Source organism: Mesorhizobium sp. CA5, from assembly GCF_020165105.1.
GTDB lineage: Bacteria > Pseudomonadota > Alphaproteobacteria > Rhizobiales > Rhizobiaceae > Mesorhizobium.
Genome location: NZ_JAIUHJ010000003.1, coordinates 224,963 through 281,500 on the forward strand (window position 1 = coordinate 224,963; position 56,538 = coordinate 281,500).

Genomic DNA, 56,538 nt, shown 5'->3' on the forward strand with positions numbered 1-56,538 from the left:
TGAGGACCACTGCGCGCAGAACAACCTGACGGCGATCTCGACGATGAAGCCGGGGATCTTGCGGCGGCTGGCGCTGCGGCTCTCCTTCTACCTGATCTCGATATCGGCGCAGAAAGTGTTCAGGCCTGGTTTCCTCGCCACCATTAACACCATTCATTTCGCCCGCTGGGTGCTGCTGCCTGGCACCGACAGGCTGGTGTTCTTCTCCAATTACGGTGGCAGCTGGGAGAGTTATCTGGAGGATTTCATCGCCAAGGCTTCGGCCGGCCTGACCGGCGTGTGGAGCAACACCGAAGGCTATCCGCGCACGCGCTGGCTGTTCCTGGACGGCGCGCGCGACGGCGATCGTTTCAAACGCTGGGCGCGGCGCCAGCAGGTGCCGACGCTGTTCTGGTACAGCGCCTATCCGCATCTCAACACCACGCGCATCCGCATCAACTCCAGGATCAGGCGCGGTATCGCGTCGGCCACCGGCAACGAGGCGCGCGACTGGCTGAGCCTGTTCGGTTCGCTGCCGCGCCCGCAAGCACGGCCGGCGGACGCAACCGGCCTGGCTGGACCGGCGTCCGCGCCGCTCGAAGAACTGGAATCCGGAGAAATCCAGTCCATCTTCTTCGGTCCGTTCGGCGCGCTCGGCCATGCACACATGCTTGCGATCGGGGTGCCGGACGGTTTGCCGGCAGCGAAGCGCAAGGCGTGGCTCGACTTCGTGACCGAAAAAACCAGCTTCGGCGACGGCGTGCCTGCCGGCCGCGCCATGACCGTGGCGTTCGGCCCCAACGGACTGCGCCGGCTGGGGCTCGAGGGCGGCGTCGATGACGAGCCGCTGGACACGTTTCCTGTCGCTTTTCGCCAAGGCATGGGAACGCCCGAGCGCAGCCGCATCCTCAACGACACCGGTCCCGACGCCCCCGACAAATGGCAGTGGGGGTCACCCGCCAATCCCGCCGACGTCGTCATCGTCTGCTATGCCGGGACGCCGGCCGCTTTGAAGGCGGAGATAGCGGCCATGAAGCGACAGACGACAGGCGCGGGGATGTCCGTGGCCGCCGAACTGCCGCTGATGGTTCGGCGCGACGGCAAGCGGGCCGTCGAGCATTTCGGCTTCGTCGACGGCATCTCGCAACCGATCGTTCGGGGTACGTCGCGCGCCGCCAAGGGAGCCGCGCCGATGCATTTGCTGGCACCGGGCGAGTTCCTGTTCGGCTACCGCGACGAGCACGGCTTCTACCCGGCTTCGCCGTCGGTGGACGCGGCGCTGGACCGAACCGGCATCCTGTCGCAGGTGCGGCGCAACCGTCAGATACCGGGGCAGCCGCCTCCGCCGCGCGATTTCGGCCGCAACGGCACCTTCCTCGTCCTGCGCCAGTTCGAGCAACATGTCGAACTGTTCGACGATTATTGCAGGAAGGCCGCGACGCAGGCAGCATACGAGACTGGCGACGCCGCCATCACACCGCATTGGGTGGCGGCAAAGATGCTCGGTCGCTGGCAGGACGGAAGCTCTCTGGTGCGCAATCCGAACGGACGCCCGGGCCGCGGCGTCGACAATGATTTCGCGCTCGGCGCCGAGGATCCGCAGGGGCATGCCTGTCCGCTCGGCTCCCACATACGCCGGTCCAACCCGCGCGATTCGCTTGGCGAGGACCGCGAGACACAGATCAGGATCGGCAAGCGCCACCGTATCCTGCGCGTCGGCCGCACCTATGAGAAGAAGGGCAAGGGCGGGAAGATCGAGAAGGGCCTCCTATTCATGTGCCTCAATGCCGATATCGAGCGTCAGTACGAATTCATCCAGCAAACCTGGGTCTCGTCGAACTCGTTCCAGGGTCTTGTCGGCGAGACCGATCCGACGATCGGCGCGCGGGGCGGCGGCGGCCGGTTCTCGATCCCATCCTGGGAAAAGGTCACGGTGCTCAAGGATGTGCCGCAGTTCGTCACCACGAAAGGCGGCGGCTATTTCTTCATGCCGAGCCGGTCGGCGCTGCGCTATCTGATCTCGCGGCTCTGACCGGGTGCGCTGAAAGCAGTTCGTCGTTTCTCGAAAGCGACGAACCAGCGGAGCAATGGCGAAGCTTCCGAGCGGACTATGGCGAAGGCGCCGCGCGGGCTACGGCGAAGTCGCCGAGCCTGCTCAGTCGTCGTCCTGCGATTCGGCGATGTGGTTCAGCGCGGCGGCGTTGGTGATGCGCAGGCCGCCGCGCTTGATGGCGATCATGTGCCGGCTGCGCCAGTCGTTCAGCGTCTTGTTGACGGATTCGCGCGTAGCGCCGAGGAATTCGCCGAGCTCCGACTGCGAAATCGGAATCCAGCCGGCGGCGTCTGCCATCACGCCGCTCAGGAACACCAGCCGCTTTGCCAGCCTGGCCTCGATACCGAAAAAGGCCTGGTCGCCCAGCTCGCCGCTGACCCAGCGCAGCCGCGTGCACAGCAATTCGATCATCGCGCGGGCCAGAGACGGGTTTTTCTCAATGCGATCAAAGAGTTGTGTCCGGCTCAGCGAAACCAGCTCGCATGCCGTTAGGCAGATGGCGGTCGCCGTGCGCGGGCGCCCATCCAGGGCTCCGATCTCGCCTACGAGGCTGCGCGACAGCTCGATATTGGCCACCAGCTTTTGCCCACCGGGCGAATAGATCGAAATCTCGACGGTTCCGCTCATCACGCCGTAGATGCGGTCGGAAGCGTCCTCCTGGACGAACAAATGCTGGCCCGCGGCATAGCGCTCAAGTTTGCAGCCGCCGAACAACAGATCGAAGTGGCGCGGGTCGATGCGCGCCAGGCGCGGCAGGTTCCTGTCGTCCGCGCCGTTTGTAGCCATGATACGATTCCGCCTCTCGTTAGACGGAAATTGTAGGATAAGTGCGTGCTCGATCAAAGCGTCGTCTCCTTCTGTGGTGGCTGACCGAAATCGGCAGGTGGCGGACAGACGTTCCAGGTCACGCGTCACACGCCGAAATTGGATAAGCCGGCAAACTGTAAGGAGACCGGGCGCACTGGCGGTTGCGGGCCGATCTTGGAAACGCCATCCGCGCGCTTGGGTGGGAGGTGCCCATGCGCGCAGACGGCAAACCTGAAAATGGCTAGGTGATCGAAATTTCTCCTCGAGAACCGCATCCATATCGCAGTCCGGCAGCAGCTTCGGACGCCGTAGTCAGCTCGGGCCGTCGATGCCGCCGTTGCAAGATCTGAGCGCAAGCCCTGTCCGGCGTATGTGAAGGCGCTCACAGATATACGCATCTGGCGGACCGATGGTTATTTTAGAAGTGTATGGTCTTTGCTTTGCAACCGGCACGATTGCCTAGTCGGCAAAGAGATCAACCGAAGTATGGCTGGAACCTTGTCTTGACTGCAGGTGACGGTCGGCCTCATGGTTCATTTTGGGGAGGGGCAGGCCATGGCAGCCGCGAAGGGACTCCTTGTAAAGGTTCGCGGCGACGGCGCGGGGCTCTCGGTCCGAGGCGGGCCGCCCCGGATTGGCGGCATCGAAGCCGAGCCGATCCTCTCTCTGCCTGCCGACGCAAGTGCCGGCACGGCCGCGGCCGGGGATCGCGGCGCCACCTGGTTGCGGTTGGCCACGGACGCCGCCGATACAGACAACCCCTGGGACCATGCCCACGATCTTGTCGCCCGGAACCCGGCGCTGGCGGCCGCGGGAGCCGAGGTGCTCGCAATCGAGCCCGATATCGTGCAGCAGTGGGATTAAAAGGACAGCGGCGGCGATCGCGGCATGGCGGCAAGCGCAGCTCCGGTCTGTGCATTCGACGATCAGGACCCGCAGGGCGGACAGGCGGTGGTCGCGGGGCGCATCGCCTGGAATGCCGCGCCGGACTTCAGCCAGTTCGCGGCGGCGCGCGAGAAGGTAGGCGCCAAGCAGGCCAACATCACCATCGCCCATCTCGATACCGGTTTCGATCCGGGCCATCAGACCATTCCCGCCGCGCTTCTTACAGCGCAGCAGCGCAATTTCGTCGACGACGGGACGGGTCCGAACAACGCGACCGACCACGCTCCGGCCGGCACGCTGACCAGCAATCGCGGCCATGGAACCGGCACGCTCAGCCTGCTTGCCGGCAACAAGCTCGACGGCTCCTCGCCGCACTGGCCGGGCTTCAACGATTTCGTCGGCGGTGCGCCACTGGCGAAAATCCTGCCGGTGCGCATCGCCGACTGGGTGGTGCGGCTGACCACCGGCACCATGGTGCAAGGCATCGACTATGCACGCAAGCAGGGCGCGCAAGTGTTGTCGATGAGCATGGGCGGCCTCGCCTCGCAGGCGCTGGTCGACGCCGTCAACCTTGCCTACGACCACGGTGTGGTCATGGTCACGGCGGCCGGCAACAATTTCACCATCACGCCGCGCAGCATCGTCTATCCCGCGCGCTACAATCGGGTGCTTGCGGCCTGCGGCGTGATGGGCGACGGGCGCGCCTATGCCGGACTCTCCTTCGGCACCATGCAGGGCAATTACGGGCCGCCTTCGAAAATGGATACGGCGCTCGGCGCCTACACGCCGAATGTGCCCTGGGCCGAGATCGATTGTCGCAAGGTGGTCGACATGGACGGCAGCGGCACCTCCGCCGCGACCCCGCAGGTCGCGGCCGCGGCCGCTCTCTGGCTCGCCGAGCACTGGGACGTGGTGAAGAATTACCCTCAGCCCTGGATGCGTGTCGAAGCCGTACGCAAGGCCTTCTTCGCGAAAGCCTTGAAGTCGACCGCCAAGATGAATGCGGCGGAGACGAAGGAGAAGATCGGGCAGGGCGTCTTGCGGGCCTTCGATGCGCTGGGCTTCCCTCCGCCGGCGGCAAACAGCCTGACCAAGCTCGCTCGAGCCACCTATACGTGGAGCTGGCTGGACCTTTTGACCGGAGGGAATTCGTTGGCGGCGCCACCACCGGCGACGCTTCGGCAGCGAACGATGTTCGCGCTGGAACTGATGCAGATGGCGCAAACCACGGCGGCAGTCGACCAGGCGATCGCCGACCCGGATGGCGATCCGGACAAGGTTTCGGCCGCGGCGCGCAACCGCTACCTGGAGGCGGCGCTCGACCAGGGCAATCCGTCGAAGCCGTTGAAGGCCTTTCTGGAAGGATGGCTGGGCCGGCCAGGCGCCAGCGTAGCGGTTCCGGCGCCAGTCATGGGCCCGGCACCGGCCATTAGGCGCAAGCCGCGGCCGCTGCCGCCGCCGCAACGGCGCCTGCGCATCTACGCGCTCGACCCGTCGGTGGCGAAACGGCTGGATTCGGTTTCGGTCTACCAGGCGACGCTTTCGGTGCCGTGGGACGACGAGCCTGCGACCGACAGGCCGTTGCTGCCCGGTCCGATCGGCGAATATCTCGAGGTGGTCGATGTCGACCCCGCGTCCGACCGCGTCTACGATCCGGTCGACCTCAACGACAAGGTGCTGCTGGCGCAGGACGGCCTGCCGCCTTCGGAGGGCAATCCGAAATTCCACCAGCAGATGGTCTACGCGGTGGCCATGACCACGATCGGCCATTTCGAGCGCGCTCTCGGCCGTCGGGCGTTGTGGGCGCCGCATTACGCAGCGGCTCCCGGCCGCACCGGCGATATGACGGTGAAGGCGCATTACGTGCCGCGCCTGCGCATTTATCCGCATGCGTTGCGCGCCGAGAATGCCTATTACAGCCCGGAAAAGAAGGCGCTGCTGTTCGGCTATTTCCCGGCGACCAGCAATCAGGGCGATGTCACCACGCCCGGAACGACGGTGTTCTCGTGCTTGTCCAGCGACATCGTCGCGCATGAGATGTCGCATGCGCTGCTCGACGGGCTGCATCGTCGCTTCCAGGAAGCGTCCAACCCGGATGTGCCGGCCTTCCACGAGGCCTTTGCCGATATCGTCGCGCTGTTCCAGCATTTCACGCTGAAGGAACTGGTCGGCTTCGAGATCGGCAAGGCGAGGGGGGAATTGTCGGCCGCGTCGCTGCTTTCCGGTATCGCCAAGCAGTTCGGCGAAGGCAGCGGCCGGGCTGGGCCGTTGCGCGAATATGGCGGCGCCGGCATGGCCGACCTCGACTACGACAAGACCTTTGAGGCGCATGATCGTGGCTCGATCCTGGTTTTCGCTGTCTACCAGGCCTTTCTTGCCATCGCCGACCGACGGACCGACGACCTGATCCAGCTTGCCACCGGCGGCTCCGGCATCCTGCCGGCGGGCACCTTGGATCCGAGCCTGGTCGAGCGCCTCACCGACGAGGTCGCCAAGACCGCCACGCAGATGCTGACCATGTGCATCCGCGCGCTCGACTATTGCCCTTCCGTCGACATCACCTTCGGCGAATATCTGCGCGCCCTTATCACTGCCGACCGCGACGCCTATCCCGACGATCCGCTCCACTATCGCCTCGCCTTCCTGGAATCCTTCCGTAAATGGAAGCTGTTGCCGCGCGACGTTCGCACCATCTCGGAGGAGACGCTGGCCTGGAGCGCGCCGGAGGATCCGTCGCCGGTTTGGCTGAAGGGCCTGCTCGGCAAGATCGACCTCGGCTGGAACCAGAAATTGAAGCGGGCCGAGATCTTCGCGCTCAACGACAAGAACCGCTATGCGCTGTGGAAGGCGATGCACAAGGCCTTCGCCTCCGATCCGGACCTCTACAAGCAGTTCGGCCTGCTGCCCGACCTGCCGCGCTACAATGAGGACGGCACGGTCAAGCATGCGCCCAAGAAAGGCGAGACGACCTTCGACATCTACAGCGTGCGCCCGACGCGCCGCGTCGAGCCGGACGGCTCGTTCCGCGTGGAAGTCGTGGCGGTCATCCAGCAGCGCATTCCGGTCGCGCTGGACGGCACGGCGATGCCGCAAGGCATGGCCAAGGGCGACAGCTTCTTCTGGTTCCGCGGCGGCGCCACGATCATCATTGATCCGCGCGATGGCTTCGAGGAAATCCGCTACTCGATCATCAAGAACACCGGCAGCGCGGACCGGCAGAAGCGTCAGGCCGGGACGATGGCCGCCAATTATCTCTCGCCGCTGCGAGCGCTCTATTTCGGCGGCGAAGTATCGGAGCCTTTTGCGTTGCTGCATGCCAGCGACGGAGACGACGACCATGTCTAGAAAACCGGCGGCAAGAACAAGGCCGGCAAAATCGGCTCCCGCGGCGACGCCGGCATCGGGCATCACCGTCAGGCATTACTGCCAGGGCATCGGCGACTGCCACTTGCTGACGTTCAAGAAGCCGGACGGCAAGCCGTTCCGCATTCTCATCGATTGCGGCATTCATGTCTCGATCAAGAGTGGCTCGGCGCTGGTCTCCGACATCGTCGCCGACCTCAAGAAGGAGACCGGCGGCAAGATCGACATCCTCGTCGTCACCCACGAACACTGGGACCATGTCTCCGGCTTCCTGACCGCGAAGGACCTCTTCAAGGATTTTGTCATTGGCGACGTCTGGATGGCCTGGACCGAAAATCCAGCCGACGCGGAGGCCGCGGAGCTCGACAAGTTCAAGGGCCAGGCGATCGCCGCGCTGCAAGGCGTGGGTCAGAAGCTCGACGCAATTCAGGGGCTTAGCGCCTACATGGCCGGCATCCGCGACGACCTGCAGTCCGTGCTCGGCTTCCAGTTCGGCGCCGCCGGCGAGCGGGTGCGCTCGGCCCGCGACTCAGCGGCAAAGCTGTCGCAAAAACCGTCGCCGACCTATTTCGAGCCCGGGGGACCGCCGGTGACGATCGACGCATTGCCCAACCTGCGCGTTTATGTGCTCGGCCCGCCGCGCGACAAGGCGGCGCTTCGCCTCGAGGAAAAGGCGAGCGAGATGTTTCCGCTGGCCAGCGGCGGTCCGTACGCGCGGGCGCTGGCGAGCGGCCTCAAGATCAACGAGGCGGCCGATGCCGGTTACGTCGACGAGCTCAGTCCGTTCGAGCGCAATGTCGGCACGCCGCTCTCCGCGGCGCTCGCCGGCGACAAGGGGAGCGACCCGGCCATCGATATCGCCGCCTATGTGCGCAAGCATTATTCCGGGCCGGTTTCGGCCGCGGCATCCATGGAAGACCGCGACCAGTCCTGGCGGCGCATCGACGCCGACTGGATGGGGATCGCCGCCGATCTGGCCTTGCAGCTCGACCGCGGCGTAAACAACACCAGCCTGGTGCTTGCCTTCGAGTTCATCGATAGCGGCCGGGTGTTGCTGTTCCCCGGCGACGCCCAGATCGGCAACTGGCTAAGCTGGAAGGACCTGAAATGGCCCGTGGGGCAGGGCACCGTCACATCGGCCGATCTTCTGGCGCGCACCGTCTATCTCAAGGTCGCGCATCACGGCAGCCAGAACGCCACGCCGCAGAAACAGGGTTTCGATCTGCTGACGAGCTCGGATCTGTCGGCCTTCATCCCGACCAACAAGGTTGATGCGCTGAAAGTGCACTGGGGCGAGATGCCCTATGACGGCATCCTGACCGCGCTCGAGACAAAGACCAAGGGCCGCGTCATCCGCGCCGATGATCCTTGGCTGGCGGACAAGAACGGAAAGCCGGCCTTTGCCGCGCCGTCCGGTTCGATCCAGGCGGTGCGCAGCGCGCCACGCGATCCTGCGCGCGGACCGGGCGGGCTGTGGGTGGAAGTGGATCTGGTTTAGGACCACCGAAACGCCGCCGCGCGGCAGGCGCCGATCAGTCCGGCTTCAAGGCCGATTGCGAAAAATCGAAAACCGCTCTATGGAGCGAGCGGCTGAATGAGGGCGGCCACTCAACACATTGCACAAGGTCGCCCCATGCCCGATCAATTCTCGCGCGTCATCGCCTTCCTTGCCGTGGTCACGGCCCTGCTGTTTGCCGGGCTGCATTTCCATCAAGGACACATCATCGCCACGCTCTATTTCATGACCGGCGCCGTATTGGTGACAGCGGTGACGCATATGAATGTGCGCAGAGGGCTGATCTAGAATCCGGTTGTCGGGCCATCCAAGCAGGTCGAATAGACGGTGCGTGGATTGAAACTGAGACCTTCTGTGTTCACCCACGCTGGACGGCGGCGGGCTGAAGCTTCGAGCGGAGGCGCCATGCCATTGCGTGGCCCAATCGAACGCCTGGACGTTCGACTGCCGTATGCTGCATGTGAGCCAGCGGAGTGATGACGAGGACCGAAAAGGCAAACGAGGCGAGTGCCAGTGTGAAAGGAGAAACTCCTGCATTGACGGCCTTTGCGAGTAGCTCAGGCATGTTCCAAAGAGCGATCAGCACCAATGGGTGCAACAAGTAGAAGCTGAAAGAGATGCGGCCGAAATACCTGGCCACAGCCATCAGACGACCTTTCCGCAACGGAACGCCATAGGCGATCAACGCCGAGATAAAACCCGCGAAAGCCGTCTCGAAAATCACGGACCAGTTGGACCACCATCCAAGCAAGGGGCGCGAGAGTGCGAACCCGGCGACCGCGAGGGCGAGCGACAGGGCCGGACGAGGAAGGCGAGCGACTATCTTCCTTCCATAGGCACAAGCGATCATTCCGGACACGAAGGAGTAGAAGTTCCCTAACGAAACGCCCTTTCCGGGCGTTCCAGACCACTGCCCGCTGAATGACAGGCCGAGCAAGATGAGGGCGGGCAGAACCAGAGCGACAGCGCCCCATCGCCGCCAGGACCAATAGAGCAAAAAAATCAGTGGGGCCGCGATCATTTCGGTTTGGAGCGACCACATCACGCCGTTGATGTCGGTACGCAGCAACAGCGCATTGGCCATCACATTCCTGGTCGTGTAGACCTCAGCCGGCCCAAGCGACATGCCGGTCAGCAGAAACAGTCCGACGAAGATCGCGATGGTTGAAAAGATGGCAGGGTAGATGCGCAGAACGCGTCCTATGAAAAATGGGCCGGCGCTGGCCTTGAGGTCATCCGTCTGCCGACTGAGCATCATCATGAGAACGAAGCCGCTCAGGACAAAGAAAAATACGACGGCGCCGTGGCCGTTCCCGGCGATGCGGAAAGCCGCATCAAGGTAGCTTTGGCTTCGATACGAGCCCTGCACCAAAGAGACCGCTTGCCGCGTCGAAGCATAATATGTCGCCTGACCGCAATGAAAGAGCGCGACCATCAGCGCGGCGACGCCGCGAGCTGCTTCGAGGCCAGGTACGAATTCACGGCGCGAGATAGCGATATCCCCCATGTCGCTGACGTTTCCCCGCAATCTCCTCTTGATGCGCTCGGACGGCACCGGGCGGCATCCCCCGAAACCGACTGTGCCCAATTCGAGCCACATAAGCTCCATTCCCTACGCGCATTTGCGCGGAGGTCGTCATAAGAACTGTGGAAAACCAAGGGAAATGGTGGGCGATGCAGGGATTGAACCTGCGACCCCACCCGTGTGAAGGGTGTGCTCTCCCGCTGAGCTAATCGCCCGCCTTAGGCCCGTAGGCCGAAGCGAGCCGCGATATAAGGTAGGCCGGTGAGCGAAGTCAAGGCGATGTGCCGACGATCTTGGACTGAATTTCGAGGCGCGGAGGCCGACTAGCCACGGCTCAGGGCGCCGCTGCGATCAACCGCTCGGCCAGTTGCGGCGTCAGCGTGTCGAAATGCGAGATCACCAGAGTTGGCTCGAATTCGCGCACATGGCGGTCGGTGTAGCCGAAATCGACCGCGACCACCGGAATGCCGGCTGCCTTGGCGGTGTCGATGTCGGTCTGCGAATCGCCGATCATCAAGGCGTTCTCCGCATCGCCGCCCGCCAGCCGGATCGTCTCGGTGAGATGGCGCGGATCGGGTTTGCGGAAGGCGAAAGTGTCCTGGCCGCAGATCGCGGCAAAGTAGTTCGACAAGCCCAGCGCGCCGATCAGCGTCGCGGAATTGGCTTCGTATTTGTTGGTGCAGACCGCCATCAGATAGCCGGCGGCCCGGAAACGGTCGAGTGCGGCGACGACGCCGGGGTAGGGGCGCGACTTGCCGGGAATATTCAACGTGTAATGGTCGAGGAACAGCTTCAGCAGCCGGTCGTGCTCTTCCGCCATCAGCGCCTTGTTCTGCGCGGCATGCGCGCGTTCGATCATCACGCGGCCGCCATGGCCGACGAAGCGTCTGAAGCCGGCTTCGTCGACAGCTGCGAGGTCGCTCGCCGCGAGGCTGTGGTTGAGGCTGTCGAGCAGGTCGGGCGCGGTGTCGATCAGCGTTCCATCCAGGTCGAAGACGATGATCGGGCGGGTCATGAGTGGGTCCTGCGGCAATTGCGTTGCCGCAGCCGATACAGGCTGGCCCAAGTTCAAGCAAGAAGCCTCGATCGGTCCACAGAGCCTTTGAGGGCGAGCCTTTGACGGGACAGGCAAAAATGCTAGGAGGCGCGCGAAACCGGCGAAATCGGGGCTCCCCATGGATGCAAGGCAGTTGAAGGTCGAGGCCGCGCGGGCAGCGCTCGCCCATGTCGGCAGCGGCATGCGGCTCGGCATCGGCACCGGCACCACGGCTGAAGAATTCGTGCGGCTGCTGGCCGAGAAGGTTGCGACCGGCCTCAAGGTCATTGGCGTGCCGACTTCCGAGCGTACCGCAGCACTCTGCCGCGAGCTCGGTGTGCCGCTGTCTACACTGGAAGAAACGCCCGAGCTCGACCTCACCGTCGACGGCGCCGACGAGGTCGACCCGGAGCTGACCCTGATCAAGGGCGGCGGCGGCGCGCTGCTGCGCGAAAAGATCGTCGCGGCAGCGTCCGAACGCATGATCGTCATCGCCGACAAATCCAAGATGGTCGAGACACTCGGCCGGTTTCCGCTGCCGATCGAGGTCAACAAATTCGGCCTGCGCGCCACCGAGATCGCAGTACGCGCCGCCGCGGCAGGGCTAGGCCTTTCCGGCCCGGTTACATTGAGGATGACGGGAAGCCAGCCATTTGTTACAGACGGCGGCCACTTTATCCTCGATGCATCTTTTGGCCGCATTCCGGATACAAGAGCGCTGTCGAATGCTCTCTTCGCCATTCCAGGCGTTGTCGAGCACGGTCTATTCATCGGGCTGGCGTCAACGGCCATCATCGCCGGCGGCGACGGTATCGAAACCGTCCATGCAGCCTGAAACCAGGGAGTTCTACCGACTATGATTTTGCCTAAACGAGTTCGCCGCTTTTCGACGCTTCTGGCGGCCTCGGCCGTCCTTGCGCTGTCGTCACCGGTGTTTGCTCAGGACATCAGCGAATCGCATCTGAAGGCCGCGCGCGCGGCTGTCGCGGCGATCCATGCCACGGATTCGTTCGACAACATCCTGCCGCAGGCGGCCGGCGCGCTGGAATCGCAGCTCATCCAGAAAAACCCCGACATGCAGGAACTGATCGGCAAGACCGTGACCGAGAAGGCGCTTGGCATGGCCTCGCGGCGCGCCGACCTGGAAAAGGAGGCGGCCATGGCCTATGCCAAGGTGTTCTCCGAGAAGGACCTCAACGATATCGCCGCCTTCTACAGCTCCGAGGCCGGCAAGAAGCTGCTGGATAGCGGCCCCGCGGTGACGCGCGACCTCGTCAAGGCTGCCGACATCTGGCAAAATGGCGTTGCCCGCGATCTCGCCCAGCAGGTCGGTGAGACGCTTGCGGCTGCCGCCAAGGCCAAGGCGCCGGCAGCGCCGGCGCCGGCCGCCACCGCGCCCGCCGATGGTTCCGCTCCGGCGGACAATTCGGCTCCGGCTGACGATTCGCAGAACTGATCGTTGTCAATCCGCCGACAGCGGCTGGACCACAAAGCCCGGGTTCGCCCGGGCTTTTCTTTTGCCGCTTGGCAGCCTACCTCTGACCCCCGTCTTTCTCATCCGCAGGAGCCCACGCGATGGCCGCTTATGACTATGATCTGTTCGTCATCGGCGGCGGCTCCGGCGGGGTAAGGGCGGCCCGGGTGGCGGCGGCTCTCGGCAAGCGCGTGGCCATCGCTGAGGAATACCGCTTCGGCGGCACCTGCGTCATTCGCGGCTGCGTGCCGAAAAAGCTCTACGTCTATGCTTCGCAATTTCCCGAGCATTTCGCCGACGCCGCCGGCTATGGCTGGACGGTGCCCGAGGCGAGCTTCGACTGGCCGACGCTGGTCGCCAACAAGGACAAGGAGATCGCGCGGCTCGAAGCGATCTACAAGAAGAATGTCGGAGGCTCCGGCGGCGAGACCTTTCATTCACGCGCAGTGCTCGTCGACGCGCACAGCATCTATCTGGTTGCCGAGGACCGCACGGTCAGCGCCGACCAGATCCTGATCGCCACCGGCGGGCGTCCGGCGCCGCATCCGGCGCTGCCAGGCCATGAATATTGCATCTTCTCCAACGAGGCCTTCGATCTCAAGGAACTGCCGAAGGCGATCATGATCGAGGGCGGCGGCTACATCGCCGTCGAATTCGCCAACATCTTCCACGGCCTGGGCGTCGACACCACGCTGGTCTATCGCGGCCAGGAGATTCTGAGCCGCTTCGACATGGATCTGCGCCGCTCGCTGCACGAGACAATGGAGAAGAAAGGCATCAGGATTCTTTGCCACGCGGTTTCGGAATCGGTGCGCAAGACACCGGAGGGCAAGCTGGACGTGCTGCTGTCTTCCGGCCAAACGCTGACGGTCGACCAGGTGATGCTGGCGATCGGACGTCTCCCCAATACCGAGAATATGGGCCTGGAAGGCGTCGGCGTCGAACTCGGCAAGACGGGCGCGATCGTCGTGGACAAATATTCGCGCACCAATGTCGATAACATCTGGGCGATCGGCGATGTCACGCATCGCGTGCAACTCACGCCAGTGGCGATCCACGAGGCGATGTGCTTCGTCGAGACGGCCTTCAAGGACAACCCGACAGCGCCGGACCACGACACCATTCCGACGGCTGTATTCTCGCAGCCGGAAATCGGCACTGTCGGCCTGTCGGAAGACGACGCAATCGAGCGCTATGCGGATGTCGAGATCTACCGCGCATCCTTCCGTCCGATGCGCCACACGCTGTCCGGCCGCGACGAGAAGATGCTGATCAAGCTGGTGGTCGACGGCGCATCCAGGAAGGTGATCGGCGCCCATATTCTGGGCCCCGATGCCGGCGAGATGGCGCAGCTTCTCGGCATTCCGCTGAAGGCTGGCCTGACCAAGGAGGACTTCGACCGCACCATGGCCGTGCATCCGACCGCGGCCGAGGAGCTGGTGACGATGTACAAGCCGACCTATCGCGTGAAGAACGGCGAACGGGTCTGACCGGATCGTGGGATGCGACGGCCGCCGGCGATGCCGGTGGCCGTCAAGATGCTTCTACAGAAGCGTGCCGCGCAGGATCATCAGCGCCACCGAGAAGTAGATGACCAGCCCGGTGACATCGACCAGCGTGGCGACGAACGGCGCCGAAGCGCTTGCCGGGTCGAAGCCGATGCGCTTCAGCGCGAAGGGCAGCATCGATCCCGACAGCGAGCCGAAGGTGACGATGCCGACGAGCGCCGCTCCTACCGTCGCCGCGATCAGCATCCAGTGCGGGCCGTAGTCGTAGAAGCCGAAATACTGCCAGAGCGCGATGCGGCAGATGCCGACGATGCCGAGGATCGAGCCGAGCACCAGACCGGTCGGCAGCTCGCGCAAGGCCACCCGCCACCAGTCGCGCAGCCCGATCTCGCGCAGCGCCAGCGCGCGAATGACGAGCGAGGTCGCCTGCGAGCCGGAGTTGCCGCCGGAGCTCATGATCAGCGGGATGAACAGCGTCAGCACGATCGCCTTCTCCAGCTCGCCTTCGTAGCTCTGCATGGCGTTGGCCGTCAGCATCTCGCTGAGGAACAGCGCGCAAAGCCAGCCGGCGCGCTTCTGGATCATGGCGAGGAAGCTCATCTTCATATAGGGCTCGTCCAGCGCCTCCATGCCGCCGAAACGGTGCACATCCTCGGTCGTCTCCTCGATCATCGTGTCGATGATGTCGTCGATGGTGACGATGCCGAGGAGCTTGCCGTGATCGACGACCGGCAAGGCGAGCAGGTCGTATTTGGAGATTGTCTGCGCCAGGGTCTCGCGATCGGTGAGCGGCGTCACCGTCACCGGCATGCGATCGGGCGCCACCGACAGGATCGAATCCTCCGGATTGCCGGTGATCAGCCGGCGCAATCCGGTCGCCCGCAGTAAAAGATGCGTCTCCGGATCGACGATGTAGATGGCGTAGATGGTTTCGCGGCTGCGCTCGACCTTGCGGATGTAGTCGAGCGTGCGCCCAACGGTCCAGCCGGAAGGCACGCTGACGAATTCCGTCGTCATGATCGAGGCGGCGCTGCCTTCCGGATATCCCAGAATGGACAGCAGCGTCGCGCGCAGCGGCGGCGCCAAGGCGCCGAGCAACTCCGAGCGGGCCGGCTCGTCCAGCTCGCGCAGGATGTCGGCGGCGCGGTCGACCGACATGGCAGTCAGGAGCTTGCTCGCCTTCGGGCGCGGCAGGGCCTCGGCAAGCTCGGGTGCTGCTTCGAGTTCAGGCTGGTCGAAAATCTCAACCAGCCGCTCAAACGGCACGGCGCAGAGAAGCTCGATGGCTGTCTCGCGGGATTCATGGTTGAGGGCTTCAACGACGTCGGCGACGTGATCGTTGGCAAGAACACGGGCGACAGCGATTGCTTCGTCGTCCAATACGGGGGCGAATTCGTTCATGGCTCACTCCTTGCCGTCCGGCAGGACGTGAGCCGTCAGGTCACGTCAGGGCGGACGGCGGTTGCGTTCGACTGTGACTGTCGCCAGGCATGGCGGGTTGACCTTTCTGCTCGCGGGGTTCGAGTTTGAATTTGGCGAGCGGGCGCAACATAGGAGCGGTTTTTGCCGAGTCAATCGCGAAGGGCGCCGAAAAGGGACGCGGGCAGGCCGGATCGCGAGACTGTGATCGAAGACAGACCAAGCGGGACTACGGTCGCCGGTCAAGGGCTTGGTAGGACTGCTATTTCTGCTTCAGCCGGCGGAAGCGCAGCCACTTTTCCTCGACCGGCCGAGGCTGGGCGAGAATGGTGGTGAGCTCGCGCGGCAGGCTGGGCGCAAGCGGCTTCTTGGTGGCCACGCCGTCGGCAATCGAAACCACGCTGTGGTAGAACTCCTCACCGGACAGCGAGCGCGGCGCCACCGCCTCGTGCATGACGCTGATCACGGTGACGTTCGGGCAATTGTCCTTGATCGCCTGGTGGAAGGCGATCTTACCTTCGGGATCGAGCGCGCCGGTCGCTTCGTCGAGGAACAGAAGTCCCGGCTGCTGCAGGATGATGCGCGCGACCACCAGCTTCTGCTTCTGGCCGCCCGAAAGCACCTGGTCCCAGATCTTGCCCTCGCGGCTCTCGTCGGCCAGCTGCCCGATGAAGTCGCCGAGGCCGGCCTTGTGCAGGGCCGCGGCAACCTGCGTGTCGCTGTGATCGCTCTCTGAACCCGGCAGGCAGACGAGCTGCTTCAGCGAGACCTGCTGCAGCTTTACCTCCTGAGCGGCGTAGAAGCTCGTCACGCCCTCCGGGAAGACGATGGTGCCGCGGCCATATGGCCACAGGCCGTTGATAGCCTTGATCAGCGAAGTCTTGCCGCAGCCGGATTCGCCCTTGAGGAAGGTCCATTCGCCGCGGCGGAAGCGCAGATTGGCGGCGCTGAGGAAAGGCGTCGCGTCCTCGCCCTGATGCGCCAGCTCGAGCTTCTGGATGGTCAGGCCGAACACCGGGTTCTGGGTGGCGTAGCCGAAGTCGGAGCGGCCGGTCTGCTGATAGAATTCGCGCGGGTGCTGAACGTTCTCGATGGCGTCGGCGAGCTCGGTGACGCGCTGGCTGTTGGCCCTGAGCGTCGCGATCGCCGGCATCACATGGATGAACCACGAGCACTGGCTGATCAACTGGGCGACCATTTCGGAGCCGGTGATGTAGCCTTTGTAGTCGAGACGGTTGTGGATGAACGACACGAGGCCCGGGGCGTAGGCAACGATTCGGGCGCCGACGAAATTGTAGATCAGCTCGAACGACGTGTAGCTGGTGTTGACGATATTGAGTCGCCCCCACGTCTTGTCGATGTCGACATAGAGCCTGTCATGCATCGACTTTTGCACGCCCTCGCCATGCGAGGCGGCGACGTGGAAGCTGCGGCGCAGGAATGTCGTCAGTTCGCTGCGGTAGCTGCCCTCGGCCTGCTGCATGCGCACGTTGAGCCGCTCGAGCAGCCGCCCGAGCTTGACGGCGATCCAGGTGTTCAGCGGCACGTAGATGGCGACGGCGAGGAAAGCCAGCACCGCGGTGCCGTAGCCGCCGAGGAATTCCAGGCCCTTGACCTCGACCGAGGACCCGATCAGGTTTTCGCCGATGAAATAGAGCGAAGTCGCGACACCCAGCACGCCCATGGCAAGCCCGATGGCGCCGCCGGTCATGTCCTTGATGGATTCCTGGATGCGCTGGTCGATGTTGTCCGGAGCGACGATGCCGCCGGCCGCCGAGCCGTGCTGCGCATGAAAATGGGTATGGTTGCCGTCGAGCAGCGCCTGGTTGAACTGGCTGTTCAGCCAGCCCCGCCATTTGCGGTGCAAGGTCGTTGAAACGAGATTGCGCACGCCGGTGAAGCCGGCATCCTTCAGCACGACCAGCAGCACCAATATGCCGGCATTGGTCAGAATGGTCTGCAACGGGTGGGTGTTGGCCGCGTCGTGGAGGAAGGCGATCGAATTGCCCAACTCGCCCAGTGCCAAGGCGAACCAGACGCCAGCCTTGCTGGACAACGCCGTCAGCAGCGCGATGACGAATGTGAGGGTCCAGGCTTCCTTCCACCGGTCGGAGAACCAGTAGGCTCGCATCAGCCCCCAGAATGTGCGCATCGACGATACCGGCGTCAGCGACGAGGTCTTCGCCTCGTTGGATGTTTGCTCCGGTACTGTTCGTTGCGGTCTACCGACCCCAGTCACGATCCCGCCCAAACCTTTCTTAGTTTTGTTACACAGGGTAACACCAATTGATCATTTTCCATTAATTTTCTGCCAACGAATGTGAACACGGTTACTCGCCGTGGCACCAGGGCAACAGAAAGGCTGCGCCGGGCGATCGCTACTCGCGGCGATTTCATCTTGTATTTCAGTTTGCTAGAGCTGTTTTTGCCAGCCGGCGGCAAGCTTCCCTAAGGGAAGTGGAAAACACGGGTTTGTGAATGAAAAAGAGATGTCCGCAGGCCGCGATGACTACTGGCGGTGACCGGAATGACCGAAAATTTGCCGCCCGTGAGCTACTCAGGGTTTACCTGATTCGTCTTTTCCGGAGGCGCTGAAAATGGCCGGAAATGGTCTTGTCGGCAGTGTCGTATCTGTCGATGGCGATCTCGCCGCTGCCGAAACGGACATGGCCCTCCCGGCGATCAGGGCTGTTGCGGCGAGCTGACCAAGCTTGGCTACGGCAACAGCTTCTTCCTGAGCAAAGCCAAGGCGACCGCGAAACAGGAGGACAATTTTCAGGAAAGCGCGGGGCGGTCAGTTCGGCGGCTACGGATCGCACTGACTGAACATTCAGTTCGCGGTTTCGAGCTCGCCGCGCGCCTTGGCCTGGGCCACTTGGCGGATGGCGTCGGCAAGCGTGTCGGCATCCTGCGCGCCCATCACGGCGTATTTGCCTTCGAGCAGGAAGCAGGGCACGCCGGTGATGCCCATGCGCGAAGCGGTGGCGATCTCGTTGCGGACGGCCTCAACGTCGGCGTCGGTCGGCAGCAGCGTCTCGACCACCGACGCATCCATGCCGGCCTCGCCGGCGGCCGTAACCAACACGGCATGGTCGCCGATGTTCACGCCTTCCTCGAAATTCAGCTGGAAGAGGCGGCGCACCAGCCGATTCTGCACGTCTTCGCCGGCTGCGCCCGCCCAGCGGATGACGCGGTGCGCGTCGAGGGTGTTCGGCGCGACCTTGATGGCGCCAAAGGCAAAGCTGATGCCCTCGGCTTCGCCGAGCGGCTCGATGCGCGCGTGGATCTGATGGATGCGCTCCTCGCTGCCGAACTTGCCGAGCATATATTGGCGGCGGTCCATGCCGGCGGGCGGGATGGTCGGATCGAGCTGGAATGGCCGCCAGCGCACGCGCACGTCGATGTCGCTTGCAGAAGCGATGGCCTTGTCCAGCCGCTTCTGGCCGATGAAGCACCAGGGGCAGACGACATCGGACACAACATCGACGGTGATGGTGTTCTTGGCGCTCATGCTCGTCTCCTGTTTGGTCTCTGCCGGTCGGGCCTGCCTCAGTTGGGCTTTCGCCACCAGGTCGGCAGCTGGTAGCCGAATATGGGGGTCTTTTGCGGATGTTCCAGATAGCTCCAGTAAGCGACCCATTGCTGCGTGTTGTACTGCATCGGCACCATGTAGCTGCCTGAGATCAGCAGCCGGTCGAGCACGCGCACCGCGGCGACATAGTCTTCCTTGGTGCGGGCGTTCAGCATCGCGTCGATCGCGGCGTCGATCGCCGGATCGGCGACGCCGGCGAGGTTGAACGATCCTTCCGTTTTCGCGGCGACCGATCCCCAGCGGCCGACCTGCTCGCTGCCGGGCGACAGCGAATTGCTGAAGCCGCTCGTCCCGATCAGAACCTCGAAGTCGAAACGCTGCTTGCGCGACTGGATCTGGTCGCCGTCGAGGGTGCGGATGCCGACGCCGATACCGATCTTTTCCAGTGTGCGCTGATAGACGGCCGCCAGCCGCTCTTCGTCTTGCGACGAGGTCAGGATCTCGAAGCCGAACCGGTTTCCCTGCGGATCGAGCATCTTGCCGTCCTGGACGTGGAAGCCGGCGCTCTTCAACAAGTCGAAGGCGGCTTTGAGTACCTTGCGGTCCTGGCCTGAACCATCCGTCACGGGTGGGCGCCAAGTGCCGTCCATCACGTCGGGCGGCACGCGGCCGGGGTAGGGCGCAAGCAGCGCTTTTTCGCGATCGCCCGCGGGGTGGCCGAGCGCCGAAAGCTCGGAATTCTGCCAATAGCTCATGGTGCGGTTGAACTTGCCGCCGAACAGATTCTTGTTCGTCCATTCGAAATCGTAGAGCATGCCGAGCGCGCGGCGGACGACGGGATCGGCGAATTTGGGCAGCCGGGTGTTGAACAGAAAGCCGGTCACAACCGGAGGAATGCCGGTGTTGAAATACTCTTCCCTCACATCCCCCTTTCGGAAGGCTGGAAAGTCGATGTCGCGCTCACGCTTGACCGGATCGGTCTCGTCATCGAGAGCGCAAATTCCTTTCTTGAATGCTTCCGTCTTGGCGTTGGCGTTGAGAAAATACTCGATCGTGACCTGATCGAAATTGTCGAAGCCGCGCTTCGACGGAATGTCTTTGCCCCAGTAATGCGGATTCCGCTTGAAGACGATACGCTGCCCCGGCAGCACCTTGTCCACGGTGTAGGGGCCGCTGCCGATCAGCGGCTTCAGCGTGGTCTTGTCGAACGTGTCCTTGTCGAAGGCGTGCTTGGGGACAATCGGCGTCAGCGCGACGATCAGCGGGAATTCGCGATTGGCCTTGTCGTTGAAGGTGAACTTCACGCTGTGGTCGCCTGTCTTCTCCAGCTTGGCGATCATGCTCATGCGGTCGCTGTAGGGCGGGCGGCCCTTCGCGGCGAAGACGTCGTAGGTGAACAGCACGTCCTCCGGCGTCACCGGCTGGCCGTCCGACCATTTTGCGTTGGGATTGAGATGGAACTCGATGCTCTTTCGTTCCGGATCCATGTCGGCGCTATCGGCAAGCAGCCCGTAGAGGCTGAAGGGCTCGTCATAGTTTCGTTGCATCAGCGGTTCGAAGACGAGATTGCCGTAAACCGTATCGATCATCCCGCGCGCTGTGGTGCGCAAGCTTTTCAGGATAAAGGGATTGAGGTTGTCGAAGGAGCCGACGACGCAATAGGTAACGCTGCCGCCTTTCGGCGCGTCCGGATTGACGTAGTCGAAATGCTGGTAGTCGGGCGGCAGCGCCGGCTCGCCTTGCATGGCTAAGCCGTGCTTCGGCTCCGACTGTGCCGGAAGGAGCGAAAGAGCCAGAAACGAGGTCGCGGCGATCAGCCGGACGAGAACGCGGTCCATGACCGTCTCCTTGCCGGACGGCTTTGTGATTCGCCATGCACCCTAGAGCATTTCGCTATCCGATTGAATCGGCGCGCCAATGGGAATCGGGTTCCGCCGCTCCAGCGCCGATCGATGCTTGCCCTGGACATCGAACCGCGAAGAAATCGCGGAAACCGGGCTGGATTCGATGTCGCTGGCAGTGTAACACGCGCTCCGAAGTCATCCTGTTGCCTCATTTGGGCAACAGGTAGCTGGACCACACGGCACGAAGAAGCCGGTCCCCGGGATCATTTGAGAGGAAAGTGCACCATATGACGATCAACGCGTACCGCCTTTCGGTGCTGGCCGCAGGCGTGGTCGGCGTTCTGGGCGCCGGGCTTTTCACCGCCTCGGCCCAACAGCAGCCGCAGATCCCGCAGGGCTGGTTCAAGGCCTGCACCAAGCAGGAAGACGTTGACATTTGCAATGTGCAGAACATCGTCACGGCCGGCAACGGCCAGCTCGTCACCGGCGTCAGCCTGATCGAGCTCAAGGGCAAGGTGAACCGCAAGGTCTTCCAGGTCACGGTGCCGACCGGCCGCCTCGTGCCTCCCGGAATTGCGCTGCAGATCGATGCCGGCAAGGCGCAGAAGCTCGACTATGTGATCTGCTTCCCGGATCGTTGCGTGGCGGAAGTGCCGCTGAGCGACCAGCTCGTCGCTTCCTTCAAGAAGGGGCAGGGCATCACGCTCACCTCGATCAACTTCCAGAACCAGCCGAACCCGATCAAGATCGCGCTCACCGGCTTCAGCGGCGCCTATGACGGCCCGCCGCTGCAGCAGTCGGACATCGAGGACCGGCAGAAAAAGCTGCAGGACTTCGTCGCCAAGAACAATCAGGACTTCGCCAAGAAGCTCAAGGACGAGCAGGACAAGGCCAAGACCGCGAACTGATCGCGCGAGCGCGTTTCTCGGAAACAAAAGCGGGGCAAATGCCCCGCTTTTTTTTATTGCCCCGCGCCGCGCGCCCTAGGCAACGTTCGTTAGCGCTTCAGTGCTTCGACTGGCGCTTCGGCTCGTAGCGGCCGTCCGGCAGCTTGTCGAACATCTCGCCGATCTGTGGATGCCGCACCGGCTCGCCCGACCGGTCCTCGAGCAGGTTCTGCTCGGACACATAGGCGATGTACTCAGTCTCTGAATTTTCCGCCAGAAGATGGTAGAAAGGCTGGTCCTTGCGCGGACGCACGTCAGCCGGAATAGCCTCGTACCATTCCTCTGTGTTGGCGAATTCGGGATCGACGTCGAAGATCACGCCGCGGAATGGAAACAGCCTGTGGCGAACCACTTGCCCGATCGAGAATTTGGCCGTTTTCATCACATTCACCACTTAGGGTCCGAGGCGCCTGTCGTGGCTGCGCGCAAGGCGCCTAAGGCCTTGAATTTACACATCACCCGGCCAAAAATCGACCCCGACTTTCGGCTGGTGCCTATTTGGCGCAGACGCGGCCGCAGTTCAATAGCCAACTGCTTGATGTTGGCTGAAGCAACGGGTTAGCCCGCACGGGAGTTCTCCCGCCTGAGCGAAAAAAATCCGGCATCATCGGCCTTGGAATACTACCGGCCGACCTCTTTTCTTAGGCCGCCGGCAATGGCGCGAAAGCCGCTGCCCGGCCGCAGCCCCTCGCGCATGAAGAAGGCGCGCAGCGGCGCGAAGCCGCCAAGCGCACTAAGGCCGGCGCTGCGCGCCAGCTGCGCCGGCAGCATGTCGGACAAGAGCGACATGTTGAGCAGGTTCACGGCGCCGCTGCGCGCCCAAATGTCAGGCCGGCGCCTCGTGTCATAGGCAGCAAGGCTTCGGCGCGATCCTGGATCATTGCCGTTTTCACTCGCGATTCCAATCAGATCGTCGATGTCCCTAACGCCGAGGTTGAGACCTTGCGCGCCGATCGGCGGAAACACATGCGCTGCCTCGCCGACCAGGGCCACGCGGTTTTGCGCGAAGCGACCGGGCGAAGCGGCCGACAAAGGATAGACCTGGCGGCCCGGCTCGACAGAGACCCGGCCAAGCATCGATTGCATCTGCTCCTCGATACGCCCCGACAAGGTTGCATCGTCGAGCGCGGCAAGCTCCCGCGCGGTCTCCGGCCTCACCACCCACACAAGGCTCGAGCGCCTGCCGGGCAGCGGCACCTGCGTGAACGGCCCTGTCTCGGTATGGAACTCGGTTGAAACGAAGCCGTGCTCGCTGCGGTGGCCGAAATTGAGCACAAGCGCCGACTGCGGATAGGGACGCGCAAAGGCGCGAATGCCGGCGGCTTCCCGCGCCAGCGACAGGCGTCCGTCGGCGGCGACAGCAAGCGATGCTGAGAGTTCGCTGCCGTCGGCCAGCCGGGCATGGGCCCGATCGGCGTCCAGGCGCCATGACTCGACGGTGGATTTCAGCCAGTGAATGCCATCATGAGCTGAAACCGCCTTGGCAAGAATGGTGATCAGGGCCTTGTTCGGCAGATTGAGCCCGAATTGTTCCTCGCCGATCTCACTGGCGTGGAAGGTCACGGTTGGACTGCGGATCAGCCGCCGTGTGGCATCGACGATGCGCATCACCTTGAGCGCCGCGGCCTGCGGCCTCAGTTCGGCAAGGATGCCCAGTCGTTCAAGGACTTTCAGGGCGGGGTTCATGAGGGCGGTGGTGCGGCCGTCGGCGGTGTTGGCCTCAGGGCCGACCAGCGTCACTTCGAAGCCGGCCTCGGCGAAGCCGAGCGCGGCGATCAAACCGGCCGGACCGCTGCCGGCAACCAGGATGCGGGCTTTGTCGTTGTGCTCCACGCCAGGCTTCCACAATGCGAGGCGACCCGTCGGGCCTTTGTCCGGATATAGGGCAGATTGGCCGGCTTGATCAACGCGGCGATTCAGCCCATTCGATTGCCATGAGCGGCGAGCAGCATGATTTCAGCCATCTCGACCGCGCCGGCCGCGCCACGGCTGGCGTGGCGCGCAGCCCGCGCCTCGCAGTCATGCTCACGATCGGCATCGGCATCGCCCTTGCGTGGTTGCTTCTCGGCGCGATGGCGATACGCGGCGCTGAAGGCAGCCCCGTCGGCGCCCCCGGCGATATGCTGCTGAAAAATCTGCCGGGCCTGCCGTTGCCGGATTTTCTCGACCGGTTCTTCGCTCTTTGCCTCGCGCCGGCGCCGCTTGCCGGCCTGGCCGGCCTGCAAGCGGCGGCGCTTGTGCTGATGTGGTTCCTGATGGCCGTGGCGACGATGTTGCCTTCGGCGGCGCCGCTGATCCGCACCTATTGCGAAATCGCCGACACGGCGAGGATCAAAGGCGAACCAGTCGTTCATCCGTTGGTGCTTGTCGCCGGATACCTCGCCACATGGCTCGGCGCATCCGTGGGTTTCAGCGTGCTGACGCTCGCGGTGTACGCATTTGCCGGTTCCGGCCGGATGCTCGACCCCGCCGTCGGGCTTGCCGGCGCTATCGCGCTGCTTGTCGCCGGCCTCTATCAATTCAGCGGCCTGAAACAGGCATGCCTGGAAAAGTGCCGCAATCCGTTCTCGATCCTGTTCGCCAGGTGGAGCGCGAAACCAGGCCGCATCTTCCGGCTCGGCCTGGAACAGGGCGTCTGGTGCCTCGGTTGCTGCTGGGCGCTGATGCTGGTGATGTTTGCGGTCGGGGCGATGAACGTCTTCTGGATGGCACTGATCGGCCTGTTCACGCTGATCGAAAGACAGACCGCCGGCAGGGTGGCCAGCCGTGTTGCCGGTGCGATACTGCTTGTGTGGGCGGCTGCCCTGCTATTAGTTTCGGCGTGAGGGAGAATTCGATGACCGACAAAAGCTGGGCAATGAAAGGGGAGCTGGTACTCTCCTGCAATTGCACGGTTTTCTGTCCCTGCGTGCTGTCGCTTGGCAGCCATCCGCCAACCGAGGGCTATTGCCAGACATGGGCAGGCTTCCGCATCGATGCGGGCCATTTCGGCGAGGTCGACTTGTCGGGCCTCAATCTCGGCCTGATCATGGAAATTCCCGGCTATATGAGCCGCGGCAACTGGACGGCCGGCCTGTTCATCGACAAGCGCGCGTCGATCTATGCGGCGAAGGCGCTAACCAAGATCTTCACCGGCAAGGCCGGCGGCACCACCTCGCTGTTGTCGATCCTCGTCGGGAAATTCCTCGGCGTCGAGCAGGTGCCGATCACCTACGAGACGCACGACAAGACGCGCGTCTTCCAGATTCCCAAGGTTATTGACGGCGCGGTGACGCCCATTCCCGGCAAGGACCGTGAGAAAGATACGGTGATCGCCAATTCGGAATATTGGATCGCGCCGGAAATCATCGTGGCGAAGTCCGACAAGAGCAAGATGCGCGCCTTCGGCCGCAACTGGAATTTCGCCGGCCGCTCGGCCGAAATCTGCAAGCTGGACTGGCGGGGACCGTGAGCAAGAACACAAGGGCCGGCAAGGCAGCAAAGAAGATCGCGCAACGGATCCCATTGCCGAAGAAGAAGGTGACGTGGCCGCAGGCGCGCGCGTTCTCCGTGCATCTGCTCACCGCGTCGGGATCGTTCCTTGCCTTCCTGTCGCTGGTCGCGGCGAGCGAGCAACGCTGGACGGCGATGTTCTGGTGGCTGGGGCTGGCGCTTTTCGTCGATGGTATCGACGGCCCGATCGCCAGGAAGCTCGAGGTCAAGGAAATCCTACCGACATGGTCGGGAGAGCTCCTCGACAACATTATCGACTACGTCACCTACGTGCTCATTCCGGCCTTCGCGCTCTATCAGCGCGGCTTCATGGGCGAGAATCTGTCCTTCCTGTCGGCGGCCATCATCGTCGTCTCCAGCGCGATCTACTATGCCGACACCGGCATGAAGACGAAGGAGAACTTCTTCAAAGGGTTTCCCGTCGTCTGGAACATGGTGGTGTTCACGCTCTTCGTCATCGAGCCTGGGCAATGGGTGTCTTTCGCGGTGGTGGTGGTTGCCGGCATTTTGACCTTCATGCCGATCAACTTCATCCATCCGGTGCGTGTCGTGCGGCTGAGACCGGTCAATCTCTTTATGACGCTTTTGTGGTGCGCCTTTGGCGCGCTGGCGCTGGCGCAGGCAGCACTTGCCGCCTTCTATGACAAGATCGGCGTGCTGGGAGAGCAGGTCAGCAACTTCACCAAGATCGGCATCACGATCACCGGCCTCTATCTCGCCTGCATCGGAGGCATCATGCAGATGTTTCCCAATCTGGGCGCCAAGAAGTCCTGATCCTGGATCAGGATATTTTTGGCTGAATGGTCATCCTGGCCCTAGCTGTATATCGGCGCATGATTTTCCGAAAGTCGGTTCTCCCTTTCGCAATCATGTTTCCAGATTTGTGCACTTACCCTTCAGAGAGCTGAGCGATGTCTAAGGCAATCCGCATCCACGCCCATGGCGGCCCCGAAGTCCTGGCCTATGAAGACGCCGACCCCGGCCAGCCGGGAGAAGGCCAGATCCTGGTCCGGCACACGGCAATCGGCCTCAACTTCATCGACGTCTACTATCGCTCCGGGCTTTATCCGCCACTTGGCGGTTTTCCGCTGATCCCAGGCGGCGAGGCAGCGGGCGTCGTGCTGGCGCTCGGCCCCGGCGTCGACTGGCTGAAGCCCGGCGACCGCATCGCCTATGCCGTCAATGTCGGGGCTTACGCTGAGCAACGGGTGATCGCGGCCGACCGTGTGGTCAAAGTGCCGGATGGTATCGGCGACGAGCAAGCGGCGGCGATGATGCTGAAGGGCATGACGGCCGAATACCTCTTGCGCCGCACCTTTCCCGTCAAAGCCGGTGACACGATCCTCTACCACGCAGCCGCCGGCGGCGTCGGCCTGATCCTCGGGCAATGGGCAAAGCATCTCGGCGCGACCGTGATCGGCACCGCGAGTTCCGCCGACAAGATCGAGCTTGCGCGGGCGCACGGCTTCGATAACGTCATCAACTACAAAGAGCAGGATTTCGTCGCCGGCGTCGAGGCGCTGACGGGCGGGAAGAAATGCGACGTCGTCTACGATTCCGTCGGCGCCGACACTTTTCCGGCATCGCTCGATTGCCTGCGGCCGCTCGGCATGTTCGTCAGCTTCGGCCAGTCGTCGGGGCCGATCCCGCCTTTCTCGATATCGCTGCTGGCGCAGAAGGGCTCGCTCTATGCGACGCGGCCGACGCTCTTCGTCTACAATGCCAGGCGCGAGGATCTGGTGAAGTCGGCCGAAGCGCTTTTCGACGTGGTCAAGAGCGGCGCCGTCGAGATCAAGATCAACCAGCGCTATGCGCTGAAGGATGCTGCAAAAGCGCAGGCGGATCTCGAGGCCCGCAAGACGACGGGAACGACCGTTCTCATTCCCTAAAGCGCTTCACGGAAGCGGCGTACCGCTCTATCGCAATTCCGGACGGAAAACCGCTTTACACCCTTCGGCACGGTGCTCTTTCGGGCTGCCTTGTTTTTCAGCGGCTTGCCGAGCCCGAAGGCACGGCTTGCCTGAAAAGGGATGCGGATTTTGCCGTTGTTCTCAAGAGATCTATCTTAGCCCTTGAGTTTCCGCTGAAATTCTTGAAGCTCTTTCAAGTCGGGTGCTGCTTTCCGACTGGAGCCGGCCGCGCATACCATGCTTTCGGGAACACAGAACATGTCTGGGAAACCGGATGGGAGGCACTGTGAGTGCAAATCATGACAGGGCGAACCTGCTCGAGGTTCGCGGCCTAACCAAGATATTCGGCACGCTGACGGCGTGCGATCACATCGATCTCAATATCGCAAAAGGCGAGATCCACGCGCTGCTCGGCGAGAACGGCGCCGGCAAGTCGACGTTGGTCAAGATGCTGTTCGGATCGCTCGAGCCGAACTCGGGCGAGATCTTCTGGGACGGCAAGCCGGTCAAGATCACCAGCCCGGGCGCGGCCAAGAAGCTCGGCATCGGCATGGTGTTCCAGCATTTCTCGCTCTTCGAGGCGCTGACGGCGGCCGAGAACATCGCGCTCTCGCTCAATGATGGCTCGCCGATCAGCAGCATCGCCGCGAAGGCGAGGGCATTGTCCTATAGCTACGGCCTGCCGCTCGATCCGGATTCGCTGGTCGGAGATCTTTCGGTCGGCGAACGCCAGCGCATCGAGATCATCCGCTGCCTCCTGCAGACGCCGCAGCTCATCATCCTCGACGAGCCGACCTCGGTGCTGACGCCGCAGGAAGCCGACAAGCTGTTCGAGACGCTGGAGCGCCTGCGCGCCGAAGGCAAATCGATCCTCTACATCTCGCACCGGCTGGAAGAGGTCAAACGCATCTGCGACCGCGCCACGGTGCTTCGCCACGGCAAGGTCGTCGGCCACTGCAATCCACGTGAGGAGACGGCCGCATCGCTTGCCCGCATGATGGTCGGAAGCGAGGTGAAGGCGGTGGTGCGTGCGCCGGCGGAAGGCATCGAAACGGCGCCGGCGCTGCTGGAAATCCGCAGCCTCAGCCGCAAGCCGGCGACGCCGTTCGCCATCCCACTGAGGAACATCAATCTCACCGTACGTGCCGGCGAAGTGATCGGCATCGCGGGTGTGGCCGGCAACGGCCAGGGCGAGTTCTTCGAATCCGTCTCCGGCGAAGTGCTGCAGCAGGATACCGGTTCCGTGCGCATTCGCGGCAAGGACGCCGGCGGCCTTTCGATCACCGGCCGGCGGCTGATGGGGGCCGCCTTCGTGCCGGAGGAGCGGCTCGGCCATGGCGCAGCACCCCGCATGAAGCTTTCGGAGAACCTGCTTCTGTCTCGTCACGCCACTGACGGCAAGGCTTTCGTCGGTTCGGGCGGCACGGTGAAGAACGGCGCGGTTTACAGCGCTGCCCAGCGCATCATTAAAGCCATGGACGTGCGCAAGAGCGCGCCCGATCCGGAGGCCGCCGCATTGTCGGGCGGTAATCTGCAGAAATTCATTGTCGGCCGCGAGCTCGACCGTAGGCCCAGCGTCATGGTCGTCAACCAGCCGACCTGGGGCGTGGACGCAGGTGCGGCCGCTCACATCCGCCAGGCTTTGATCGAGCTCGCCCGCAGCGGCTCCGCTGTCCTTGTCATCAGCCAGGACCTCGACGAATTGTTCGAACTGTCGGACGCCATCGCCGTCATGCACAACGGCGAATTGTCGACGCCGCTGCCGATCGCCGAGGCGACTTTCGAGAAGGTCGGCCTGTTGATGGGCGGCGCCGAGCCCGGCCATGCCGAACACAGCTTGGAGGTCGCATGATGCGCATCGAACTTGTCAAACGCCCGCAGCGCTCGGCGCTGTTCTCGATGCTGTCGCCTTTCATCGCCTTCGCGCTGACGATCATTGCCGGCGCCATCATGTTTGCGCTGCTCGGCGTCAATCCGCTCAACGCCTTCGAGATCTATTTCGTCGAGCCGATCAGCCAGGTCTGGCAGTTGCATGAGCTCGCGATCAAGGCAGCGCCGCTGATCCTGATCGCGGTCGGCCTGTCGGTCTGCTACAAGGCCAACATCTGGAACATCGGCGCCGAAGGCCAGTTCATTTTCGGCGCGATCTTCGGCTCGATCATCCCGGTGCTGTTCCCGCAGTTCGAAGGCCCGCTGGTGATCCCGCTGATGCTTTTGCTGGGTATGGTCGGCGGTGCCTTCTACGCATCGATTCCGGCACTTCTGAAGACGCGCTTCAGCACCAATGAGATCCTCACCAGCCTGATGCTGGTCTATGTCGCGCAGCTTTTCCTCGACTGGCTGGTGCGCGGTCCATGGCGCGATCCGCAAGGCCACGGCTTCCCGCAAACCATCCAGTTCGGCGATTCCGCGGTACTGCCTGAGTTGATGCCGGATGCCGGCCGCGCCAATTGGGGTTTCGTCTTCGCGCTGGTCGCCGCGGTAGCGATCTGGCTGATGATGAGCCGCATGCTGAAAGGATTCGAGGTCCGCGTGCTGGGTTCAAGCCCAAGGGCAGGGCGCTTCGCCGGTTTCGGCTTCAACCGGATGGTGTTCTTCGCCTTCCTTCTGTCGGGGGCGCTGGCCGGTCTGGCAGGCATCTCGGAAGTGTCCGGCGCCATCGGCCAGTTGCAGCCGGTGATCTCGCCCGGCTACGGCTTTACCGCCATCATCGTCGCCTTTCTCGGCAGGCTCAATCCGCTCGGCATCGTCGCCGCGGGCCTGGTGCTGGCGCTGACCTATCTCGGCGGCGAGGCGGTGCAGAGCGCGCTTGGCATTTCCGACAAGGTGGCGCGCGTCTTCCAGGGCATGCTTCTGTTCTTCGTGCTCGGCTGCGACACGCTCATCCATTACCGCATCCGCCTGATCGGCATGGCGCTGACGAAGTCGAAGGGCGCGGCGCAGCTCGAAGCGGCGCCCAAGCTCGAGGAGGCCCGCTGATGGACATCACCGTCAACATCCTTTTGACCATCGCGACCGCGGCGACGCCGCTTCTGATCGCGGCGATCGGCGAGTTGGTGGTCGAGCGCTCAGGTGTGCTCAATCTCGGCGTCGAGGGTATGATGATCATGGGCGCCGTCGGCGGCTTCGGCGCCGGCTATCTCACCGGGTCGCCGTGGATCGGCCTGCTCGCGGCTATCATCGTCGGCGCGCTGTTCTCGCTGCTGTTCGCCGTCATGACGCTGTCGCTCGCGACCAACCAGGTGGCGACCGGCCTGTCGCTGACGCTGCTCGGCCTCGGTCTCTCCGGCATGATCGGCACCAGCTTCGTCGGCCAGCCGGGCGTGAGATTGCCCAATTTGGACATCCCGGGGATCAGCTCGATCCCGGTGGTCGGCAGGCTGGTCTTCGGCCAGGACCCGGTGTTCTACATCTCGATCGCGCTGACCGCGGCGGTGATGTGGTTCCTGTTCAAGACGCGCACGGGCCTGACGCTTCGCTCGATCGGCGACAGCCATACGTCGGCGCATGCGCTCGGCATCAAGGTCATCCGCTACCGCTATCTCGCCGTGATCTTCGGCGGCGCCTGTGCCGGTCTTGCCGGCGGCCACCTGTCGCTGGTCTACACGCCGCAATGGGTCGAGAACATGAGCGCTGGCCGCGGCTGGATCGCGCTGGCGCTGGTGGTGTTCGCGTCCTGGCGCCCGTGGCGGGTCCTGGCCGGCGCCTATATCTTCGGCGCGGTGTGGATCGGCCAGCTTCATGCACAGGCTTTTGGCATTCCGGTGCCTTCGCAGTTTCTTTCTTCGCTGCCCTATCTGGCAACCGTCGTGGTTCTCGTTCTAATCTCGCGCAACAAGCGGCTGACGATGATGAACACGCCGGCTTCGTTGGGGCAGCCATTTGTTCCGGATCGTTGACAACAACAAAAAGACGGGAAGCTCCAAGGCTTAACTCAGAGAGGTAACACAATGAAAAAACTGCTTATTGCGTTGATGACCACGGCCGCGGCCCTGTCCCTGGCGGCAACCGCCCAGGCCGCCGACAAGCTCAAGGCCTGCTGGGTCTATACGGGTCCGATCGGCGACTTCGGCTACTCCTATCAGCACGACCAGGGCCGGCTCGAAGTCGAGAAGGCGCTCGGCGACAAGGTCGAGACCGCCTATCTCGAAAACGTCTCGGAAGGCCCGGACGCCGACCGCGCTTTCGAGCGCCTGGCGCGCGAGAAGTGCAAGATCATCTTCGGCACCTCCTTCGGCTTCATGGATGCCGAAGTGAAGGTCGCCAAGAAGTTTCCCAAGGTGATGTTCGAGCATGCTACCGGCTTCAAGACCGGCGACAATCTCGGGATCTACAACGCCCGCTTCTATGAAGGCCGCTATGTGCTCGGCCAGATCGCAGCCAAGGAATCGAAGAAGGGCCTCGCCGGCTACATCGTTTCCTTCCCGATCCCGGAAGTGGTGATGGGCATCAACTCCTTCATGCTCGGCGCGCAGTCGGTCAATCCCGACTTCAAGGTGAAGATCGTGTGGGTGAATTCCTGGTTCGATCCCGGCAAGGAGGCCGACGCCGCCAAGGCGCTGTTCGACCAGGGCGCCGATATCATCGTCCAGCACACCGACTCGACCGCCGCCCTGCAGGTCGCCGAGGAGCGCAAGCTGCACGGCTTCGGCCAGTCGTCCGACATGATCAAGTTCGCGCCGCACGCGCAGCTGACCTCGCTGACCGACGAATGGGGCCCGTATTACATCAGCCGCGTCCAGGCGGCGCTCGACGGCACCTGGAAGCCTGACAATGTCTGGCTCGGCATCAAGGACGGCGCCGTCAAGCTCGCCCCCTACACCAACATGCCTGACGACGTGAAGGCGATGGCCGAGGCGACCGAGAAGAAGATCGCCGGCGGCTGGAACCCCTTCACCGGACCTGTCTCCAAGCAGGATGGTTCGCCCTGGCTGAAGGACGGCGAGGTCGCCGACGACGGCACGCTGCTCGGCATGAATTTCTACGTCAAGGGCATCGACGACAAGCTGCCGCAGTAAGCGGCAAATCGCTGAACCGAAACGAAAAAGGGCGCCCCAGGCGCCCTTTTTTAAGCTGCGTGGGTCCGCGTGGGCTGTCAGACGGCAGAGCCGTAAAGGTCGTAAGCGTCGGCGCGGTCGATCTTGACGGTGACGATCTCGCCGGCGCGCAGCGGCCGCCGCGACTGGATGTGCACGGAGCCGTCGATCTCCGGCGCGTCGTATTTGGTGCGGCCTTTGCCGGATGTGCCATGCGCCTCGTCGATCAGCACCGGCAGGCGCTTTCCGACTTTCTTGGCGAGCTGCGTTGCCGAGATCTTCTGTTGGCGCTGCATGAAGCGGTGCCAGCGCGCTTCCTTGACTTCCTGCGGCACCTGCTCCAGCCCGAGGTCGTTGGAGCGCGCGCCCTTGACCGGCTCGTATTTGAAACAGCCGGCGCGGTCGATCCTGGCTTCGTCCAGCCAGTCGAGCAGCATCTCGAAATCGTCCTCGGTCTCGCCGGGGAAGCCGACGATAAAGGTCGAGCGGATGGCGAGGTCCGGGCAGACCTCGCGCCAGCCACGGATGCGGTCCAGCGTCTTTTCGCCATGCGCGGGCCGGCGCATGTTCTTCAGCACCTGCGGCGAGGCGTGCTGGAAAGGAATGTCGAGATAGGGGAGGATCTTTCCCTCCGCCATCAGCGGAATGACGTCGGCGACATGCGGGTAGGGGTACACATAATGCATGCGTATCCAGATGCCGAGCTTGCCGAGCTCCTCGGCGAGGTCGAGGAATTTCGCCCGCACCTCGCGATCGCCAAACATCGACGTCTGGTACTTGATGTCGATGCCGTAGGCGCTGGTGTCCTGCGAGATGACCAGGATCTCCTTGACGCCTGCCTTTGCGAGCTTTTCGGCTTCGCGCAGCACGTCCGCGGCCGGGCGCGAGACGAGATCGCCGCGCAGTGCCGGAATGATGCAGAAGGTGCAGCGGTTGTTGCAGCCCTCGGAAATCTTCAGATAGGCGTAGTGGCGCGGCGTCAACTTCACGCCCTGCGGCGGCAGCAGGTCGACATAAGGATCATGGCTGGGCGGGGCCGCCTCGTGCACCGCCGCCATCACGCTTTCATAGGCCTGCGGGCCGGTGATCGCCAACACATTGGGATGCTTTTCGCGGATGACCTCCGGCTCGGCGCCGAGGCAGCCGGTGACGATGACGCGGCCGTTTTCGGAAAGCGCGGAGCCGATGGCGTTGAGCGATTCGTCGCGGGCGGAATCGAGAAAGCCGCAAGTGTTGACGACGACGAGGTCGGCGCCGTCATGCTTGCGTGCGATCTCGTAGCCCTCGGCGCGCAGCCGCGTGATGATGCGCTCGGAATCGACGAGCGCCTTCGGGCATCCAAGACTGACGAAACTGACGCGTGGGGCGGACATAAATTTGTTTTCCAAGAGATGAGGGCGAGATCGAGGAGCCTCAGGCTCCGAAGATCGATCTACGGCGCGCGGCTTTGAGCCATTTCGCGCGGCGCAATAGCACGCTTCGGCACAGAAGCAAACCTGCCAGCCGGCCATGGCAAGGGGCGATGCGGCAGGCGCTCGCCTTGAAAGAGCGTCAGTGGCCGTCCGATCCGAACCAGGGTGCCAGGAAAGCAAAATGGTCGGGAAATTGCTGCACGGCGCCTCCCAAAAGCATGTTCACCGCGACATAGAGGATGATCAGCAGGCCGACATAGGCGATCCAGCGGTACTTGTGCAGCAGGCGCGCGACGAAGGATGCGGCAAAGCCCATCAGCGCGATCGAAAGGACCAGTCCGATAATCAGCACCGTGGGATGCTTCATGGCTGCGCCGGCGACGGCGAGCACGTTGTCGAGCGACATCGAGACGTCGGCGATGACGATCTGCCAGGCAGCCTGCGAGAAGGTCTTGCGCGGGCCTTTGCCGGCGATTTTGCCGTCCTTGTTATAATCGCCGTTCGACAGCGCTTCTGTCGCGTCGCGCTCATCCTCGTGGCTGACGCGCAGCTCGCGCCACATCTTCCAGCATACCCACAGAAGCAGGAGCCCGCCGGCAATGAGCAGCATCGGGCCGATGCTCAGCAGCCATTGCGTGATCAGGGCAAAGACGATGCGCAGGACGGTGGCTGCCGCGATGCCGACCAGGATGGCGCGCTTGCGCTGATCGACGGGAAGGCCGGCTGCCGCGAGGCCGATCACAATCGCGTTGTCGCCAGCAAGCGCGAGATCGATTGCGACGACCTGGAGAAGAGCCGAAAGGCCTGCGGCAGTGAATATTTCCATCGACTAGAAATCCTTGCCTGAAATGAGCGTAGCCCTTTACCCGGACGGGCCTAAAGGGACGGTCCATCGGCGTCAAGGCGCAGGGTTGGACATCGCCGGAAAACAAGGCCGGCAGCGCAAGCCCCAAAGGATCTAGGGTGGTCGCCGGCAAGCTGGCTAGGCCGAAAACTAGAGCGTTTCACCGTTTCACGGAAACGGCGAACCGCTCTATCTCTTTGTTTTGACGCAATTCCGGACGGGAAACCGCTACGCACTTTCCCTGGAATTGCTCTAGTCGTAGAGATTATATTTGGCCCAGTCGGATTCCGGGATTTCGTCGCCGATCTTATAGCGGAACTGCAGCACCTGCATATGGTCCGGCGCGGTCTGGCATTTGAACTTCAGCCGGTACCATTGGCCATTGCTGCGGAAGGCGGCGCCCGAGCTCTTGATGGCATCGGCGCTCATCTGCGGTGTGGCGAAGGCGTAGGCCACGACGCGGTCGGCCTTGTAGTTGCGATCGTCGTGGCTGATCCGGTCGAGCACCTCGGCGTCACAGCGCTGCTCGAGGCGGGTCTCAGGATCGAGTTTCATCAGGCCGGCGCGCAACGCATTGTCCATCGCCTTGGCCGGCAAGACCGGCGTAAGCGACGCCAGAACCATCAGGCAGAGCTTTTTCATGGGCGCGACAAGCAGCATATTTTGTCCGATAAATCAAATAAACGCTTCTTTATCGTTGTCGGCTGCCAGCGCCGCATCGGTTCCGACGAATGCACCGTCTGCAACCGTTGATCGCCGCAACCTGCAGACGCGCCAATAAGCGTGGAATGTCTATGTCGTCACCCAGTGAGGAAGGGCATGATGTCCACGCCGTCTCCTGGAAAGATCGAGAAATGCGGATGATTCTCGAAGAGGCGGGCGGCAGCTTCTATCGTCTCGGCTTCAACGACAATGTAGCCGCAAAAGGGGTTCACCGCGTCGGCGATGCCGTCCTTGGTCACCCGCGTCGTCTTGCCGACCATTCCCCCGCGATCGGGGAACGATGCGGCGTTCTTGTCCTCCCAGTCCGCCCATTGCTTCAACCCGATAGCGTCGATCGCGCTCTGCTCGGACTTGGGCAGGCTCCGGAAGCGACCGAGGTCTTCGGGCTTCATCGTGTAGACGGCGAGAAAGCGAGGCATGCGGCGCGCTCTCGTGCTGGCGGAAAGGTATGCCAGCCTAGACTGCCTTTCGGTCGAAGTCACCGCGGCAGAGGAAATCCGCTTCCGCGCGCAGGCCCGTGACGGCGACGCGTCCTGCTGCTTGGGCGATCGGCGGCAATATCGGACGATAGAGAGGGCAGGCGGCGGCATCTGGCGGAGGGATTTCCGGGTCGATGTGCAAGACGATCTTGGCGTCCTCCCGCCAGTCCGCATCCTCGGCGGCGGCATCGCCCGAATACGCGCCGCGGCCCGCTGACGCCGCAGGACCTGGACCAGTCCCGCCCAACAACAGAGGAAAAATTGCAGAACCCACCACCGCCGCTCTCCGCGGCGCTGGCCGCACTCGTCCTCCAACTCGCGGAGGATCAAACCTCGCCCGCGGCAGTCAAAATACGCGTCCAGCCTGGGTGCGGTGAGAGAACCGGGCTAGCCATGAATGAGATGAAATAGAATTTTCAATACAGGAATGACAAATATCAATGTCAATACAACAATGTGAGATCGCTTTATATTCAAGCTTTTCGACCCTGGAAGCGCTTTTCCGGTAGAAACTTTGTTGTAAAGAGCGACTATTCCAAACATTCCAATAAAGCCAAGGAGAGCCAACGGGAGCGCGTACGGCTTGAACCAGGTAGGAAAGAATGGTCTACCGATCAAAAGAGGGAAAATTAGCATGCTAGCAACAATCACGACCGCACTACGAAAGTCGAATTGTCGGAAACGTTCCATCTGCCCCTCCCAAGAACTTTTCAGGGACAGCTAAACCAAGGTCAACGGCTATTTGCTACGCAAAATAACGTGAACGGACGTCGCCACCGGCACAGCGAACGAACCAGGCGGGCCGCGTTGCACAGACTGTCCGCTCTGGTACGGCGGGAGGTGCGGGTTGCCTTGCCTGGGTAAGACGCCCGTCTCGACTGCAAAAGCCCCGCTTCGGCGAGGTTTTTCATATATGCCACGCGCACGATTTTTTCGGCAGGAGCACCTTACGATGTGAATCGGCGATCCGTCATTGGATACGCTGTCATACAGAAGAGGGCCTGAAATGCACGAGCACGCTTCGACGTTGCCGCTACACGGTGCGCTGGTCGAAATCGCTAGACAACTGGCGGACACACCAGATCGGCGGCGGCGATCGCTTTTTTTCGATCCAGTAAGAGATGGATACGCCAGATGCGCGTGGTGTCACATCACGGGCGTGACAAAGCCATCGGTGTTAAAAGCTGTTGCAGACAAGGACCCCGCCAACTCGCGTCGGTATGATTGCTCGGTGTGCGGCCAAGAGTTTCGAGTAGGCGTGTAACTGGGCGCCGGCCCCTTGGGAAGCATGGCGGTCTCCTGGATTCAGAATGAGACAATGCTGTCGGGAGATGACCATGCCAGTTGACCTACCCCGGCCGGATGTCTCATTCCGTCTCTAAATCAACAGCATCCTACATGATGGGCTTTTGGGTGGGTAAGTTCCATCATTTGCCATAACTTATTGATTTTATTGATTATATGGCGGAGGGAGTGGGATTCGAACCCACGGTGAACTTGCGCCCACGCCGGTTTTCAAGACCGGTGCCTTAAACCGCTCGGCCATCCCTCCATCGTGATCTTCACGAGGCGCTTCGTCCTGCCGACAGCAAAGCCCTGCCGGCAGGAACGCAAGCGCCCCATGCTCTAGTGCGCCGTGCAAAGATCTGTCAATCGCGGGAGTGGCCCAATGTTGTTTGGAGGTGACGGATAGCCGGTGCATGCATTGACAATGCAGCCAACACGCTGCCAATTGGAACCTGTAGTATTTCAAGAGGGGAAGATCGTGAAGAAAATCTATGAGAAACCTGTTTTGACGAAGCGCGAGAAGCTCTCGCAGGTCGCCGCCACCGTGTCGTCGGTGCCGCGATAACAGACCGGCAACCCGGTCGGGCCGACCTCGAGGACGATCGCCCAATGGCCGGGGCGGAGCTCGCGGATGTGGCCTTTCATTTAATCTTCCTCCTGCTGCTGATCGGGCAGCATGCCGTGCTCTTTTCGGAACTCGAACGCTCTCACTTTTTCTTCAAGTAGTTCGCTCAACGATTTAGCCTTCGCGAATAGGAGTGCGAGGCGAGCATCGTCGAAGTCGCTACCTTCCTTCATCGCCTGAAGCGGAACCATCACCAAGTTGACCTGAACTATCGGATCAGATTGGCGCACGTCGCGGCCGGGGAAGGGTTCGACACGCGCAGCTCGCGAACGCATGATTGGTATGGGCCGAAATAGATGAACATGGCGGTGGCAAGGACGATCGCCGCAGCGATTATCAATGCGCCCTTGATCGTGGAATTCATCTCGTCTCGCAGAAAGCGCAAAGCCTAGTTCCAGGAGACCCGGACGAGCCCTTGGAAGTTCTCTGCCTGTTCAATGCCGCGGGCGAGCTGCTTCCGGTAGTGGCCGTCGTTTCCAACAGCATCCCAGACGAAGAAGGCGGCGACTGCGGAAATGATCAACAGAACTGGTCGCATCGGACCATCACCGATCTACGCTGGCTGGAGCCGCCCGACGACGGAGTGCTCGCGCATCCTCAACACGAGCAGGCGCGTCGCGGCGAACGGCGCCATGACGATAAGCGCCATCGCGATGTTGACCAAGACTGACAAGAAACAGAATGCGCTGGGGACGTAACAAACGGCGTCCATATGATCCACCCTTCAACCACCGTAGCCTGGTGGCCTCCTCCGCCCGCTTCACAAGCATGATCCTGTTCCAGCTGAATTACAAGGGATTGCTAATTTACCGATCTTCGGCATCGCTTCAGGTCGCCTTGTCGACCAGGGGTGTCTTTCTCTTCGGCGGAACGTAGGCGGTCACCAGCGTGACGGTATTGATGTCGACGGTCACCGGCACGCCGAGATTGACCGTCACCTTGCCCTCATCGACGCGGGCGACATCGCCGATCAGCTCGATCGGCTGGCCGTGCTTCACCTTCGCCCGCTCCACGACCGAATGCGGCTGATTGCAGGACCGGATAGACACGCTCACCCGATCCTCAGTCACTCGCCTGCGCATGGTCGGGACCTTCTTAGTGATATCATTTTCACCACAACAACTATCACGTACACGGCTATAATTATCGCGACTTCGAAAAAAATTGGAAACAATATAAATGCATCTCCGGGGCCAGGCTGCTCGCCGTCCACAACCGGATTTGTACGTATCCACATAAAGAAAAAAGACAATGTTGATATTAGTAAAATTATAAGCGCAAAGATATGAGATAAATACATGCTTTTTTTTGATCCATATTTCATTGCAAACGCCAATGCTGGCGCTATTAAATTAACGGCCAAACAGACAAAAAAGGCGTGATCCAGAAAAGACTGGGATAGCCTAAACATATGCTCCACTCCTCCACGGCATCCACTTTGAGCCGACCATATCACTGCAATCTGACGAGATTCCGATTTCTGAAATAATTTGGGTTGTGGGAGCGCCGCTGTGGCTACGTTCGCTGCCGCCGGCGCGGCCAAGGCCTTCGTCAAGAGATTGCTAATGTTCGATAGCCCGCCGCTGGTGTGCCCCCGCACCTAGCGACGGGCTAAGGGTGGCCGGCACCTCTCTTTTTGGAGATTGCCTAAGCGGGCACCGGCCTGGCGAACCGTGGTCCGCCGCAATATGCAAAATAGCTAAAACATCTGCGATCGACATGGTGTGATCGCGGAAGCTTGGGAGGCTTGACGGCGGCGGCTTCCAGAAGTGACGATTAATATACGGTAAATGGTCGATCCTTCAGGGGTGTAGCCAATTGCTGGAGCCCGCTGTTGGACCCCCGGCAGCGGGCTTTGCATTTTAGAGGCTGTTAATACGTGCGCCGTAGCCCCTCAAGGCTGGCCCGTCGCCTAGTGTGAAGCGCGGCCGACATCATCCTTCAAAGGGCGGAATGATCTTTGCTCCGGCCTCTTGCCAACGATGATCTCCGAACGCCATATCTCACCCGGATGGAGCGACCTCGTTGGAGATCGCCGTGGGCAAAGAATACTTCTCAGACGGCACACTGGGCGGCAAACCCGCGATGGCCACAGGCTTGTCGGTGGACTGTCTCACATGCCGGCGAAGGGCGATCCTGGACGTCCCCGCGCTAGTCAAGCGTTTCGGCCCAGACCAGCGGTGGCTGCATTGGGATCTTCTTAAGATCATCTTCTGCGCTGAGTGCCGGAGTGCCGGCCGAGACGACCGAAATCTGCAGTTCACGAACCTTGCGATGACGCCGGAGCAGCGCAACGGCTGGACGCCTTCCCGCTAGAGCGGCCCGACAGTTCCCGCGTTGGGGTTTGCGTTGGGTTGAACCGCCGGGCCTAGCCGACTCGGGTGGGTGGGTAGAGTCGGCTAAAGCAAGGCTAAATTAGCATCTCTGCATTGATATAGATTTCTATGCCTTTCCACTGGTTTCGCTAAAACCCGCCGGGCGAGGCCCCCAACTACAGCCTCAAGCCCGACGAGCTGCCGGGGATCATACCGGCAATCTCTGCTGTGCAAGGCCGATGCCAGCGTAACCTTCCTTGAATGATACAGCTTGCCGATAAGCGGCGGCTTATGCATTATCCGCCCACTCTCCTATGAGGCGCGAGATGCTGGCACGCACCGGTGACTTTCCTTGCGAAGCGGCAATGGCGCGACGGCCGCTTGATCATCTCCCAGTTCCTATGTCTCGCCACAATCTCGCCCTGTTGCGGCCATAATCGATTAACATCGTGATAAGCAATTCCTGTGCAAAAGGGATTGGGGATCAAGGTGTTGGCCTGGCGGGCGACTTCTGGCCCCGTCTGGTGACAGCACGGTAGGGGACAATCGAGACATGCAGACCCTGACGCGCCCGCGTCTTCGTCGCGCTTCTGCTTTCGCCCTGTGCGCCCTTTCGGGCCTGCTGCTGGCTGCCTGCGCCTCGCAACCCGAACCGAAGGGGATGGTCTACAAGAAGGGCCGCTCCAAGGAATATTTTGCCGAATCCGAATATGGCGTGAAGGCGAGCCCGCGTGTCCAGTTCATGCGGCGCGGCGGCGGTCGCGACCAGCTCGGCAAGCCCTATCAGGTGCGCGGCAAGTGGTACTATCCCAAGGAAGACAAGGGCTACGCCAAGGTCGGCCTGGCCTCATGGTATGGCGATGCGTTTCATGGCCGCCTGACCGCCAATGGCGAAGTCTATGACATGACGCATCTGACGGCGGCGCATCCGACGATGCCGCTGCCGAGCTATGCCCGCGTCACCAATCTGGAGACCGGCAGCTCGGTCATCGTGCGCGTCAACGACCGCGGCCCCTATCACGAAGGCCGCATCATCGACGTCTCCGAACGCGCGGCGCAGATGCTCGACTATGACAAGGTCGGCACGGCCAGGGTCAAGGTCGAATATGTCGGCCGCGCGCCGCTCGACGGCGATGACGACCAGTATCTGGTGGCCTCGTACCATCCCGGCAACAACCGGCCGGATCCTTCGGACGGCCTGCCGAGCGGCGTGATGGTGGCCATGAACGGCCCGTCGCCGAGCGTGCCGGCCGCGGCGTCTCCGGCCGCCGCGCCGTTTCCGGGCGAGTTGACCAATTCGGGGCGGGCCTTTGCAGCGCAGCCGGGGCTTTCAGACCAGGCGGCCGTGCAGCCGGCCGCATTCGCCGTCCAGGGCGCCAGCGATGTCGCGCTGCCGGATTTCGGCCCGATCGTGCCGGAACGGCCGGATCTCACGCTTCCGCCGAACTCGCCCTTCGCCATGGCCTCCCTGTCTTACGCCGATGAGCGGGTAGAGCGCGCCGATGTCTTTGCCGCGCTCGATTCCGGCGGCATGTCGCCAGCCGATATCCTGCGTTCATGGAAGAAATCGAACCGAGAGCAACAGACGCCCGCGTCCGACTACGTCGCCGCCGGTTCCTTCGACGAGGCCGCGAAGGCAAAGCGCGTGGCCGCAGCGCTCGAGCCGTTCGGCCGGACCGAGATCCAGCGCACCGAGCTCGACGGCAATGACTGGTATGCGGTCAATGTCTATCCAGACGGCCATGGCAGCGTCGACGACCTGCTCCAGGCAGCCTGGTCGCATGGCGCGCCGGACGCGCTGGTTGTGCGTAACTGATCAAATTTGCGCTGCCCGTTGATCCGGCCGAAAAAACCCTGATAGCTTGGCCGCGGGGTAGTCTTTGCGCATTCTGGAGCGGCTCTACGCATTCCGGGGTGCTCAGATCGGGTCGACATTTCATGCAGTTCCGCATTTTTCCGCCTTTCGCCAGCCTCCTGGGATTGGCGCTGGTGTTGCTTTGTGCCGCCCCGGCGAGCGCGCAGCTCTTCGAGACCAAGGCGGCGCAGGCGTTCATGATCGATGCCGACACCGGCACCGTGCTCTTCGCCAAGGACCCCGACAAGCCGATCCCGCCGGCCTCGATGGCCAAGCTGATGACGATGGAAATGGTCTTCAATGCCATCAAGTCGAAGCGGATCACGCTCGACGACACTTTTGTCGTCAGCGAAAATGCCTGGCGCACCGGCGGCGCGCCGTCCGGTACCTCGACCATGTTCGCCAAGCTCAAATCCGAGGTCCGCGTCGAGGATCTGATCCAGGGCGTCACCGTGCAGGCCGCCAATGACGGCTGTATCGTGCTCGCCGAGGGCATGGCGGGCTCGGAAGCGAATTTCGCCGCGCAGATGACCGATCGCGCCCGCCAGCTCGGCCTCTCAAAATCGACCTTCGTCAATTCGACCGGCCTGCCGGCCGACGGGCAGCAGACGACGGTGCGGGAGCTGACGATGCTGGCGCTGCATCTGTGGCGCGACTATCCGGAGTTCTTCCACTATTACGGCCAGCCGGACTTCACCTGGAACAAGATCTCGCAAAGGAACCGCAATCCGCTGATCGCCATGGGCATCGAAGCCGACGGCTTCGTGGCAGGTGCCAGCGAGCAGGCGGGCTTCGGCCTGGTCGGCACCGTCAGCCACAACGGCACGCGCGTGATCGCCGCCCTCAGCGGATTGGCCAATGATCGCGAGCGCTCCGAAGAGGCGCGCAAGCTGCTCGAATGGGGCTCGCGGTCATTCCAGAAGACCGAGATCTTCGCCAAGGACGAGGTGGTCGGCGAAGCACAGGTTTTCGGCGGCGCCAAGTCCGGCCTGGCCTTGAAAGCCAAAGGCCCCGTGGACATCTTTCTGCCGATAGCCAACCGCGACAAGCTGACCGCCAGGATCGTCTACCAGGGTCCAGTGTCGGCACCGGTCGAGGAGGGGCAACCGGTCGGGGAATTGCGCGTTTGGATAGGCGAGACGCTGAGCCAGCAGACGCCGCTCTACGCCGCAGAATCGGTGAAGGTGGGCACGCTGCCGCAGCGCGCGTTGGACGCGGCCAAAGAACTCGCTGTCGGCTGGCTGCGGCAGAAACATTTGTGATCGGGCAAGTTCGTGGACCTTTTGTCGGACGGGAGCTATGACAGCGGCCAGCACGGGCAAAGGCAGTCTCGATTGGCGAGCGGATTTTTCATCACCTTCGAGGGCGGCGAAGGAGCAGGCAAGTCGACGCAGATCGAGCGGCTGGCGCGGCGCATGCGCGCCAAGAAATACGAGGTTCTGGTCAGCCGCGAACCGGGTGGATCGCCCGGCGCCGAAGCCGTAAGGCATGTGCTTCTGTCCGGGGCGGCCGAGCCGTTCGGCCCGAAGATGGAGGCGATCCTGTTCGCCGCCGCGCGCTCCGACCATGTCGAGCAGGTCATCCGGCCGGCGGTCGAGCGCGGCTCGATCGTGCTGTGCGACCGTTTCATCGATTCCTCTCGCGTCTACCAGGGCGTCACCGGCGGGCTCGATGCCGATTTCATGAAGGCGCTGGAGGCGGTGGCCATCAACGGCATGATGCCCGACATGACGCTGATCTTCGACATCGATCCCGCTGAAGGCCTGAAACGGGCCGCCGCGCGGCGCGGCGCCGATGACGCCGCCGATCGCTTCGAGAAGGAGACTTTGGCCATCCACCGGCGGCGGCGCGAGGCTTTCCTGGCCATCGCCGCGGCCGAACCGGAGCGCTGCGTCGTCATCGACGCCTCCGCCGATCCCGATACGGTGGAGAACGTCGTCACCGCCGCCGTCTTCGCAGCGCTGGAAGAGCGGATGCCGGCGCAAAGGATTGAGACGGCGCCGGCATGATCTTCGAACGCATCGCCCCCGAACAGCACGACACGCTGGACGGCGTGCCCGAGCCCGCCGAAACGCCGCGGCTGATCGGCCACGCGACGGCGGCAGGGATGCTTGCCAGCGCCTACCGCACCGGCAAGCTGCCGCATGCGCTGATTTTCGCCGGGCCCCAAGGCATCGGCAAGGCGACGCTGGCGTTCCACATGGCGCATCATCTTCTGAGATATCCGGATTTCAAGACGGCGCCCGACACGCTTGCCGTTCCCGATCCGGCCTCCTCGCTGTTTCGCCAGATCGCCACCGGCGCGCATCCTTCGGTGCTGCACCTCACCCGTCCGGCCAATGACAAGACCAAGAGCTTCAAGACGGTGCTGACCGTCGACGAGATCCGCAAGGTCAGCCGCTTCCTGTCGATGACCTCGCATGACGGCAGCTACCGCGTCGTCATCGTCGATCCGGCCGACGACATGAACACCAACGCCGCAAATGCCTTGCTCAAGAATCTCGAAGAGCCGCCGGCGCGCAGCCTGTTCATTCTGGTGGTGCATGCGCCGGGCAGCCTGTTGCCGACGATCCGCTCGCGCTGCCAGATGGTGCGGCTGGCGCCTTTGGGCGCCGACGAACTGATGGCGGTGCTGGAAAATGTCGAGCCGCCGCCGCCGGACGATCCGGGCGCGCGCGCGGCGCTCGCCGAGCGGGCAGGGGGCAGCGCCCGCAACGCGATCCTGCTCACCCAATATGGCGGGCTGGAGATCGCCGGCGCGCTCGACACGCTGGTGGCGGCCAGGAAGCCCGACATTGCCGGCGCCCATCGCCTTGCCGAAGCCGTGGCGGGACGCGATCAGGCAATCCAGTTCGACATCTTCAACCGTCGCGCGCTCGACCTGCTTTCGACCGCCGCCAGCGACGCCGCGCTTGCCGGCGATCTCGCCCGGGCCAAAACCCTGTCCGAGGCTTGGCACGAGGCGCTGAACACGATATCTGAGGCTGAGACCTACAACCTCGACAAGAAGCAGCACGCCCTGACCATGATCGACCGCCTGAATTCTGCGATGCGAATGTGACGGCTCGTTCGATGCATGCCGTTGGCCCAGTTTTGGGCGGCATGCATTGGCCTCGGGATGGCAATCGACGTTCCGATACGATATCCACCGCCACAACTCACATTCAGATATTCATGACGGTTCATTCATGTCACGCGACACATTCTACATCACGACCGCGATCTCCTACCCAAACGGCAAGCCGCATATCGGCCATGCCTATGAGCTGATTGCCACCGACGCGCTTGCCCGCTTCCAGCGGCTGGACGGCAAGGATGTCTTCTTCCTGACCGGCACCGACGAGCACGGCATCAAAATGCTGCAGACGGCGCGCAAGGAAGGCATCACGGCGCGCGAGCTCGCCGACCGCAACTCGGCCGAGTTCAGGCGCATGGCCACCGCGCTCAACGCTTCCAACGACGATTTCATCCGCACCACCGAGGAGCGGCATTACGCGTCCTCGCAAGCGATCTGGAAGGCGATGGCCGCCAATGGCGACATCTACAAGGGCGGCTATGCCGGTTGGTATTCGGTGCGCGACGAGGCCTATTACGGCGAGGAGGAGACCGAGGTTCGCCCCGACAATGTCCGCTACGGGCCGCAGGGAACGCCGGTGGAATGGGTCGAGGAAGAAAGCTATTTCTTCCGGCTGTCGGCCTACCAGGACAGGCTGATTGCGCTTTACGAGAGCCAGCCCGATTTCATCGGTCCGGCCGAGCGCCGCAACGAAGTGATGAGCTTCGTCAAATCGGGGCTGAAGGATCTGTCGGTCTCGCGCACCACTTTCGACTGGGGCGTGCCGGTGCCGGGCGACGAAAAGCACGTGATGTATGTATGGGTCGACGCCTTGACCAATTACATCACCGGCGTCGGCTATCCCAATGAAAACGATGAGAAATGGCGGTTTTGGCCTGCCGATGCGCACATCATCGGCAAGGACATCGTGCGCTTCCACGCCGTCTATTGGCCGGCCTTCCTGATGTCGGCGGGAATCCCGTTGCCGAAGCGCGTCTTCGGCCATGGCTTCCTGTTCAACCGGGGCGAGAAGATGTCGAAGTCGGTCGGCAACGTCATCGACCCGTTCACCATGGTCGAGCACTACGGTGTCGACCAGGTGCGCTATTTCTTCCTGCGCGAGGTGCCGTTCGGCCAGGACGGCAATTACAGCCATGAGGCGATCGTCAACCGCACCAATGCCGATCTTGCCAACGGCCTCGGCAATCTGGCGCAGCGCTCGCTGTCGATGATTGCCAAGAACTGCGGCGGCAAGGTGCCGGCGCGCGGCGACCTTACCGAGGCCGACACGGCGATCCTCGACGAGGCGGTCGAAGCGCTGGCCGTTTCTCGTCGGGCGATGGCGGAGCAGGGCATCCATCTGGCGCTGGCGGCGATCTTCGGCGTTGTTGCCGAAGCCGACCGCTATTTCGCCTCTCAGGAGCCGTGGGCGCTGCGCAAGACCAATCCGGAGCGCATGGAAACCGTGCTGTGGACGACGGCCGAGCTGGTGCGCCGGGTGACGCTGCTTTGCCAGCCTTTCATTCCCGGATCGGCGGCCAAGCTGCTCGACCTGTTGGCCGTGCCCGCTGACAGCCGCGCTTTCGAGCACGTCCATGCCAACCACGCGCTGGAGCCAGGCACTGCCTTGCCGGCGCCGGAGGGCGTATTTCCGCGCTATGTCGAGCAGGATGGCAATAGCTGATGCTGGTCGACAGCCATTGCCATCTCGACTTCCCGGACTTCGCCGAGGAGCGGACGGCTGTCGTCGCCCGCGCTCTCGCCGCCGGGATCGGCTGCATGGTGACGATCTCGACGCGCGTGAAGCGTTTTCAGCAGGTCCTTGAAATTGCTGAATCTTTCAACGAGGTGTATTGCTCGGTCGGCACCCATCCGCACAATGCGGCGGAAGAGCTGGACGTCGCCACTGACGAGCTGGTGCGGCTTTCCGGCCATCCCAAGGTGGTGGCGATAGGCGAGGCCGGGCTCGATTATTACTATGACAAGGCGCCGCGCGATGCGCAGGCGCAAGGCTTTCGCACCCACATCGCCGCCGCGCGCCGGACCGGCCTGCCGCTGGTCATCCATGCGCGCGATGCCGACGATGACATGGCGGAGATCCTCGAGGACGAAACAGGGAAGGGCGCCTTCCCCTTCATCCTGCACTGTTTTTCGTCCGGACGCAGGCTGGCTGAAGTCGGCGTGGCGCTGGGCGGCTATGTCTCCTTCTCCGGCATCCTTACCTTCAAGAACTCCGCCGAACTGCGCGCCATCGCCGCCGATGTGCCGCGCCACCGGTTGCTGGTCGAGACCGACGCGCCCTACCTTGCGCCGGTCCCGCATCGCGGCAAACGCAACGAGCCGGCCTATGTGGCGAACACGGCCAAGGTGCTCGCCGAGACCATCGGCGTCAGCGAGGCTGAGATCGCCGATATTACCACCGGGAACTTCTTCAGGCTGTTCACCAAGATGCCGCGTCCCGAAACGGCTGCGGGCTGAGGCATGAGCGACCGGCTGCGCTTTACCGTTCTTGGCTGCGGCTCATCGCCCGGCACGCCGCGCATCACCGGTGATTGGGGCAATTGCGACCCCAAGAACCCGAAGAACCGGCGCATGCGTACGGCCGCCCTGGTCGAGCGGATTGCCGCCAACGGCGCGCGCACCACGGTCGTCATCGACACTGGGCCGGATTTCCGCGAGCAGATGCTGCTGGCCTCCGTCAAGCGCATCGATGCGGTCGTCTACACGCATCCGCATGCCGACCACATCCACGGCATCGACGATCTGCGCGGCTATGTGCTCGAGCAACGCCATCGCATCGACATCCATGCGGACGAGCCGACCATGCTGCGGCTGCGCCAGGCGTTCGGCTATTGCTTCGAGACGCCGCCAGGCAGTTCCTATCCGCCGATCGTCAAGTCGCATCTTATCGACCACGCCAGGCCGGTCGTGATCGAAGGCGAGGGGGGCGCCCTCACCCTCGAGCCGCTGCCGCAACTCCATGGCGACATCATCTCGCTCGGCTTCCGCATCGGCGGGCTTGCCTATTGCCCTGATATCAGCGGCTTCCCGGACGCCACCATTGAGCGTTTGCGCGGCCTCGACACGCTGGTGATCGACGCGCTGCAGTACAACACCCATCCCAGTCATCTGTCGCTTGGCCAGGCGCTGGAGTGGATCGAAAAGCTGACGCCGAGGAACGCCGTGCTGACCCATATGCATGTGCCGCTCGACTACGCCGTCGTGATGGCCGAGACGCCGGAGCACGTGGTGCCGGCCTATGACGGCATGGCGATCGAAATTCCTTACGAGTCAGAGCGGTAGCTACAGCTGTTCAGTCGGCGCCGCAGTTTGTCTGTTGAACCTTCTGCAGCGATCTCGAAGTCGAAGCGCTGCCGCGGCGTTTGTTGCCGGCAGCGAAAGCCGCAGCAATTCCTGGACGTGCCCGCCACGCCTCAGTTCCATAATCTATCTTATGCGACTTTCCGACATGGCAACGGAGATGCCGACAGCGTGATGTCACACAGCCCTGCTCGCCAGCCGCACGGAGCTGTTGCGCATTGACGGGTACGCACAGAATTCGTTCCTCGTTGCGGCAGCAAGTGCTCGGAACTCAACCGCCGAACCTCGCGTTGGCCTGGTTGAGCGGTTTGAGGACCTTTGCATGCTTTCACGGCTTGAGTTGGCGAGCGGCACGGAATTGTCTTTCCTTACGGCTGGAGAGCCCTCCAAACCGGCTCTTCTGCTTCTTCACGGTTTTCCGAGTTCCTCCAGGACCTTTCGCCACGTCATTCCCGCATTGTCAAAGGTGGCTTATGTGGTTGCTCCCGACATGCCTGGGTTCGGCATGTCCGATGCTCTGCCCGAGCCGTCCTTTGATGGTTTTGCCGATGCGGTCTCGGAGTTGCTCAGCCACCTCTCGGTCGGGCCGCGCTACATCTACCTTCATGACTTTGGCGCGCCGGTCGGGCTGCGGATAGCCATGCGGGCTCCCGATGCGGTGTTGGGCTTGATCATCCAGAACGCCAACGCGCATCGGAGCGGAATGGGGCCATCCTGGAAGGCGACGCAGGACTTTTGGGCCAATCCGAACCCAGACAATGAAGCGAAAGCCACCGCGCATCTGACCTTCGAGGGCACGCGAGACCAGTATGTGGCAGGTGTTCCCGACGATGTGGCCGCACAAATTCCGGACGAGAATTGGGAGGAAGACTGGCGCGTGATGCAGCGACCCGGAGGCATGGAGACGCAGCGCGCGCTCATTGCGGACTACGGCAATTACGTCGCTCGCTTCGACGCGATTGCCGACTATCTGCGGCGCAGGCAGCCACGCGCCCTGATGCTGTGGGGCCGGCATGACGCGTTCTTCGACCTGACAGAGACGCTGTCATGGATGCAGGCCCTGCCGAGGATGGAAGCACATATTCTCGACGGGCCTCATTTCCTGCTGGAAACGCATGCCAACCAAGCTGCGTCGCTGATGGTCGACTTCCTGCAACGGCAATAGAACAGTCCTTGAGTCTGGCCAACCCGAACGCGGTCGACGCCTGGGGCTACATTGTCCGGCATCAATGTTCTGGCCGCTGCCCTGTCAGCCATTTCCGTCTCGCTTGCCTGGCGCAGACCAGCTTGGATAGTTTATGTCATGGCTGCCGGAATCTCGGATCGGATATCCGCCTTCGTCGAAGCGCTTCCATTGAAGCCGGGACTTCGCGTCCTGGAGATCGGATGCGGTCCCGGCGTCGCCGCTCGCGATGTCGCTCGCCGCATCGGCGACGGCTTCATTCTGGCCATCGACCGTTCGGCGAAGGCAATCCGATTGGCGCGGGCGGGATCGGCTGATCAGATGGCTTGGGGCTGCCTCGATTTCAGGCACGCGGCAATCGAAGACTTCGCCTTGAATGCTGGCGAGGCTCTTTTCGACTTCGCCTTTGCCATGCGGGTCGGCGCGCTCGACGGGCGTCACCCCGAGGCGAACCGGGCGGCCTTGACGCGGATCAAGGCGGCGCTGAAGCCGCATGGCAGGCTTTTCATTGACGGCGGCAATCCATTGAAAGAGATAGATTTGGTTCGTGGCTTGCCGTCCTAAAAAACACCGAGAAACGTCGCCAGGATATTTCAGGCATTCGGCAAGCGCATCTTGTCCGAAGCGCATAGTTTTCCCCGGCCACCGCAGGCGAGATGGCGGCAGGGAGCAAAGCACAAACCCCCGGCATCAGAACGCTTTTCGTTGCTATAACCCACTGTGTTGCGCGAGATGCGAATTGTCGCAAAACTCCGGGCCGAAGCAATTACCTGCCCCCCGAGCTGCCATAGCGCCGCGGCGCAACAATGAAAGCCTCCAGAAAATGACCGCTTCGCCTTCCTTTCTCGGCTTTCCCGATCGCCTCGCCGACGGGCGCGTGCCGCGAGCCGTGATCTTCGGGGCGGGTCATGGAAGCACCTATCGCGGTCAGAACAGCAGCGGCCATGCCTCGGCCGCTGACGCCATCCGAGCTGCAAGCCAAGATGACATTCCGCTGATGGAGCACTGGGATTTCGACCTCGGCGGCCCGCTGTTCGATGGCGGACCGGTCTGCTGCGTCGATGCCGGCGATGTCTTGACCACCATGCATGACAATGCCGGCAACCGGGCCCGTATCGAGGCGAAGACGCGCGAGGTGCTGGTACTGCCGGCGGTGCCGATCCTGCTTGGCGGCGACGATTCCGTCGTCATTCCCTTCCTCGCCGGCTTTGCCGATCACGGACCGGTCTGGATCCTGCAGATCGATGCCCATATCGACTGGCGCGAAGAGGTGCATGGCGAACGCTACGGCTATTCGAGCCCGATGCGGCGGGCGAGCGAGATGCTGCATGTTGCCGGCATCGTGCAGGTCGGGCTGCGCAGTGTCGGCAGCGCCCACCTCGCGGAAATCGAAGCGGCGCGGCGCTACGGCAGCCGCTTCGTAACCGCGCGCGAGGTACATGCCCTGGGCGTGGAAGCTGCTCTCAAGCATATACCTGACGGAGCGCGGGTTGTCGTCACTCTCGACTGCGATGGCCTCGATCCCGGCATAATGCCGGGCGTGGCCGCGCGCACGCCTGGCGGCCTCAGCTACACGCAGGCGATCGACCTGATCGCAGGCCTCGGCAAGCGGGCGAGGATTGCGGGATTCGACCTTGTCGAGCTCTATCCTCCCGCCGACATTGACGGTCTGTCGGCCATCACCGCGTCGCGTCTTGTTGTCAACGCGATCGGCGCCATTGTCCGGCAGACCGGCTGAGATTCGATCGGATGGTCTAGAAAAAGCTGTTCAGAAACGCCGCCGTCACGTCCGAGATGCCGACGATCTTGTTGGTCGCCTGGCGGTAGAATTTGAAGTTGAGCTCGGTCTCGGGCCGGCCGTCCTTCCAATCCTTGAAGCGCTTGAGCTCATTGCGACCCAAATGTCTCGTCGCCAAGGCGGTGCGGCGGACGGCAACGTTGAGGCGCGGCGTCTGCCGTTCGAGATCGGGGCGTCTCGGGGTGGCCTCGGAGGACGTCACGATGCCGCGCGCGACAAGCCCCTGCCCGCCTTCGTTCTCGCTGGCGAACAGGAAGATGACGTCGCCCTCGGCGATGCGCTTGCCGCCATACATGGTTTTCTGGGCGGCGAACACGAACCTCTCCGCCGCGGGATCCTTGATATCAGTCTTGATGGCGTATGCCATGCCCTACGGTACCCGGCTGAGGCCGATCCGGTAACTCAGCACGCGCCGGCCGGCCGGCTCGATCAGCATCACGCCCGGCTTGTCGCCGAACTCGCCATCGAAATCGATGGGGCTGGCGATGCCGTGCCAGGGCTCGATGCACAGGAAGGGCGCGCCGCCAGGCTTGGACCAGATGCCCAGCGCGTTCATTCCCTGCCACGACATCTCGATCGCCGGCCCGCGGCCGGCGGCGTAGCGCACGCTCTTGCTCACCGGCTTGTGGAGGATGACGGCATCGTCGTCGAACAGTCTTTCGGATAGCGGCAGCGCCCTGCCCTCGATGGGCGTCGGCTGCGGCGCCGGCAACAACAGGCCGTCCTTGAGGCGGCGGATCGGCGCCGGCTCATTTTCGGCGAAGGTCAGCCGATAGGCTTCCTTCGGCAGTTCCGGGAGCAGAGGCCAGTTGAACGCCGGATGCGCGCCGATCGAGGCCGGCAGAGGCTCGTCGCCGGTATTGGCGATCTCGAAGGTCACGCCGAGTTGCCGTGGTTTCAGCTCGTAGCTGATGGCGAGACGAAAGGCGAAGGGATAGTGCGTTCGCGTCTCGGCTTCGTCCGTCAGGACCAATGTGCAGGAGGCCGGCCCCTGCTCCGCCCAGGCAAAGCGCCGGTCGCGGGCGAAGCCGTGCTGCGTCATCGGATAGCTCTGGCCGCGATGCCGCAGCTGATCGCCTTTGAGCCGGCCGACGATTGGGAACAGCACAGGCGAATGACGACGCCAGGCGGAGCCTGCCTGCCACAGAAGCTCGGTGCCTTCGCCATCGCGCAGCGAGACCAGTTCGGCCCCCTGCCCGACGATGGTCGCCGAAATGCCGTCAGCGTGAAGCGTCAGCTGGTCCATTGCGTCCTCGCGGCTGGCAGGTTTGGCCGGCAGGCTAGCAAAAGGCCGCGCGTGAACTCAAGCGCGGCAGGCAGATCGCCCCTTGGTCGTCAACGCTTGGTGCGCAGTCGACAAAAAAGTGGCCGGAGGTTTCCCTCCGGCCATGCCGAGGTCGGCAGTGTTGCCTGCTGCGGTCCGGCCTATTCGCGCTCGCCGGTGAAATTCAGCAGCAGCTGGAAGATGTTGATGAAGTTCAGATAGAGCGAGAAGGCGCCGAAGACGGCAAGCTTCTGCTGCGATTCCGCATCGAAGTTCTCGGCATATTGCTCCTTGATCGTCTGCGTGTCCCAGGCGGTCAGGCCGATGAAGACGGCGATGCCGATCACCGAGATGGCGAACTGCAGCGCGGTCGAGCCGAGGAACAGGTTGACCAGGCTGGCGATGACCACGCCGATCAGGCCCATGATCAGGAAGGACGAGAACTGCGTCAGGTCGCGCCTGGTCGTGTAGCCGTAGAGGCTGGTGGCGCCGAACATCGTGGCGGCGATGAAGAAGGTGCGGGCGATGCTGGTCGAGGTGAAGACCAGGAACACCGAGGCGAGCGACAGGCCCATGACGGCGCAGAAGGCCCAGAACATTGCCTGCGCGCTCGCGGCCGACATGGTCTGCATCCTGAACGAGAACAGCATGACGAAGGCGAGCGGCGCCAGCATCACCACCCATTTCAGCGGGCTGGAGAAGATCGGTACATAAAGCGCCGGCGTCGAGGCCACGAAGAAGGCGACGAGGCCGGTAACGACGAGACCGAGGCCCATATAATTGTAGACGCGCAGCATGTGCTTGCGCAGGCCCTCGTCATAGACGGCTCCGGCCTGGACGCCGGTGCCCATTCGGTATCCCAGATTGGGGCTGTTCATTCGGTTTCTCCTTGGTTCTCGGTAGAGGGTTTGTTTTCAGTAGAGAGTTCTGGCGAGTTTCTCGGCGGCACGGTCGAGGCTGCCGGCGTCGCCGCGTCCCACCACCGCATAGGCGACCTCGCCGATCTGGAAATACGCTGTTGAGATGTCGTCGGAGGGCGCGATCGTCGGCTTCACCACATCGAACCTGCCCGGCCTGATGGCGAACAACGAGACAAGACCGAGGTCCTTGGTCTCGACCGCTACCTCGACGCTCGGCCCGAATTGCGAGGGATAGACCTGGACGTCGCGGACCTTCCAGTCGTCGGGCAGCGACGGCATGACGATTGCCGTGGCGGCGCGGATCTCGTCGGCATTGTAGCCCGGCGCTTCCCGCTGCGACGGCATCGTCTCGCGCACCAGTGTCGTCCGGTGCGCCCGGACCGCATCCTCGACATAGGCCGGCGGCTGCGTCGAAGCGACCACCTTGGTGACGGCGATCGGCCCGAAAATACCGTTGGCCAGCCAGCCTGCCGCGACCAGAATGGCTGCGGCCGCCGCCCGCTGCAGCACGGCAAGGATGCGTCCCCTGGCAAGGCCTCTTTCCAGCCGGCGCGCCGCTTCGGTCGTGGCCGGACGCGCCCTGCCGACCGGCCCGGCAAGTGCGACACGCAGTTCGTCGCGTGTCCTCAGATCCGACATCACGCGCGCCGCCACTTCCGGACGCGCGGCGAGGTGCGCCTCGACCTCGATGCGGCGCGCGACATCCAGCTGGTCGTCGACATAGGCATCGAGATCGGCATCGGCTACGGGGTCGACAATAGCGGTCATTGATCGTCTCCCACGATCCTGAGATGAGGCCTGGTTTTCGGCGCCGCGTCCTCATCCATCTCGCGCAGCGCGGCACGCGCGCGGCCGATGCGCGACATCAGCGTTCCGAGCGGCACGCCGATGACTTCGGCGGCCTCCTGATAGGAAAGCCCTTCGATGGCGACGAGATGGAGCGCAGAGCGCTGTTCCTCCGGCAGCGAAAGAAACGCTTCCCGGACCTGCGACAGGCGCACCGAATGGTCCTGCGAGGCCGGCACGCTCTGGTCGGCGACAAGGCCGGCCTGTTCGATGCGCGCCGCCTCGGAGCGGCGCGAGCGCATGCGGTCGATGAAGATGTTGTGCACGATCGCCAGCAGCCAGGCGCGCAGATTGCCGCTTGACCGAAAGGTCGCGCGCCGCTCATAGGCGCGCACCAGCGCGTCATGGACGAGATCCTCGGCCTCAGTGCTGTCGCGCGTCAGCGAGCGCGCATAGCGCCGCAGCGAACCCAACTGCCCGACGATATCGAAGCGTGCCATTGACCGTTTCATGCCCTGTTTACGGAGCATGTAGGGGTTTTAATCCCCTGCCCGGCATTCCTTTTCGTGTCGCCGCCACAGCGGAAACCGCTGGCGCGACGGGATCGATTTGCGTATCACTCCGCCGCCATTGGAGTCCTTTTCGATGTTCGAGACCCTGCAGCCCGCGCCGGCCGACAAAATCCTTGCCCTGATCGGCCTCTATCGCAACGATCCACGGCCCGGCAAAGTCGACCTCGGCGTCGGCGTCTACAAGGACATCGACGGCAAGACGCCGGTGATGCGCGCCGTGGGCGAGGCCGAGAAGCGGCTGCTGGCGAGCCAGGACACCAAAACATATCTCGGCCTTGCCGGCGACACCGGCTTCAACGCCGCCATGATCAAGCTCGCCTTTGGCGAGAAGGCCGACCATTCGCGTATCCGCGCGGCACAGGCGCCGGGCGGATCGGGCGCGCTCAGGCTGGTGGCCGAGCTTGTGCAGCGCACGCGCCCCGGCGCGACGGTTTGGCTGTCCGATCCGACCTGGCCGAACCATCTGCCGGTGATGCGCGCCGCTGGTCTGCAGGTTCGCGACTATCCCTATTTCGATGCCGCATCGGGCGCTGTCCGCTTCGACGAGATGCTGGCGGCGCTGAAAGTTGCCAACAGCGGCGATGTCGTGCTCCTGCATGGCTGCTGTCACAACCCGACCGGCGCCAATCTCGATATCGCGCAGTGGGCCAAGGTCGCCGACGTGCTGCTGGATCGCGGCTTGCTGCCTTTCGTCGACATTGCCTATCAGGGTTTTGGCGAAGGCCTCGATGCCGACGCCGCCGGCCTGCGGCTGCTTGCCGGCAAGGTGCCGGAAATGGTCGTCGCCTCGAGCTGCTCGAAGAATTTTGCCGTATATCGCGACCGCGTGGGCGCGGCGATGATCATGGCCAAGGATGGCGCCCAGGCCGACGTGGCGATGAGCCAGATGCTGGCGGCCGCGCGCGCGCTTTATTCGATGCCGCCGGATCACGGCGCGGCGGCGGTGCGCATGGTGCTCGAAGACGCCGCCCTGAGGAAGGACTGGGAGACGGAGCTCGAGGAGATGCGGCTGCGCATGCTCAGGCTGCGCGTCGCTTTTGCCGAGGCGTTGCGCCGGCAGTCCAATTCCGACCGCTTCGATTTCGTCGCCAGCCATCGTGGCATGTTTTCGAGGCTTGGGTTGACCGAGGCGCAGGTCGAACGCCTGCGTGCCGAGCACGCCGTCTATATGGTCGGCGACAGCCGCATCAACGTGGCCGGCCTGCCGGAGGACGGCATGGACGATCTCGCCAAGGCGATCGTCTCGGTGCTCGACTGAGGCTGTGGACAACTCGTTTCGGTGTCCGGCCAGGATTGGTCGGACGCTGGCCGCGGGATAGGCTCAAATCATGAAGCCCTCCAAGGACATTTCCCGGCTGATCGAGATCATGGCGGCGCTGCGGGCGCCGAAGACCGGCTGCCCTTGGGATATCGAGCAGAATTTCGCTACCATCGCGCCCTACACGATCGAGGAAGCCTATGAAGTGGCCGATGCGATCGCGCGCGGCGATCTCGACGATCTGCGCGAGGAACTGGGCGACCTGCTGCTGCAGGTCGTCTATCACGCGCAGATGGCTGAGGAGATCGGCGAGTTCGCTTTCGGCGATGTCGTCGAGGCCATCACCACCAAGATGATCCGCCGCCATCCGCACGTCTTCGGCGACGAGAAGGCGCGCAGCGCTGGCATGGCCAAGGGCATGTGGGAGAAGATCAAGGCGGTTGAAAAAACCGAGAAGCGCGATGCCCGCATCGCCCGTGGTCTCGACCCGGAGGATCACGGCAGGGGCTATCTCG

At 62.9% G+C, this 56,538-nt stretch carries 52 protein-coding genes and 2 tRNA genes (2 of these 54 only partly in view); 31 read left to right on the plus strand and 23 right to left on the minus strand.

What is annotated here, in order from left to right:
- Positions 1-2,011 carry the 3' portion of a cytochrome P450 gene (locus LB529_RS05960; protein WP_224628276.1) on the plus strand. It extends 2,216 nt beyond the left edge of the window, so only the last 2,011 of its 4,227 coding nucleotides appear in the window; its start codon lies off the left edge, out of view; the stop codon is at positions 2,009-2,011.
- Between the two features lie 123 nt (positions 2,012-2,134).
- Here the strand turns inward: LB529_RS05960 and LB529_RS05965 are convergent, their stop codons facing one another.
- Positions 2,135-2,818: a Crp/Fnr family transcriptional regulator gene (locus LB529_RS05965; protein WP_224628483.1), complete on the minus strand. Its 684-nt coding sequence runs from the start codon at positions 2,816-2,818 to the stop codon at positions 2,135-2,137.
- 576 nt (positions 2,819-3,394) lie between these two features.
- Between LB529_RS05965 and LB529_RS05970 the strand changes: the two genes are divergently transcribed.
- The 4 genes from LB529_RS05970 to LB529_RS05985 all read left to right on the plus strand — a co-directional run bounded on the left by LB529_RS05970 (position 3,395) and on the right by LB529_RS05985 (position 8,891).
- Positions 3,395-3,703 carry a hypothetical protein gene (locus LB529_RS05970; protein WP_224710527.1) on the plus strand — a complete coding sequence of 103 codons (309 nt, stop codon included), beginning with the start codon at positions 3,395-3,397 and terminating at the stop codon, positions 3,701-3,703.
- A gap of 24 nt (positions 3,704-3,727) precedes the next feature.
- Complete coding sequence (locus tag LB529_RS05975) at positions 3,728-7,069, plus strand: S8 family serine peptidase (RefSeq protein WP_224710528.1); 3,342 nt, start codon at positions 3,728-3,730, stop codon at positions 7,067-7,069.
- The gene (locus LB529_RS05980) at positions 7,062-8,585 is read left to right on the plus strand and encodes an MBL fold metallo-hydrolase (RefSeq protein ID WP_224710529.1); all 1,524 of its coding nucleotides are present in this window, start codon (positions 7,062-7,064) and stop codon (positions 8,583-8,585) included. The genes LB529_RS05975 and LB529_RS05980 overlap by 8 nt, the downstream gene beginning before the upstream one ends.
- Positions 8,586-8,720: 135 nt before the next feature.
- Positions 8,721-8,891 carry a hypothetical protein gene (locus LB529_RS05985; RefSeq protein ID WP_224532243.1) on the plus strand — a complete coding sequence of 57 codons (171 nt, stop codon included), beginning with the start codon at positions 8,721-8,723 and terminating at the stop codon, positions 8,889-8,891.
- Between the two features lie 70 nt (positions 8,892-8,961).
- On the opposite strand, the gene LB529_RS05990 is transcribed toward LB529_RS05985, so the two are convergent.
- The 3 genes from LB529_RS05990 to LB529_RS06000 all read right to left on the minus strand — a co-directional run bounded on the left by LB529_RS05990 (position 8,962) and on the right by LB529_RS06000 (position 11,143).
- On the minus strand, positions 8,962-10,203 hold the full coding sequence (locus LB529_RS05990; RefSeq protein ID WP_224710530.1) for an acyltransferase family protein: 1,242 nt from the start codon (positions 10,201-10,203) through the stop codon (positions 8,962-8,964).
- A gap of 65 nt (positions 10,204-10,268) precedes the next feature.
- A tRNA-Val gene (locus tag LB529_RS05995) sits at positions 10,269-10,343 on the minus strand.
- A 119-nt stretch (positions 10,344-10,462) separates the two neighbouring features.
- The gene (locus LB529_RS06000) at positions 10,463-11,143 is read right to left on the minus strand and encodes a phosphoglycolate phosphatase (protein WP_224604784.1); all 681 of its coding nucleotides are present in this window, start codon (positions 11,141-11,143) and stop codon (positions 10,463-10,465) included.
- Positions 11,144-11,303: 160 nt separating this feature from the next.
- Between LB529_RS06000 and rpiA the strand changes: the two genes are divergently transcribed.
- From rpiA to gor, 3 genes are all read left to right on the plus strand, one after another.
- A complete protein-coding gene (gene rpiA, locus LB529_RS06005; RefSeq protein WP_140636648.1) occupies positions 11,304-11,999 on the plus strand; it encodes a ribose-5-phosphate isomerase RpiA in 696 nt (231 codons plus the stop codon).
- A gap of 21 nt (positions 12,000-12,020) precedes the next feature.
- The gene (locus LB529_RS06010; protein WP_095765420.1) at positions 12,021-12,620 is read left to right on the plus strand and encodes a DUF2059 domain-containing protein; all 600 of its coding nucleotides are present in this window, start codon (positions 12,021-12,023) and stop codon (positions 12,618-12,620) included.
- Between the two features lie 119 nt (positions 12,621-12,739).
- Positions 12,740-14,128, plus strand: a complete 1,389-nt coding sequence (gene gor, locus LB529_RS06015; RefSeq protein WP_224710531.1) for a glutathione-disulfide reductase — start codon at positions 12,740-12,742, stop codon at positions 14,126-14,128.
- Between the two features lie 54 nt (positions 14,129-14,182).
- On the opposite strand, the gene mgtE is transcribed toward gor, so the two are convergent.
- The 4 genes from mgtE to LB529_RS06035 all read right to left on the minus strand — a co-directional run bounded on the left by mgtE (position 14,183) and on the right by LB529_RS06035 (position 20,935).
- On the minus strand, positions 14,183-15,547 hold the full coding sequence (mgtE, locus tag LB529_RS06020) for a magnesium transporter (protein ID WP_224710532.1): 1,365 nt from the start codon (positions 15,545-15,547) through the stop codon (positions 14,183-14,185).
- Between the two features lie 280 nt (positions 15,548-15,827).
- Positions 15,828-17,717: an ABC transporter ATP-binding protein/permease gene (locus LB529_RS06025; RefSeq protein ID WP_176476918.1), complete on the minus strand. Its 1,890-nt coding sequence runs from the start codon at positions 17,715-17,717 to the stop codon at positions 15,828-15,830.
- Positions 17,718-18,395: 678 nt separating this feature from the next.
- Positions 18,396-19,076 carry a DsbA family oxidoreductase gene (locus tag LB529_RS06030; RefSeq protein WP_140843327.1) on the minus strand — a complete coding sequence of 227 codons (681 nt, stop codon included), beginning with the start codon at positions 19,074-19,076 and terminating at the stop codon, positions 18,396-18,398.
- A 38-nt stretch (positions 19,077-19,114) separates the two neighbouring features.
- Complete coding sequence (locus LB529_RS06035; RefSeq protein WP_224710533.1) at positions 19,115-20,935, minus strand: extracellular solute-binding protein; 1,821 nt, start codon at positions 20,933-20,935, stop codon at positions 19,115-19,117.
- Positions 20,936-21,228: 293 nt separating this feature from the next.
- On the opposite strand from LB529_RS06035, the gene LB529_RS06040 reads away from it, so the two are divergent.
- Complete coding sequence (locus LB529_RS06040) at positions 21,229-21,849, plus strand: invasion associated locus B family protein (RefSeq protein ID WP_095765425.1); 621 nt, start codon at positions 21,229-21,231, stop codon at positions 21,847-21,849.
- A 97-nt stretch (positions 21,850-21,946) separates the two neighbouring features.
- On the opposite strand, the gene hspQ is transcribed toward LB529_RS06040, so the two are convergent.
- Positions 21,947-22,270: a heat shock protein HspQ gene (gene hspQ / locus LB529_RS06045; protein WP_040983419.1), complete on the minus strand. Its 324-nt coding sequence runs from the start codon at positions 22,268-22,270 to the stop codon at positions 21,947-21,949.
- 239 nt (positions 22,271-22,509) lie between these two features.
- On the minus strand, positions 22,510-23,721 hold the full coding sequence (locus LB529_RS06050; protein WP_224710534.1) for a UbiH/UbiF family hydroxylase: 1,212 nt from the start codon (positions 23,719-23,721) through the stop codon (positions 22,510-22,512).
- Positions 23,722-23,822: 101 nt separating this feature from the next.
- Between LB529_RS06050 and LB529_RS06055 the strand changes: the two genes are divergently transcribed.
- The 8 genes from LB529_RS06055 (at position 23,823) to LB529_RS06090 (ending at position 32,308) form a co-directional block, all read left to right on the plus strand.
- Positions 23,823-24,713 carry a DUF2182 domain-containing protein gene (locus LB529_RS06055; RefSeq protein ID WP_224604756.1) on the plus strand — a complete coding sequence of 297 codons (891 nt, stop codon included), beginning with the start codon at positions 23,823-23,825 and terminating at the stop codon, positions 24,711-24,713.
- An 11-nt stretch (positions 24,714-24,724) separates the two neighbouring features.
- Positions 24,725-25,339, plus strand: coding sequence for a DUF1326 domain-containing protein (locus LB529_RS06060; RefSeq protein WP_140708949.1), 615 nt, complete (start codon positions 24,725-24,727; stop codon positions 25,337-25,339).
- Positions 25,336-26,154, plus strand: a complete 819-nt coding sequence (pcsA, locus tag LB529_RS06065) for a phosphatidylcholine synthase (RefSeq protein WP_181174816.1) — start codon at positions 25,336-25,338, stop codon at positions 26,152-26,154. Before LB529_RS06060 ends, pcsA begins: the two co-directional genes overlap by 4 nt.
- Before the next feature lie 137 nt (positions 26,155-26,291).
- Positions 26,292-27,269: a quinone oxidoreductase family protein gene (locus LB529_RS06070; protein ID WP_224710535.1), complete on the plus strand. Its 978-nt coding sequence runs from the start codon at positions 26,292-26,294 to the stop codon at positions 27,267-27,269.
- A 295-nt stretch (positions 27,270-27,564) separates the two neighbouring features.
- Complete coding sequence (locus LB529_RS06075; RefSeq protein WP_224710536.1) at positions 27,565-29,142, plus strand: ABC transporter ATP-binding protein; 1,578 nt, start codon at positions 27,565-27,567, stop codon at positions 29,140-29,142.
- Positions 29,139-30,269: an ABC transporter permease gene (locus tag LB529_RS06080; RefSeq protein ID WP_224628258.1), complete on the plus strand. Its 1,131-nt coding sequence runs from the start codon at positions 29,139-29,141 to the stop codon at positions 30,267-30,269. The genes LB529_RS06075 and LB529_RS06080 overlap by 4 nt, the downstream gene beginning before the upstream one ends.
- Positions 30,269-31,189, plus strand: a complete 921-nt coding sequence (locus tag LB529_RS06085; protein ID WP_224710537.1) for an ABC transporter permease — start codon at positions 30,269-30,271, stop codon at positions 31,187-31,189. Before LB529_RS06080 ends, LB529_RS06085 begins: the two co-directional genes overlap by 1 nt.
- Positions 31,190-31,240: 51 nt before the next feature.
- Positions 31,241-32,308, plus strand: a complete 1,068-nt coding sequence (locus tag LB529_RS06090; protein WP_140545690.1) for a BMP family ABC transporter substrate-binding protein — start codon at positions 31,241-31,243, stop codon at positions 32,306-32,308.
- Between the two features lie 77 nt (positions 32,309-32,385).
- Here the strand turns inward: LB529_RS06090 and rimO are convergent, their stop codons facing one another.
- The 4 genes from rimO to LB529_RS06110 form a co-directional block, all read right to left on the minus strand.
- The gene (gene rimO, locus LB529_RS06095) at positions 32,386-33,699 is read right to left on the minus strand and encodes a 30S ribosomal protein S12 methylthiotransferase RimO (RefSeq protein WP_224710538.1); all 1,314 of its coding nucleotides are present in this window, start codon (positions 33,697-33,699) and stop codon (positions 32,386-32,388) included.
- 178 nt (positions 33,700-33,877) lie between these two features.
- Positions 33,878-34,564, minus strand: a complete 687-nt coding sequence (locus tag LB529_RS06100) for a TerC family protein (protein ID WP_095765435.1) — start codon at positions 34,562-34,564, stop codon at positions 33,878-33,880.
- 270 nt (positions 34,565-34,834) lie between these two features.
- The gene (locus tag LB529_RS06105) at positions 34,835-35,242 is read right to left on the minus strand and encodes a DUF930 domain-containing protein (protein ID WP_181181276.1); all 408 of its coding nucleotides are present in this window, start codon (positions 35,240-35,242) and stop codon (positions 34,835-34,837) included.
- A 140-nt stretch (positions 35,243-35,382) separates the two neighbouring features.
- Positions 35,383-35,724 carry a hypothetical protein gene (locus LB529_RS06110; protein ID WP_224710539.1) on the minus strand — a complete coding sequence of 114 codons (342 nt, stop codon included), beginning with the start codon at positions 35,722-35,724 and terminating at the stop codon, positions 35,383-35,385.
- Between LB529_RS06110 and LB529_RS06115 the strand changes: the two genes are divergently transcribed.
- A complete protein-coding gene (locus LB529_RS06115; protein ID WP_224710540.1) occupies positions 35,723-36,001 on the plus strand; it encodes a hypothetical protein in 279 nt (92 codons plus the stop codon). The genes LB529_RS06110 and LB529_RS06115 overlap by 2 nt on opposite strands.
- A gap of 1,245 nt (positions 36,002-37,246) precedes the next feature.
- Here the strand turns inward: LB529_RS06115 and LB529_RS06120 are convergent.
- From LB529_RS06120 to LB529_RS06130, 3 genes are all read right to left on the minus strand, one after another.
- Positions 37,247-37,336: transfer RNA gene (locus tag LB529_RS06120), tRNA-Ser, on the minus strand.
- Between the two features lie 224 nt (positions 37,337-37,560).
- Complete coding sequence (locus LB529_RS06125; protein ID WP_224710541.1) at positions 37,561-37,716, minus strand: hypothetical protein; 156 nt, start codon at positions 37,714-37,716, stop codon at positions 37,561-37,563.
- The gene (locus LB529_RS06130) at positions 37,717-37,971 is read right to left on the minus strand and encodes a hypothetical protein (protein ID WP_224710542.1); all 255 of its coding nucleotides are present in this window, start codon (positions 37,969-37,971) and stop codon (positions 37,717-37,719) included.
- 2 nt (positions 37,972-37,973) lie between these two features.
- Between LB529_RS06130 and LB529_RS06135 the strand changes: the two genes are divergently transcribed.
- The gene (locus tag LB529_RS06135; RefSeq protein WP_224710543.1) at positions 37,974-38,366 is read left to right on the plus strand and encodes a hypothetical protein; all 393 of its coding nucleotides are present in this window, start codon (positions 37,974-37,976) and stop codon (positions 38,364-38,366) included.
- 157 nt (positions 38,367-38,523) lie between these two features.
- Here the strand turns inward: LB529_RS06135 and LB529_RS06140 are convergent, their stop codons facing one another.
- Positions 38,524-38,745, minus strand: a complete 222-nt coding sequence (locus LB529_RS06140; RefSeq protein WP_318012545.1) for a hypothetical protein — start codon at positions 38,743-38,745, stop codon at positions 38,524-38,526.
- Positions 38,746-40,564: 1,819 nt separating this feature from the next.
- On the opposite strand from LB529_RS06140, the gene LB529_RS06145 reads away from it, so the two are divergent.
- From LB529_RS06145 to LB529_RS06190, 10 genes are all read left to right on the plus strand, one after another.
- On the plus strand, positions 40,565-41,827 hold the full coding sequence (locus LB529_RS06145; protein WP_224710545.1) for a septal ring lytic transglycosylase RlpA family protein: 1,263 nt from the start codon (positions 40,565-40,567) through the stop codon (positions 41,825-41,827).
- A gap of 122 nt (positions 41,828-41,949) precedes the next feature.
- Positions 41,950-43,128, plus strand: coding sequence for a D-alanyl-D-alanine carboxypeptidase family protein (locus LB529_RS06150; protein ID WP_224710546.1), 1,179 nt, complete (start codon positions 41,950-41,952; stop codon positions 43,126-43,128).
- 72 nt (positions 43,129-43,200) lie between these two features.
- Complete coding sequence (tmk, locus tag LB529_RS06155; RefSeq protein ID WP_140843363.1) at positions 43,201-43,875, plus strand: dTMP kinase; 675 nt, start codon at positions 43,201-43,203, stop codon at positions 43,873-43,875.
- Positions 43,872-44,927 carry a DNA polymerase III subunit delta' gene (locus LB529_RS06160; RefSeq protein WP_224710547.1) on the plus strand — a complete coding sequence of 352 codons (1,056 nt, stop codon included), beginning with the start codon at positions 43,872-43,874 and terminating at the stop codon, positions 44,925-44,927. The genes tmk and LB529_RS06160 overlap by 4 nt, the downstream gene beginning before the upstream one ends.
- A 127-nt stretch (positions 44,928-45,054) precedes the next feature.
- Entirely contained in the window at positions 45,055-46,605 is a 1,551-nt protein-coding gene (metG, locus tag LB529_RS06165) for a methionine--tRNA ligase (protein WP_140843367.1), read from the plus strand.
- Complete coding sequence (locus tag LB529_RS06170; protein ID WP_224710548.1) at positions 46,605-47,399, plus strand: TatD family hydrolase; 795 nt, start codon at positions 46,605-46,607, stop codon at positions 47,397-47,399. Before metG ends, LB529_RS06170 begins: the two co-directional genes overlap by 1 nt.
- Before the next feature lie 3 nt (positions 47,400-47,402).
- A complete protein-coding gene (locus LB529_RS06175) occupies positions 47,403-48,224 on the plus strand; it encodes an MBL fold metallo-hydrolase (protein WP_224710549.1) in 822 nt (273 codons plus the stop codon).
- Between the two features lie 340 nt (positions 48,225-48,564).
- Positions 48,565-49,407 carry an alpha/beta fold hydrolase gene (locus tag LB529_RS06180; RefSeq protein ID WP_224710550.1) on the plus strand — a complete coding sequence of 281 codons (843 nt, stop codon included), beginning with the start codon at positions 48,565-48,567 and terminating at the stop codon, positions 49,405-49,407.
- A 138-nt stretch (positions 49,408-49,545) separates the two neighbouring features.
- Positions 49,546-49,989, plus strand: coding sequence for a class I SAM-dependent methyltransferase (locus LB529_RS06185; protein ID WP_224710551.1), 444 nt, complete (start codon positions 49,546-49,548; stop codon positions 49,987-49,989).
- A gap of 259 nt (positions 49,990-50,248) precedes the next feature.
- Positions 50,249-51,163 carry an agmatinase gene (locus tag LB529_RS06190; RefSeq protein WP_224710552.1) on the plus strand — a complete coding sequence of 305 codons (915 nt, stop codon included), beginning with the start codon at positions 50,249-50,251 and terminating at the stop codon, positions 51,161-51,163.
- A 16-nt stretch (positions 51,164-51,179) separates the two neighbouring features.
- On the opposite strand, the gene LB529_RS06195 is transcribed toward LB529_RS06190, so the two are convergent.
- From LB529_RS06195 to LB529_RS06215, 5 genes are all read right to left on the minus strand, one after another.
- Entirely contained in the window at positions 51,180-51,590 is a 411-nt protein-coding gene (locus LB529_RS06195) for a hypothetical protein (RefSeq protein ID WP_224710553.1), read from the minus strand.
- Positions 51,591-51,593: 3 nt separating this feature from the next.
- On the minus strand, positions 51,594-52,469 hold the full coding sequence (locus LB529_RS06200; RefSeq protein WP_224710554.1) for an aldose 1-epimerase family protein: 876 nt from the start codon (positions 52,467-52,469) through the stop codon (positions 51,594-51,596).
- Positions 52,470-52,648: 179 nt separating this feature from the next.
- On the minus strand, positions 52,649-53,365 hold the full coding sequence (locus tag LB529_RS06205) for a Bax inhibitor-1/YccA family protein (protein ID WP_095765448.1): 717 nt from the start codon (positions 53,363-53,365) through the stop codon (positions 52,649-52,651).
- Between the two features lie 36 nt (positions 53,366-53,401).
- Positions 53,402-54,175 carry an anti-sigma factor family protein gene (locus LB529_RS06210; protein ID WP_224710555.1) on the minus strand — a complete coding sequence of 258 codons (774 nt, stop codon included), beginning with the start codon at positions 54,173-54,175 and terminating at the stop codon, positions 53,402-53,404.
- A complete protein-coding gene (locus LB529_RS06215; RefSeq protein WP_411962444.1) occupies positions 54,172-54,705 on the minus strand; it encodes a sigma-70 family RNA polymerase sigma factor in 534 nt (177 codons plus the stop codon). Before LB529_RS06215 ends, LB529_RS06210 begins: the two co-directional genes overlap by 4 nt.
- A gap of 133 nt (positions 54,706-54,838) precedes the next feature.
- On the opposite strand from LB529_RS06215, the gene LB529_RS06220 reads away from it, so the two are divergent.
- Both LB529_RS06220 and mazG read left to right on the plus strand, forming a co-directional pair.
- On the plus strand, positions 54,839-56,023 hold the full coding sequence (locus tag LB529_RS06220) for an aromatic amino acid transaminase (protein ID WP_224634138.1): 1,185 nt from the start codon (positions 54,839-54,841) through the stop codon (positions 56,021-56,023).
- 70 nt (positions 56,024-56,093) lie between these two features.
- Positions 56,094-56,538 carry the 5' portion of a nucleoside triphosphate pyrophosphohydrolase gene (gene mazG, locus LB529_RS06225; protein WP_224710557.1) on the plus strand. Its footprint extends 380 nt past the window's final position, so the window shows 445 of its 825 coding nt (coding positions 1-445); its start codon is at positions 56,094-56,096; its stop codon lies beyond the right edge, outside the window.

Excerpts from the sequence above, each read along its gene's own strand:
- LB529_RS05965 (WP_224628483.1), bottom strand. The coding sequence starts at position 2,818 with ATGGCTACAAACGGCGCGGACGACAGGAACCTGCCGCGCCTGGCGCGC.
- LB529_RS05970 (WP_224710527.1), top strand. The coding sequence starts at position 3,395 with ATGGCAGCCGCGAAGGGACTCCTTGTAAAGGTTCGCGGCGACGGCGCG.
- LB529_RS05975 (WP_224710528.1), top strand. The coding sequence starts at position 3,728 with ATGGCGGCAAGCGCAGCTCCGGTCTGTGCATTCGACGATCAGGACCCG.
- LB529_RS05980 (WP_224710529.1), top strand. The coding sequence starts at position 7,062 with ATGTCTAGAAAACCGGCGGCAAGAACAAGGCCGGCAAAATCGGCTCCC.
- LB529_RS05985 (WP_224532243.1), top strand. The coding sequence starts at position 8,721 with ATGCCCGATCAATTCTCGCGCGTCATCGCCTTCCTTGCCGTGGTCACG.
- LB529_RS05990 (WP_224710530.1), bottom strand. The coding sequence starts at position 10,203 with ATGTGGCTCGAATTGGGCACAGTCGGTTTCGGGGGATGCCGCCCGGTG.
- LB529_RS06000 (WP_224604784.1), bottom strand. The coding sequence starts at position 11,143 with ATGACCCGCCCGATCATCGTCTTCGACCTGGATGGAACGCTGATCGAC.
- rpiA (WP_140636648.1), top strand. The coding sequence starts at position 11,304 with ATGGATGCAAGGCAGTTGAAGGTCGAGGCCGCGCGGGCAGCGCTCGCC.
- LB529_RS06010 (WP_095765420.1), top strand. The coding sequence starts at position 12,021 with ATGATTTTGCCTAAACGAGTTCGCCGCTTTTCGACGCTTCTGGCGGCC.
- gor (WP_224710531.1), top strand. The coding sequence starts at position 12,740 with ATGGCCGCTTATGACTATGATCTGTTCGTCATCGGCGGCGGCTCCGGC.
- mgtE (WP_224710532.1), bottom strand. The coding sequence starts at position 15,547 with ATGAACGAATTCGCCCCCGTATTGGACGACGAAGCAATCGCTGTCGCC.
- LB529_RS06025 (WP_176476918.1), bottom strand. The coding sequence starts at position 17,717 with ATGCGCACATTCTGGGGGCTGATGCGAGCCTACTGGTTCTCCGACCGG.
- LB529_RS06030 (WP_140843327.1), bottom strand. The coding sequence starts at position 19,076 with ATGAGCGCCAAGAACACCATCACCGTCGATGTTGTGTCCGATGTCGTC.
- LB529_RS06035 (WP_224710533.1), bottom strand. The coding sequence starts at position 20,935 with ATGGACCGCGTTCTCGTCCGGCTGATCGCCGCGACCTCGTTTCTGGCT.
- LB529_RS06040 (WP_095765425.1), top strand. The coding sequence starts at position 21,229 with ATGACGATCAACGCGTACCGCCTTTCGGTGCTGGCCGCAGGCGTGGTC.
- hspQ (WP_040983419.1), bottom strand. The coding sequence starts at position 22,270 with ATGAAAACGGCCAAATTCTCGATCGGGCAAGTGGTTCGCCACAGGCTG.
- LB529_RS06055 (WP_224604756.1), top strand. The coding sequence starts at position 23,823 with ATGAGCGGCGAGCAGCATGATTTCAGCCATCTCGACCGCGCCGGCCGC.
- LB529_RS06060 (WP_140708949.1), top strand. The coding sequence starts at position 24,725 with ATGACCGACAAAAGCTGGGCAATGAAAGGGGAGCTGGTACTCTCCTGC.
- LB529_RS06070 (WP_224710535.1), top strand. The coding sequence starts at position 26,292 with ATGTCTAAGGCAATCCGCATCCACGCCCATGGCGGCCCCGAAGTCCTG.
- LB529_RS06075 (WP_224710536.1), top strand. The coding sequence starts at position 27,565 with ATGGGAGGCACTGTGAGTGCAAATCATGACAGGGCGAACCTGCTCGAG.
- LB529_RS06080 (WP_224628258.1), top strand. The coding sequence starts at position 29,139 with ATGATGCGCATCGAACTTGTCAAACGCCCGCAGCGCTCGGCGCTGTTC.
- LB529_RS06085 (WP_224710537.1), top strand. The coding sequence starts at position 30,269 with ATGGACATCACCGTCAACATCCTTTTGACCATCGCGACCGCGGCGACG.
- LB529_RS06090 (WP_140545690.1), top strand. The coding sequence starts at position 31,241 with ATGAAAAAACTGCTTATTGCGTTGATGACCACGGCCGCGGCCCTGTCC.
- rimO (WP_224710538.1), bottom strand. The coding sequence starts at position 33,699 with ATGTCCGCCCCACGCGTCAGTTTCGTCAGTCTTGGATGCCCGAAGGCG.
- LB529_RS06100 (WP_095765435.1), bottom strand. The coding sequence starts at position 34,564 with ATGGAAATATTCACTGCCGCAGGCCTTTCGGCTCTTCTCCAGGTCGTC.
- LB529_RS06105 (WP_181181276.1), bottom strand. The coding sequence starts at position 35,242 with ATGCTGCTTGTCGCGCCCATGAAAAAGCTCTGCCTGATGGTTCTGGCG.
- LB529_RS06115 (WP_224710540.1), top strand. The coding sequence starts at position 35,723 with ATGCGGCGCGCTCTCGTGCTGGCGGAAAGGTATGCCAGCCTAGACTGC.
- LB529_RS06110 (WP_224710539.1), bottom strand. The coding sequence starts at position 35,724 with ATGCCTCGCTTTCTCGCCGTCTACACGATGAAGCCCGAAGACCTCGGT.
- LB529_RS06125 (WP_224710541.1), bottom strand. The coding sequence starts at position 37,716 with ATGAAAGGCCACATCCGCGAGCTCCGCCCCGGCCATTGGGCGATCGTC.
- LB529_RS06130 (WP_224710542.1), bottom strand. The coding sequence starts at position 37,971 with ATGCGTTCGCGAGCTGCGCGTGTCGAACCCTTCCCCGGCCGCGACGTG.
- LB529_RS06145 (WP_224710545.1), top strand. The coding sequence starts at position 40,565 with ATGCAGACCCTGACGCGCCCGCGTCTTCGTCGCGCTTCTGCTTTCGCC.
- LB529_RS06150 (WP_224710546.1), top strand. The coding sequence starts at position 41,950 with ATGCAGTTCCGCATTTTTCCGCCTTTCGCCAGCCTCCTGGGATTGGCG.
- LB529_RS06160 (WP_224710547.1), top strand. The coding sequence starts at position 43,872 with ATGATCTTCGAACGCATCGCCCCCGAACAGCACGACACGCTGGACGGC.
- metG (WP_140843367.1), top strand. The coding sequence starts at position 45,055 with ATGTCACGCGACACATTCTACATCACGACCGCGATCTCCTACCCAAAC.
- LB529_RS06170 (WP_224710548.1), top strand. The coding sequence starts at position 46,605 with ATGCTGGTCGACAGCCATTGCCATCTCGACTTCCCGGACTTCGCCGAG.
- LB529_RS06175 (WP_224710549.1), top strand. The coding sequence starts at position 47,403 with ATGAGCGACCGGCTGCGCTTTACCGTTCTTGGCTGCGGCTCATCGCCC.
- LB529_RS06180 (WP_224710550.1), top strand. The coding sequence starts at position 48,565 with ATGCTTTCACGGCTTGAGTTGGCGAGCGGCACGGAATTGTCTTTCCTT.
- LB529_RS06185 (WP_224710551.1), top strand. The coding sequence starts at position 49,546 with ATGGCTGCCGGAATCTCGGATCGGATATCCGCCTTCGTCGAAGCGCTT.
- LB529_RS06190 (WP_224710552.1), top strand. The coding sequence starts at position 50,249 with ATGACCGCTTCGCCTTCCTTTCTCGGCTTTCCCGATCGCCTCGCCGAC.
- LB529_RS06195 (WP_224710553.1), bottom strand. The coding sequence starts at position 51,590 with ATGGCATACGCCATCAAGACTGATATCAAGGATCCCGCGGCGGAGAGG.
- LB529_RS06200 (WP_224710554.1), bottom strand. The coding sequence starts at position 52,469 with ATGGACCAGCTGACGCTTCACGCTGACGGCATTTCGGCGACCATCGTC.
- LB529_RS06205 (WP_095765448.1), bottom strand. The coding sequence starts at position 53,365 with ATGAACAGCCCCAATCTGGGATACCGAATGGGCACCGGCGTCCAGGCC.
- LB529_RS06210 (WP_224710555.1), bottom strand. The coding sequence starts at position 54,175 with ATGACCGCTATTGTCGACCCCGTAGCCGATGCCGATCTCGATGCCTAT.
- LB529_RS06215 (WP_411962444.1), bottom strand. The coding sequence starts at position 54,705 with ATGAAACGGTCAATGGCACGCTTCGATATCGTCGGGCAGTTGGGTTCG.
- LB529_RS06220 (WP_224634138.1), top strand. The coding sequence starts at position 54,839 with ATGTTCGAGACCCTGCAGCCCGCGCCGGCCGACAAAATCCTTGCCCTG.